The following is a 51,554-nucleotide window of genomic DNA, read 5'->3' as shown; positions in this document are numbered from 1 at the left end:
ACGAAACAGCTTCAAAGGGATCGGCCCTAAACGGTGGTAATGGCTTGCTGGGATAAATTAATTCAGGTGGGGGTATTGTTACAGGCCCTGTTAACAAAGGTGTTTCGGGTAAAACAACCACAGGTTCTTCTACAACTGTAAGAGCTTTAGGAGTAATAATAAGAGCGCTTGTTTCATTGGGAGTGGGGATACTAGCAAGGGTTGCGGTGGAAAGTGCCATGGTGGCTAAGCCTTTGCCAATGGTGGCATCGGCCTGGATGGCTTGGTGTGGTGTATCCGCTGTTGTAGAATCAACAACACCCTTAGCGGTAGTTGCTGCGCCTAAGCCAACCCCACCCCATCCTATGTAGGGGATTGTGGGCGGACAGAAGTAAGCAATGCCGCCCAACACAAGGGTTGAACCCAACGCCAGCCACGGGTGTTCCGATACATCAAAAGCTCCCTCGGCCATGGCTGTAACGGGGGAATAACCAAAAGTTTTAAGATCCACTTTTTTGTCAATATCGGTATTCCAGTAAGCTAAAGCCAAATCATAAGCATTGCCCGACCAGCCCATTTCATCGTACAAAAAATTAGTTGTAATATGTCTAATATCTTCATCCGGAGATAAACTTTTAAAGGCAAGCCCCTGTAAAATAAGTTCCTGCGAAAAAGCCCGCTGATACGATTCCCATAAGGCATCATGATCAACCGTGGCATAAGAATCGAGGGTGAGATTTCCTAAAGCTAAATTGCGCAAGCGGTAAAGACTATCGTGCACGCCATAATCGTTTGTACCCACGCCAAGAATACCAGATTTTTGAGCCGCATCCACACAGTGGGATGCCAGGTTTCTTATTTGAACATAAAATGGTTCTAAAATGGACGGTAATGTGGAGGAGCTCATACCCAAGTTATCGGTATAAGCTTATTAATGTTCATTCAAAAAAGGAGATAAAAGGTAGAAAGTGAGAACAGTTTGTTATCAGTCTTATGCGATGCGTTGTTCCAATTTCATCGCGCGTTTCTTTTCTTTTTCTACATCGGCCCAGATGAGATCGGTTACATTTAAACCAAGCATGAATTTGGCTTCAAAGCCAAAGTGGCCTAATATTTCGGGGGCGGTGAGTAAAAAGTTAGGGGAGGGGGTTTTGTAATCAAGCGGGAATAAATCGGTAAAGTTTTTATGATTGGTCTCAAACACCGGATGCATGAGTGCTTGCTGTTTAAAAATTTCAAAATCGTTTTCCTTCATGGGAAAAAGCGTGTCTTCATCTTCTTTTTTGCTCATGAGCGGGAAAGTTAAATTGAGCTTAGATTCCGAAAATGGAATGAGATCCCATAGCTTTTTCATGATGTTGTCATGGAGCTCGTTAAAAAATTCAAAGTCGGCTTCCATCTGCGATTTATCGAGCAAATAATTAACCGCAATGGTGGTAAAATCACTTTTGCGCTTGAGTTGCACATACAAATAATCAATTCCAATCATGTTGGTTCCGTTTAATATTAAAAGATTATTGTGCATGGGCGGAGGCAGTAGCTCGGTGGGTACTTCAAAAAAACAGGTGTGCCAATACGCTTTTGGTTTTAAACTTTTGGCAAATTTTCTTATTTTTCTAAACCTAAAAAGGGATGGCAAGTAAGGTAGCAATTTTTCAATTTGTGTGTTCCATATCACATAGCGCGATAAAATAGTGCCGTCACTACCTGCAAGCGTTGCTCCTTCAAAAATACCGTTTTTATAAAGCAGCTTTTCAATTTTGGCATCGGGCCTATAAGCGCCTTCGTGATGCTGGATGCGTTCTATAAATAATTTTTTAAGCGCGTTTTGGCCTCCCTGCATCGATAAAATTTCGCCGTCGCTGGGGTTTAACAAATCGGCCATCTGAAACGCAAATACGGGGTTGTTACGGTGTGGCAAAATTAAGTTAAGTTGCGCATCTAAAAAATTTCCCAAAACACTATTTTGAGACGGAGCATCAATATCGTTTAAGGTGTAATGCAAAGTGCTCATTTTTACAAATTTGGCAAAACGGCGGCGTTCCATAAAGCCCTGCGGATGAGCCGTGTTGTATAAATCCTGAACGTCAATTTGATGCTTGTATTGGGATAATTTTTCTAAAAAAGGTTTTAAATTGTCGTAGTCGTCTGGAAACTCGCGTTCCAATTCTTCGTAATATGTAAGCGGGTTAGACGAAATATCGATACGTTTATCGGGATAAATAAGCTGCAAAGGTGATAACTTTTGTGAAAGAGCCTGAATATCAACATCGGGAATGTTAAGACGGCCTAAAATAGAACGTAAGAGCTTGGAGTGTAAATTGGTAACAGGGTAGGGGTCTGATAAGTTTTCGGTGTCGTGAAAAGGATTGGGGTTTAACACATGAACGGTAAGACCCCTTCGGGCTAAAAAAGCCGCCGTAATAAGGCCGGATAACTCCGTACCAATGACTAATGCATCGCAATAACGTTCTAACATTTAAAAATGAAATCCCACTTTTCCGGCCACTGTATAGGGCAGCATGCCAAAGGCATTGTTGCCGGTACCTAAGTCGTCAATAATGGCTGCCGAGCGAAATGTGCCGGCAAGCCCTGTAGACAAGGTATCGGAAATATAATAATCGAGTCCTAATTCAATTTGTCCGCCTAAGCCCACACCATTATGGGCACCGCTTGTAGCATAAGCCCCCACACCAATGCCAGCATAAGGATCCCATTTACCTGACTCGTCATCAAAAAAATACAATTTAATGGTAGCGGCCGGAAGCGCCATAATCACCATATTGCCGCTACTGGTATCGTGAGTAGAAGCCCAGGCTTCTACTGTGAGAGAAAAGCGCTGGTTAAATCGATAATCAAAAAAAGCACCGCCACCCGGGCCGGCATCAAAGCCGGGAGCAGTTTCGAGCACCTGGATATTGCCCAGGGCATACACACCAATGGTTTTATTTTTTGTACTGCGCGCCCAAGAAGGCGCGCTTAATAATAAAAAAGCCGTAACAATGACGGCCAAAAGCTTTTTCATATTTACCCCCTGGTTGATGCTGCAATAACTTATTTTAGCTCTACGAAATAATAACCTGACGACCCTTTACAGTTACTTTGCCCCGTGCCACAAGGTCTACGGCTTTGGGAAGAAGTTGGTGCTCCTCTAATAAAATTTTATCGGCTAAACTTTCGGGTGTTTCACCCGCATCTATAGGAACAACCGATTGCATAATAATGGGGCCTGTATCACAACCTTCATCGGCAAAATGAACTGTGCAGCCGGCAAATTTAACACCATATTCCAGTGCATCTTTTTGGGCATAACGGCCCGGAAACGATGGCAAAAGGGAGGGATGGATGTTGATCACCTTCGTGGGAAAAGCTTTAATAAATGAAGGGGATAAAATACGCATAAAGCCGGCCAGAACTACTAAATCTACTTTATGTTCGTTTAAACAGTTGATTAATTTTTTATCGTAATCTTCGCGTGATTCGCCGGCTTGCGGTTCTATTACAAACGCCGGAATGCCAGCCTTGCGCGAACGTTCTATGGCGCGCGAATCGGGTTTGTTAGAAATAACAACACCTACGGTTGCGGCTAATTTACGTTCGTAGCGGGCGTCAATTAAGGCTTGTAAATTAGTGCCTCTCCCCGAAACCAACACACCTAATGTTAAGGTTTTTTCAGACAAGTTCTACTCCTGTAGTTGAACGTTTTACAATGTTGCCCATTAACGAGGCTTTATAGCCTTGAGCTTTACAAATATCTATAACATTTTGAGCGTCTTGGGAAGAGGCAATCACCACAAAACCTACTCCCATGTTAAATACGCGCCACATTTCATCTTCGGGCACTGCACCCAAATGCTTTAACACTTTAAAAATGGCAGGTGTTTCTATTTTATTTTTTTCAATACGGGCGGCAAGGGCATTGGGCAACACGCGTGGCAGGTTTTCTACAATGCCGCCGCCAGTAATATGTGCCAAAGCTTTTACTTTTACTTTTTTAATGAGCTCTAATACCGGATTAACGTAAATTTGAGTGGGTACTAGTAAAACTTCACCAATGGGCTTATCTAGTCCTTCTTTAAAAGTTTTAATGTTGATGTTATTTTTTTCAATGATTTTACGAACCAGCGAATACCCGTTAGAATGAACGCCCGAGCTGGCTAGCCCAATAACAGCATCGCCTTCAGCAACTTTGGAGCCGTCAATAATATCTGGTTTATTAACAGCGCCCACCGAAAAACCGGCCAGGTCAAATTCACCCTTGGCATACATGCCGGGCATTTCGGCCGTTTCACCACCAATAAGGGTGCAACGAATGTTGGCCAGTGCGCCAGCAATGCCTTTAATAACGTCGCGTGCCTGGGCGCGCTCTAGCTTGCCGGTAGCATAGTAATCTAAAAAGAAGAGGGGTTCGGCACCGCAGCAAACAAGGTCGTTCACACACATGGCCACTAAATCAACGCCTACGGTGTTAAAAACATTCATTTCAAATGCCAGTTTTAATTTAGTGCCAACGCCATCGGTGGACGATACCAAAACAGGTTCTGGAAATTTTTTGAGATCTAATCCAAAAAGCCCAGCATATCCACCTAAGCCCCCTAAAAGTTCGGGGCGCTGGGTTTTTTTAACCATGTCACCAATGTCATCAACCAGGCCATCGCCTTCGTCTATATCAACACCGGCATCTTTGTAAGTAGTTGGAGTTACCATTATTAATGAGCACCTTCTGTTGGAGCCGGAGCAGGTGCTGGAGTTGGAGCCGGTGCTGCGGGTTCAGCGGGAACAGCAGGCTGAGTTTGGGCCGGTTGTGGGTTAGTAGGTGGTGTTGTGGTTCCTGCCTCGGGAGCAGGAGCCGGTGCTGCTGGCGCTGTTTCGGCTCCAGGAGCAACGGGAGCTTCGGCTGCAGGAGGTACACCCTCGGGAGCCGGTACGGCTTCCTCTGTTTTAGGTGCATCTTTTAAGGTTGTATCGGCATAAACAATGGTGTTGTTTTTGGTGAGCTCGGCCACCAATTCATCTTTCACCTGCTTGGTGAGCTGCATTTCAATGCCTTTTTCGGCATCTTCAAAAGGAATTTCTTTTTGGTCGCTGAGCACTTTAATAATTACATAACCCTTTTTAACTTCTATAGGGTCGGATACTTCGTCTTTTTTCATTTTAAAAGCAACGGGCCCCACTTGTTCCATTCCACGACGGGCAAGGCGTTTGTCTTCAATGTTAATATCGCCCATGTTGCCGCCTTTTTTCTTGGTGGCTTTATCGTCCGACATTTCTTCTGCTACTTTGGCAAAGTCTTCACCGGAAGCTAAGCGGGCTTTAATTTGTTTGGCTTTTTCCAGGGTTTTTTGTTTTTCGTCGGCGGAGGGCTCACGATTGGCAGCGGTTTGGTCTTTATTATCGCTGGTGGGTTCGGGCATTAACCAGTCTATTGTAATTTGAGCGGCTTCAAGCGTGGTAAACTCGGATGCTTTTTTGTCGTCGTAATAGGTTTTGGCTTTCTTTTTTACTTCGGCATCTACCAGAGCTTGCGAGATGATAATTTTTTTGTAGAGGGCAGCTTTGGTAAGGGCTTCATTATCGCGGTCGAGACCACGTTTTACAGCTTCTTGATACAAGAGTTCTTGTTCTACCAGGTTTTCTACCAGTTTCTTTTTAGCGATGGGGTTTTTAAGTTGGGCTCCTACGCGTGGGTTGATTTTTGCTAAAAATTCAAGAGTGCCTTCCTTGATGGTGCTTTTGCCTATCAGTACCATGTCTTTACCGGTGTTAACGGCATCTAAGGGGTCGCCGCCGGCGGTGTTGGAAGAGAGTTTTACCTGCGAACAGGATACTAAAAGAATGGATACTGCCAGAAGAAAACGTTTCATGAAAAGCCTCCTTTGTGTGGTGGCGGATCTTAGCCTCACAGCTTTGTAATTGCAAGGATTTCTACCTTGCTTTTTGATAATAAAACCAGTAACTAAGCCCTCTTAAAAAACATTTCAACTTTTATACGGTTATAGTTATGGCAAACGAGCTTAAATTGGGTTTACCCAAAGGATCCCTTCAAGAATCAACTTTTCGCCTGTTTAAAAAGGCAGGTTACGATATTAACGCCTCATCGCGTTCTTATTTTCCATCTATTAACGATCCCGAATTATCCGGTATGCTCATCCGCGCCCAAGAAATGGCACGGTATGTACAAGATGGTGTGCTTGATGCAGGCTTAACTGGCCGTGATTGGGTGATGGAAGAGGGAGCCAAAGTAGTAGAAGTGGCCGAGTTAAAGTATGCTAAAGCCGGCTTACGTCCCGTGCGCTGGGTGTTGGCTGTGCCTAACGATTCTAAAATTAAAACTGTGAAAGATTTGGAAGGAAAGCGTATTTCTACCGAACTGGTTAAGTATACACAGCGCTTTTTAAAAGAAAAAAAGGTAAATGCCTCGGTTGAGTTTTCGTGGGGTGCTACCGAAGTAAAGCCTCCTGTTTTAGCCGATGCTATTGTAGAGCTTACCGAAACCGGTTCGTCATTGCGCGCCAATAATTTACGCATTGTTGATACTCTTTTAGAATCAAACACTTTGTTTATTGCCAACAAAGATTCGTGGAAAAACCCCTGGAAAAGACAAAAGATTGAAAACATGGTGATGTTGTTGCAGGGTGCTATTGCTGCCGAGGAAAAAGTGGGTTTAAAAATGAATATTCCCAAGGCGAATCTTAAAAAAATTATGGCATCTCTTCCATCGCTTAAATCGCCTACTGTTAGCGAGCATTTAGACGGTAAAGGTTTAAGTTTAGAAGTGATTGTGGCCGAGGCTACCGTGCGTGATATTATTCCGCAACTTAAGGCTGCGGGTGCTAGTGGCATTGTAGAATACCCCTTAAATAAAGTTATCTATTGAAGGGGCTAGCGTCGCCCCCTCCACCGGCAAAGCCGGACGGAGCCTCCCCTTCAACGGCCCGTTGAGCTTGGTTTATTATGACGATTAAAGCCATCACAGGAATGAAAGATAATCTTTCTCCCGACATTGCCTTGTGGCAAGCGGTAGAAAAAACTGCCCGTGAGCATTTTTCAAAATATTTTTACGAAGAAATTAGAACCCCTCTTTTAGAAGAAACTTCCCTTTTTGAACGCGGTATTGGCACCGAAACCGGTGTTGTAAAAAAAGAAATGTATACCTTTGATGATAAGGGTGGCGATTCTGTTACTTTGCGTCCCGAAGGCACAGCCTCCGTAGTCCGCGCCTACATTGAACATAATATCCAGCGCGCCGATCCGGTGACAAAATTTTATTATATCGGCCCCATGTTTCGCTATGAACGCCCGCAGAAGGGCCGGCTTCGCCAGTTTCATCAGATTGGTGTAGAATTATTTGGCGCTACCGAACCTGCCGCCGATGCCGAAGTAATTGGCATGCTCGATTTGTTTTTTCAAAAAGTGGGCGTTAAAAATTACGAGCTGCAAATTAACAGTTTGGGTTGTACTGAATGTCGTGTACCGTTTCAGAAAAAATTGACAGATCATTTAAAATCCCTTGCGGGCGAATTATGCGCCGATTGCCAAGAACGCATCACTAAAAATCCCATGCGTGTTTTTGATTGCAAGGTAGAAAAGTGTAAAGAGAAGTTGAAGGCCGCACCAGTTTTGTTAGATGCACTTTGTGTTCCATGCAAAACACACTTTGATGCGGTAAAAAGTGGTTTGGATGCCGCTCAAACAAAATACATCGTGAATCCCCGTATTGCTCGCGGGCTTGATTATTACCAACGCACAGCGTTTGAATTTTTATCCAACGATTTAGGATCGCAAAATGCGTTTGCCGGTGGCGGGCGTTATGATGGACTCGTGAAAGAATTGGGTGGCCCGGATGTTCCCGCCGTTGGTTTTGCGCTGGGTATGGAACGTCTCATTCTTCTTTTGGGTGATAAAAAACCAGAAGTAGGCGGCAAAAAAACCTATATAGTTTTTATGGGCTCCGGCACAGAATCCCCCGCTCGTAAATTGGCCGGTGAACTTCGAGCAAAAGGAATGACTGTTGAAATTGATTACGCCGAAAAATCGATGAAGGCTCAGTTGCGCCGCGCCGGTAAATACAATTTTGATTATGTCATCATCCTAGGCGAGAGCGAACTTGCAAAAGGTGTTGCTCAATTAAAAGACTACAAAACCGGCGAGCAAAAAGAAGTGGTTTTTTCTTCCATTGCGTCTCTTTTTTAGGCTATTGAACCAAATCCCATCCCAAAATTGCAGGGCCCTGCAGAATACAATTATCAAAAGTATCGCGTATATAAATTTGATGATGAGCGCTTCCTGTTTTTGTCATTTGCAGGACATCATTCCCAATAAGTTTTAGTATAAAGGAACCATATTCGCTGGAGTTAAATGTTTGGGTTTCGCTATTTTCATTTAAGGAGTTTGTGGTAAAGGTGATGTTTGAATAATCTTCATTTAATATAGCATCAAGGTTATGGGCTCGTTCCATTAAAGTAACCTGGTTATTATCAGTGTCTAAAGAGAGGGTCATGTAATCGGGTTTTTCGTTTTCCGACCCTTTTGAATAGCGGTAACACCAATCGCCCATCAGCTTTCCTGTTTCATTTTCGTTTTCATCATTGGGAGGGTTTTCATCGGAGCCATGAGAAGCATCGGAGTTGCGGCAAAAGGAGTAGGGCTGGCTCTCATAGAGGCCATCTACACAATCATTACCCATGTTGTCGCAGGCCGCTGTGCTCAGAACTATGAGAGCAAAAAGTATGAGGAGGTAAGTTTTCATAAATGAGTGTAAGCTACTAACTAGTTATCGGGTTTAAAGGTGTATGAAGTTGTATTACATTTTATTAAGGGAGATTTTTGGCTCTTGCTATGTTTGGCATTTTTGAGGTTTTGCCACCCCCAGATTAACTAACTCCCTGAATTTACTCCCCATTTAAAATTGATCGCGGTGCCAGGCACGCCCATAAAATATTGATAAATATAAGTATTTTATTCTTTAAGAGGCGTTTGTGATGGCACCTGAATTGCAAAAATATCTTTTAGTTTTGATAGTTTAGTGAACGATGCTACACTGTAAAAACAGGGTACAATATAACCTTTATTTAAGGATTTCATGAATTGGCTTTTTTCTAAATTAGGTGTGGATGATATTAATGGTTTGATTACGAAGTACAGCGATCTCATCTTGGCGGGTCTTGTTATCAGCGTGTTGTCGATGATCATTATCCCGTTGCCACCCTGGTTACTGGATATTTGTCTTACTATTTCTATTTCGTTAGGCGTTATCATTCTTCTTGTATCGCTCTATATTTCAGACGGATTAAAGTTAGCTTCATTTCCCACCATTTTGCTTATTTCAACTTTGTATCGCTTGGCTCTTAACATTTCATCTACCCGTCTCATTTTATCCGAAGGCTATGCCGGTGAGGTGATTGAGGCATTTGGTAATTTCGTGGCCAGAGGCCAGCTTGTGGTGGGGCTTGTTTTGTTTGTGATTATTACCCTGGTTAACTTTATTGTGGTGGCCAAAGGTGCCGAGCGTGTATCCGAAGTGGCGGCCCGTTTTACCTTGGATGCTATGCCGGGTAAACAAATGAGTATTGATGCCGACTTACGCGCGGGCACCATTACCATGGACGAAGCCAAAGCGCGCCGTAGCCAATTACAACGCGAATCGCAAATGTACGGAGCCATGGATGGTGCCATGAAGTTTGTAAAGGGTGATGCCATTGCGGGTATTATTATTACGGTCATCAACTTAATTGGTGGCCTTGTTATTGGTGTGATGCAGCGGGATATGAGTTTTGAAAAAGCGGCGCATACATACTCCATCCTTTCCATTGGTGATGGTATTATCAGTATGTTGCCTGCGTTTATTATTTCGATGGCGGCCGGTATTGTGGTTACCCGTGTGTCTTCCGATAATAAAGAAGCAAGCTTGGGTAAAGATGTTATTGGTCAAATTACGGCTTATCCCAAAGTATTTATGATTGCCTCAGTGCTGCTCTTGGGTATGGCGCTGGTGCCCGGGCTTCCTAAATTACCGTTTATCTTTTTAGGTTTATTACTGGGCGCTTATGCTTTTTACAGTACGCGTAAAAAGGAAGAGAAAATTCAAAAAATTATTGATCAGCCTAAAGAAGAAAAAGTTAAAAAGGCTATCGAAAAGCATGGCGATCAATTGCCCTTTATTATGCCGTCGCCTATTTCGCTTGAAGTGGGTAGTAATATTATTCCCTTTGTAGACGACAGTAAAGACGGGGGCCGCTTTATAAACGAGCTTATTCCGTTACTTCGTCACGGCTTATACTATGAATTGGGCGTTAACTTCCCCGGAATCCAAGTGCGTGGGCAAACAGTGGACATGGAGCCCGATGCGTATGTGATTAATATTAACGAAGTGCCAGTGGCGCGGGGCAAAATTATGCAGGGCTGTATTTTAGTGGGCGAGCCTTTAGAGCAATTGCAGCTTTTTAATATTACCGGAAAGGAAACTATTCATCCTATTGATGGTTCTATTGTTACCTGGGTATCCGATAAATATAAAGATGTGGCGGTACAGGCTGGTTTTAGAATGTGGGATATTTCGGAATATTTAATTTTGCATCTCTCGTATGTGTTGCGTAAGCATGCACATGAATTCTTGGGCTTGCAGGAAGTACAAACCCTTTTGAATGAACTTGAAAAATCGCACCCGGCTTTGGTGAAAGAATTAGTGCCTAAAGTTATTACCGTATTACAATTAGCCGAAATTTTTCAGCGTTTGGTGCAGGAAGAAGTATCTATCCGCGATTTAAAAAATATTTTTTCTACACTCGCGCAATGGGCCGAAATTGAACGTAATACTCTCATGCTCACCGAGCATGTGCGTGCCGGTTTAAAACGCTATGTGACGTTTAAATATTCGGGCCATGGTAATGCGCTGGCAGTATATTTATTAGATCCTCGCATCGAAGACATGGTGCGCGATGCCATTCGTACCACTGAGAAAGGGAATTATTTAGCGCTCGATCCCGAAATTACGCAGGAGATTATTGAAAATGTAGGTAAAGAAATTGCCTCCCATCCTTTTCCTCCGGGTGCTCGTCCGCCGGTAATATTAACCACGGCCGAAATCCGCCGTTATTTCCGTAAAATTATTGAGCTGGAATTTCCTCAGCTCTCCGTCTTGTCGTACCAAGAGCTTTCCGAAAACCTGCGTATTCAGCCCATTGCCCGCGTGAGCTTGCCGCGCTTGGTGGCTTCATAAAGTAATAAGGAAGTATTTTATGGGAAATTGGTGGGATGCCATTACAAGAAGACTACCGAATCCATTTGTAGATTCCGTTTCAGCTGATCCGTTTGATTTTTTTAAAAATCGTACCGATACTAATCCAAAAAAAATTGCTGTTATATTAAATCTCGATTCAGAAGAAAGGCATGTGAATAATGTAGAGATGAGCTCTACTGCTTTGTATGATGATGGATATGAGGTGATTGTTGTCTCCGTTAAAAAGCCTACAGATGTTGATCATTATATCCCGGCATCACAAGAAAATATAAGACGTGTTTTAAGTGAGTTAAAAACTTATGCACGTACTAATGATGAATTGTTATTTTATAATACAGGTCATGGTTTGGCTGGTGGCTTTAATCAAGATATAAATGAGTGGATTGATGTCGTTCCTTATCATCAACGTACTATTGTTATGGATCAATGCTTTTCCGGATGGGCGCGCACTTTTTTTGCCGATGATCCAAGGACCTTTTTAGCATTTTCAGCCAGTGAAAATGAAGAGGCTAGTTGTGGCTTTTTTGCGCCATATTTTTGGGCTAATAATGTACCTGATCAGAATGGTGATGGAGAAATCAGTTTTCGGGAAAGATATGCTTATGCAGAGGGATTTAACATTGGAGTGTCTCATTCTTTTGTGGCTGTTACTGATGGATATATTCAGGCAGGGGCGCCGGATTTCCCCGCACAAGTTGTGGATGTGAAAACGGCAGATGATTTGAATACGCAAATTGGCAGGCTTAAACCTGGACAATTTGCTTTGGTGACCTTTTCAGCCAGTTGGTGTGGGCCATGCAAGGAATATCGTCCCCAATTTGCAGTAATGGCCGAGCAGGCTCAGGGGCAAGTTTTGTTTTTACGCACAGAAAACGAAGCATTGGCACAATATTATGGTGTTATGAGTTATCCCACGGTTATGGTTTTTGATAACAGTGGCCATAATAGCATTATTTTGGACCGGAATCATCCTACGCAGGAGTTGGGGATGTTTCAGGCATTAAGCCCTTTGCAGGTGGCTTGTGAAAATATTGCTCTTGCAGACAATTCCCATAATATGTGGGCCGGGTTGAGATATATAGGAAGCTATCTAAGTAAATATTTAAAAGATCAAACTGTATTGCCTCTCGAAGAGGCTAGTTTGATTGATGAAACTTTTGTGAACTTGTTAAAGAGAACTATGGTGGAAGATGGGTACATGATGGGGATTGAAGAATGGATGCTGATAGAAGGTGCAGCCAATAATTTTGGGAAGCTTTTTTGGAAACCTAATGATTTCCAGTATTACCTGTCATTGGCTCTTGAAAACGACGATGGTAGATCAACATTTGGGAGTAGTTTATTGGATTGTACTTTTAAAGATCATGGGAACTTAATAAGTGCCGAAAACTGGGAGAAAGTGGGTTGGTGGTTGGGTGAGGGGAGTAATGCCCAAAAAAGAAAGGGTTTGGAATGGTTATTGATAAATACTCGTTATGGTATTTCACAGGCAGAACAAATAGCAAAAAAATATAGTACTGAAATAAAGGCCATGACACATAATTCAAATATTTTGATACGGCAAAATGCAATTGCACTATTATTTTCAATTCAGGATAATTTTTCTAATTTTACAAGCGGTGAATTGGTGGATGGTTTAATAGTCATGATAGATGCCAATAATTATGATATGCTCCGCATTGTTTTTAAAAAGATCAGGCCTTATTTATCTTTTGAAGATTTAAATGAAATTTTTGATTATTTAGTCTTACTCGATGAAGGAATATCGTTACAGGAATTCCCCGTAGATCGGTTAGCGGTGATGGTAGAGTATTTTGGACAGGATTTTTTGAGGGCAAAAGAACTTGAGTTACGACAAGGTTTATATGAGGAATGTGATGTGTTGTATGGCTTGGAGGACTCGCAGGTACCAGACTTGGAAAGGTTTTCACCTGTAAGGAATTATGCTTTATTGCTGAACGCAATGAATACTACAGATTTGTTGAATTTATCGGATGAGTTTTTTGATGCTGACCCTGCCGTTGTTTATCCGCACGAAAAAATGGCCCGTGCGATGATTGTTATTTTTACCAATATGTTTTTATTCGTTCATTTTAAGCAAGAAGGCCAGGAGATGGAAGCAGATGAAGTATTAGGGAGTCTGTTTGGTTGGATTAAGAATAATCTGGATTCTGATGTGAAAAGCGATATTAAAAAAGTAGCAAAGGAATATATTATTCCCGTGCTTCAGAATTGTGTATGGAGCCAGGGATATTTACATGGCACTTTTGATATAAATATAAATGATCCACTGGATGTTCTTGTGGATTTGTTAAAATAGCGTAAGCTAATACAAAATTTCAGCCCATTGCCCGCGTGAGCTTGCCGCGCTTGGTGGCGGCGGGTGCATAAGACCATAAGGGTAATTCCTATTAGAATTTTCAAAAAACATATTTCCTTTTCATAAAAAAGGCGTACTCTCTTCCCACATTTCAATTGCCTCACCTATGTTGTAGATGAGGCTCATAAAGGAGAGGTCATGAAGAAAATAGCACAAATTTTATCAGTTTGTTTTCTTGTTGCATTTGCAGCTTGTAGTTCTAGCTCGTCAGGTGGTTCAGCCAGTGGTTTAAATGGGGCAACTGAAGTACGGGGAACGGTATATGCGCCTAACGGTACCGATCCTATTTCGGGTGCAGTTGTTTATATTGATGATACGGCTTCCTCAATTTCCAAAGTAACAAAAAATAAAGGCGTTGTAACTCGTACAATTACTGCTACCTGTGACGAAGGGGAAGTGACCTGTGAAGATCCTAGTGGAACAGTTTGTGGAAGTACTTGTACTTGTGCTGATGGTACTTATGTTTTGGGGACCACAGATTGTGATACTTCAGCTACAACGATCACCTTTTGTAAAGGAGCTCAATGTGGCACGGCTGATTTAGATTGTGATGATCCAGATAATTGTGTGGCTAATATTAGTGGTGCTTCTAGTGGAGCAAATGCTATCAGTATAGCTGTTGTTACCGGAGCTTATGACCAAATTGAAAATGTATTGGCTAAACTAGGATATGGCGATGTGGATGAGGCCGGTTCTTTGGTTGTGGGAACAGAAACTTTTGATATTTACACTTGTGGTGGTTTGACCGATTATGAAATTTCTTTATTAGACAATGCGGATGACTATCAAACGTGCAACACTCTATTTGATAGCGCAGATGTTATGGATGATTATGATATAATTTTTATAAATTGTGGTGCGGATCAGAGTCTTGATGCTGCGGTTAGTGGATCTTTAATAAAAGCCCACTCTCATGCTGTTTCACGCGATTTTACTGAAACTCAGGTAGATAATATACAAGCTTATGTCAATAACGGTGGGCGCTTGTATGTGACCGATCGTTCCTACGATTTTATTGAGCAGTCATTCCCAAATTTTATGAAATTTAAAGATGATCCAGATGATGCTGCTACGCCCGGCAATTATAACGAAGCGTGGGATGGGGATGACGGTATTGTTTCAAATGCCACAATTAATGATCCTGGCCTAATTAGCTGGATTACTAGCAGTGCTATTACAACAAATACGATAGATTTTGATGATGCTCCGGGAAATAGTTGTGATACAACTGTGAACGGTAATTCAGGCTCTGACAATTTACTTAGTGAAGATACCATTAGAATTGGAGACTTTTTAGCTGGATGGGCGGCTATGGACACGGTTCATGATGGTGAGGATACTTTTGTATGGATTGAAGGCAACGTAAGTGTTGGTAGTGTAGAGTCAGAACGCCCATTGACCGCCAGTAAAGTGGAAGGGGATGGTTGTATTATTTATAGTTCTTATCACACAGCCGAAACTTGTCCTACTACCGGCTTTTGGCCTCAGGAACGTGTATTGCAATATCTAGTGTTTGAAGCTGCCGGTAGTTGTGTTCCGGCCGACTAGTGAGTTGACACACTTTACATTTAGTCATATCAAACAAAGGGGCGGATATCCGCCCCTTTGTTTTTTATGGCCCCTTCATTTTTCAAAGAAAAACTGGATGATTTAGCCCAAAAAGGGCTTTACCGTACCTTGCGTACCACTACGTCCGATCAGGATGCCACTCTTACCGTAAATGGACGCGAGCTGATTAATTTTTCTTCCAATAACTATCTGGGCATAGCCAATCATCCGGCCTTAAAAGAAGCCTCTATTAAAGCGATAGGGCGCTATGGAGCGGGCAGTGGAGCCTCCAGGCTTATCACAGGCTCGATGACGCTGCACGATGAGCTGGAGAGCGCTATAGCCACATTTAAAGGTACCGAGGCGGCACTTGTTTTTAATTCGGGTTATTTGGCTAATACCGGTGTTATCTCCTGTCTTGTGGGCGAGGGCGACTTTATTTTTTCGGATGAACTTAATCATGCCAGTATTATTGATGGCTGTCGTTTGAACAAAGCCAAAGTCATGGTGTACCGTCACAATGATCTAAGCCATTTAGAAGAACTCTTAAAAAACCATTCACGATCCACCATCCACCATCCACGATTTCTTATTGCCACTGATACCGTGTTTTCTATGGATGGTGATTTATGCCCTTTGCCGGACATTATGAAGCTTGCCGAAAAATATGACGCGCTGGTTTATGTAGATGAAGCGCATGGCACGGGTGTATTTGGTAAAAATGGAAGAGGGGTTGTGGAGCATTATGGTATTTCATCCGCCCATCCCTTGCTTATTCAAATGGGCACTCTTGGTAAGGCCCTTGGTTCTTTTGGTGCTTATGTGTGTGGCTCCCGTGATTTAATTAATTATCTTATTAACAAAGCGCGTACTTTTATTTTTAGTACCTCGCTGCCACCTTCCGTGCTGGCGGCTTCGCAGGCAGCGATTAACTTGCTTCAGAGTGATGCTTCTATGACACAAAAATTATGGGAAAATGTGCGTTACTTTAAGAAAGAAGCTGTTTCGCCCATTATTCCTGTGCTTGTTGGTGATGCGCAAAAAACGATGGAGCTTTCTCAAAAACTTTTTGAAAAAGGAATTTGGGCGCAAGGGATTAGGCCTCCAACAGTAGCCGAGGGTTCTTCGCGTATTCGTTTTACGGTGATGGCAACACATACTAAAGAGCAATTGGATTTGTGTTTAAAGGCTTTGAAAGACTTGGGATTATGAAAGACGTAAAAAAACTTCAAGACAGCGATCGCCAAAACATCTGGCATCCGTTTACCCAGATGTATGATTACGAAACCGAAACGCCACTTATTATCGAGCGGGGCGAGGGGAATTATCTGTTTGATATTGAGGGGAAAAAATATCTCGATGGAATTTCGTCCCTCTGGGTTACTGTTCATGGCCACAATAAAAAAGAAATTAATGACGCCATTAAAGCACAGGTAGATAAAGTGTCGCATTCCACTTTATTGGGTTTATCAAACGTACCGGCCGTGGAATTTGCCGAAAAATTACTCAAATTTGTTCCCCAAAATCTTAAAAAAGTTTTTTACTCCGATAGTGGTTCTACATCTGTTGAAATTGCTCTCAAGATCGCCTTTCAGTATTGGCAGCAGGGTGGGGGGAATACTCAAAAAACTAAGTTTCTCTCGTTCAATAATGCCTATCATGGCGATACGATTGGCTCTGTCAGTGTGGGTGGGATGGATTTATTTCATGCCATTTACAAGCCGCTCCTGTTCAGCGCATTGCATGCCAATTTTGACAATGCCGTGAGCCTCATCGAAAAACATCATCATGAATTAGCGGCGGTTATCATCGAACCCGTTATTCAAGGGGCAGCGGGGATGCTCACACAGCCGGAAGGATTTTTGACGAAGTTGCGCGAGGCTTGTACTAAACACAATGTGCTCCTTATTGTGGATGAAGTAGCCACCGGTTTTGGTAGAACAGGAAAAATGTTTGCCTGCGAGCATGATAAGATAGAGCCCGATATTTTATGTGCGGCTAAAGGGATCACCGGCGGTTATTTACCGCTCGCTGTTACACTCACCACGCAAAAAATTTATGACGCGTTTAAGTATAAATACGAAGAGCTCAAAACATTTTTTCATGGTCATACCTATACCGGTAATCCCTTAGCCTGTGCGGCTGGGATTGCTAATCTAGAAATTTTTGAGAACGAAAAGACGATTGAAAAGCTTCAGCCTAAAATTACTCATCTCACCAAAGGGCTTGAGCGTTTCAAAGATATCCCTGTTGTGGCCGATATCCGTCAACGTGGGTTTATGGTGGGGATTGAACTCATGAAAGATGTGCAAAAAAAGATCGCTTACGAACTTAAAGAAAAAGCAGGGATTAAAGTGATTATGAACGCGCGGGAAAAGGGCGTGATTCTTCGTCCCTTGGGCCCAGTGATTGTATTGATGCCGCCTTTATCACTCACTATAGAAGAAATTGATTTTTTACTCGATGTCACGTATGAATCGATAAAAGTTGTAACCGGGTAGGGGTGCTGCTTGCTGCGCCCGGGCAGGGCAAGCCCTGCCCCTACAAATCGAGGAATGAATCATGTTAGATATAAAATGGATTTTAGACAACGAAGCCGCTTTTAAACAAGCTCTCAAAAACCGTGGATCGGATCTGGATACGAGCGGGCTTTTTGATTTGAACAACAAACGCAAAGCGCTGCAGGTGGAGTTTGATACGCTCAGAGCCGAACAAAATAATAAATCTAAAGAAATTGCCATGGCCAATAAGGAAAAGCGCGACACCAGCGGGATTATGGCCGAGATGAAAAAAGTGGCTGACCGGGTAAAAGCCCTTTCTGCCGACATGACGTCTATTGAAGACGAGCTCAATAAACTTTTATCCGTGATTCCCAACGTACCCGATGCGTCTGTTCCTGTAGGGGCCGATTTGGAAGGGAATAAAGAAGTAAAAGTATGGGGGAAAAAACCTGAATTTAGTTTTAAACCCAAAGACCATATTGAAATTGGTGAAAGTTTAAAAATTCTCGATTTTGATCGTGGTGCTAAAATTGCGGGTGCTCGCTTTACACTGTATCGCGGTTTGGCCGCTCGTTTAGAACGTGCTCTTATCAATTTTATGCTCGAAACCCATCGCAAAGAACATGGGTATGAAGAAGTGCTCCCGCCTTTTATGGCTATTGCCGATAGTTTGTATGGTACTGGCCAGCTTCCTAAATTTGAAGCCGATCTTTTCAAAACAAATTCGAATCACTATTTAATTCCCACAGCCGAAGTTCCGGTAACCAATATTTACCGTGATGAAATTTTAAAAGAAGAGCAGCTCCCGCTGCGTTTGTGTGCGTATACGCCTTGTTTTAGGAGCGAAGCGGGTTCTTATGGGAAAGATGTGAAAGGGCTTATCCGTCAGCATCAATTTAATAAAGTGGAGCTCGTGCAATTTGCTCACCCGGATAAATCGTTTGACGCGTTGGAAGAACTTACCGGCAGTGCCGAAAAAATCCTCGAAAAATTAGGCCTTCATTATCGCCGCATGGTTTTGTGTACAGGCGATATGGGTTTTGGTTCGGCCAAAACTTATGATTTAGAAGTATGGCTCCCGGGTCAGAACGCCTACCGCGAAATCTCTTCTTGTTCTAACTTTGTAGACTTCCAGGCCCGTCGCTTAAAAACCCGTTTTAAAGATAAAGACGGAAAAAACAAACTGGTGCATACCCTTAATGGTTCTGGTTTAGCCGTTGGCCGTACGCTGGTGGCTATTTTAGAAAATTATCAGCAGGCTGATGGTACGGTAAAAGTCCCCGAGGCTTTGGTGCCTTTTATGGATGGCGTGACGGTTATTGGTTCGGTTTAATCGGGTATCAATGCATTATTAATCTTTTTATAAGTATTTAATATGATTCATATTTTCCCCTTTCCCCTTTTACCCTATAAAAGTACGCAACTTTGTATAATAAATAACCGATAAATAAATTGTACGTACTTCACAGTGCGGATTGTATTTGGGCATATTTAGAATAAAATTTATAGGAGGTTTTTATGGGCTTTGCAGTAGCGCCACAACAAGTTAAAATGAGTGATATTACAACTCCGGATAGCGTTCCAACATATCCAGCCAGCATTGCCTGCGGAAATGCGATCGGTTCTTCCTACAGATTGTGAAACAATTACCAATCCCCAAGATTATAGGGCCGACCTGTCTGATGCGGCTGCATGCTATCAGGATGGGGCGGATAGAGCTAAGGCTCAAGCTTTGGCCTCTACTGATGAAACTACTCGCAGAGCATATGAAAGCGTTGCAAAAAATTGGAAAGAGAGGGGGCGGAATTATTCTGCTCAACGCTCCGCATTAGATGCTCTCGATAGGAAGCCTAAGAAAAAAGAAGCGGCGTGTTCTGCTGCACTTCCAAGTGTAGATTTTAGTGTTAAGCCGGGTGAAACAGAAAGTCAGGCTGCTTTGCGAGTACTATATGAAGAAGGTGATGTGAGTAGGGTTGAAGCGGCTAGGCGTCAAGTGTGTGAAAATAGATATTAATTAAAGGATAACTAATTTAATTTTTATTTACTGAATAAACGGATTAGCTTTTTTCTCGCGTCCTACGGTGGTATTAGGCCCATGGCCACATACCACCGTGGTAGTTTCATCCAGTGTCACAAGCTTAGTCTTAATCGAATCAATAATCTGCCCGTAATCACCGCCCCATAAATCCATCCTGCCGATGGTACGGTAAAAATCCCCGATGCTTTGGTGCCTTTTATGGATGGGATTGATATTATTAAGTAATTTGTAATATATTAGATATTGACAATTATATTATACAAATATACCATTATAAATCATGAATATATCGGTTTATTTAAATGATGTGATTGTCAAAAGGATTGATCGAGAAGCCAAAAAAACAAAGGTTTCGCGTTCGGGAATTATTCAATCTATTCTCGAAAAAGAATTATTACAGAAGGAAAAAACGGGTGTGTTTGATGATGTATTTGGAATTTTATCCCCAAAAGAAGCAGATGATATGATGAACACCATTTATTCTTCACGTCAAAATAGTTCGCGTTTTAAATAAGTATGTCGCACATTCTCGATACCGATACCTATATTTATCTCACTCAGGGTAATAAAAATATTTTTTCAAAAATAAAAGAAATTGGGGAAGAAAATATTTTTTTGTCGGCCATTACAGTTGCCGAATTATATTATGGGGCATTTAAGTCCAAGAAAGTTTCTGAAAACTCCTTTGCCATTCAAAAAAATATCGAGAAACTACAGATTCTTAATTTCACCAAAAGTACGGCTAAAATATATGGTAGGTTGAAGGCTACTCTTAATAGCCAAGGCATGCCCATTGATGATATGGACTTAGAGATTGCTTCTATTGCCATTTCACATGGCTATACGCTCGTTACTCATAATCAGAAACATTTTAAAAATATTGCCGAGCTTCTTTTGGAGGATTGGTTCGAGTAATTACTGGATAAACGGATTCACTTTTTTCTCCCTCCCCACAGTCGTATTAGGACCATGGCCACATACCACCGTGATAGTTTCATCCAGTGTCACAAGCTTAGTCTTAATCGAATCAATAATCTGCCCGTAATCGCCGCCCCATAAATCTGTCCGGCCGATGGAACCCATAAACAAAGTGTCACCGGCAAATAAAAGATCTTGTCCGTTATTAAAACCTTTGGCCAAAAAACAGAGCGAACCCGGTGTGTGGCCGGGGGTGTGCAACACTTCTATTTTTTGATTTTTTCCCCAATCCAAAATATCACCCTGGGTTAAAAAGTGATCGATGGGTTTTACGTTTTTATCTACATGTAAGCCCAACATTTGCCCCTGCATTTCCATGTTTTCGTATAGGAAGAGATCATCTTTATGCAGGCCAATGGTTCCGCCGGATTTTTGTTTAACAAAGCTTGTTGCTCCAATGTGATCGAGATGCGCGTGTGTGTGGACGATGTATTTTACTTTAAATCCTTTGGCGTTAATTTCTTTTACAATGCGTTCGCCTTCATCGCCCGGATCCACCACAATGGCATCACCCGTTTCGGGATCTCCCAAAATGGTGCAGTTGCATTGAAAAGCGCCTACTGGAAATGTTTTGACAAAAAGCATGAAAAATCCTTTATGTTTCTATTATGACAAAAATCTATACCAAAACCGGTGACGACGGTACAACCTCTTTGTTTGATGGAACTCGTGTTAAAAAAGATAACCCCCGAGTGGATGCTTATGGGGATGTGGATGAGCTGAACTCGGTTTTGGGTGTGGCCGCTTCGTTTATTAAAGACGAAAAAACTCTTTCGCTTCTCTATTCTATCCAGCGCGATTTATTTGCTTTTGGGGCCAATATGGCTAACCCCAAGCATAAAAAGCAAAAGGAAAAATCCGATTTTACCGATACTAAAATTACATTTTTAGAAAAAGAAATTGATGCCATGGAAGAAAAAATGGAACCCCTTAAGGCGTTTATTTTACCGGGCGGGTCGCATGGATCGAGCTTTCTTCACATGGCGCGTACGGTATGCCGCCGGGCCGAACGCAATATTATTGGTTTATCGGAGAGTGAAGAAATTGATGCTGTGTTTATTAAATACATCAATCGCTTGAGTGATTTTTTATTTGTGCTGGCGCGCTTTGTGAATTTTAAAGAAGGGGTTAAGGATGTACCTTGGGATTCATAAGAGTAACCCACCCTGTCCCTCCCTTAATCTAAGTGAGGGAACTTTCTTAGCCCCTCCCACTTAGATTAAGGGGGAGGAAGGGAGGGGGTTACTTCTTCTCTTTAGAATACTTCTCAAACTCTTCCCCAAACTTCTTAATCAACACGCTCGTAAAATCAGTACACGATAATTTTCCACCCAAATCCACCGTGCATTGTTTTTCGGCAATGAGGCTGCGTAGAGCGAGCCTAAGGCTGTGTCCTAAATCGTAGCGATCAATATGGTTGAGGAGCATTCCAAAAGCTAAGAGGGCCGCCGCTGGATTCACCTTGTTCTGGCCTGCAATATCCGGAGCTGTGCCGCCGGCCGGGTCGAACATGGCCATCGTTACTTTGTTGTTTGCATCAAAAGCATAATTGGCCGAAGCGCCTATTCCTAAGCTGCCTACTAAACCGCAAGCCATATCGCTCAAGAAATCGCCATATTCATTAAGACACACAATTACATGGTAATTTTGCGGTTTAATAATCATTTTGGCCAGTAAGGCATCAAAGAGTTCTACATCATGTTTTACTTCGGGATATTTTTTTGCAATGGCATTAACCGCATCTTCAAAAAGTCCATCGGTTACTTTTTGAATGGTATATTTAGAGGCCGAGGTGACTCCTTTGCCTATTTTTTGCCCTAAACCAAAGGCAAATTCGGCCGCTTGCAAACAGGGTTTACGGTCTACCACGCGGAGCGACACGGCTACATCCGGGCTTACCATCTCACCACCGTGCTCGTAAGTGCCACCGGTAGCCACGCGGATAATATGCACTTCGACGTTTTCTTTAAAATTGGAATTAATACCGGGAATGGAAATAACCGGGCGGTGAATGACGGAAAAATCAAATAGGTTGCGCAATTTAGCGTTGGGGCTTTCTCCCTTGGTGACTGTGGGGTATTTAAAAGCGAGCTTCGTTTTATTGAACGATTTCTCGGCGTCTTCGTAAACTTTAGCGCCCATTTTTTGCCGGTTTTCAAAGGTTAAATCTACCGGTTCAAACTCAAATTTAATGGGTAAAATGGCTGCAAAATCGTGGATAGATTTGGAGAGCTCAGGCCCAATGCCGTCGCCCAAAAACTCGGTAATTGTAATTGTCGACATAATTCCCCCTCAAGATGAAGGTATATGGTAACAAAAGACCTGTTATCTTCCAAATGTTTATATTGCCTTTTTTAAAGCACTCAGGAAGGCGTTGTTTTCTTCTTTGGTGCCAATGGATACCCGTAGGGTTTTGGCTAGCGTGGTGGGGTTGCTCACATCTCTTAAAATAACACCCTCATTCAGCACTCTTCTAAATACAGTTTGCGAGTCTTCGCATTTAAAAAGCACGAAGTTAGCCTTGGTGGGGTAAACAGTAATGCCTGGAATATTTTTCATTTCTTCCACCACACGGTCGCGCTCTTTGCAGATGTCGCTGGTGTAGTTTTCTACATATTCGGGGTGGTCTAAAACGGTATCCACGCAGGCCGCTGTCAGTTTACTGATACAAAAAGGCAGCAGGCACTTTTCAATTTGGGTGGCAATATCCGCATCGGCCGCCAAATAACCAAAACGGACGCCCCCCATGGCAAAAGCTTTAGAGAATGTGCGAAGCACAATCAGGTTATCGTATTGACGCACCCAATTAATCACGGTTGTTCCCGAAAAGGGGTAGTAAGCTTCGTCTACCACAACAAGGCACGGGCATTCTTCTACAATGGCCCGCATCATATTAAGGTTATATAAATTTCCCGTGGGTGCATTGGGGTTAGCAATAAAAAGGACTTTTGGTTTTTGCTTTTTTACAGTGGCAATCAAGGCATCGCGGTCAAATTCAAAATTTTCGTCCAAGGGGTATTTAATAATGGTGTTGCCCAAGAGCTGACCTTGCAGCTCGTACACCGAAAACGTGGGGTCGAGCACCATGATTTTATCGTTTACGGCACAGGCCATGATGATGGCTTGGATGAGCACATTGGATCCATTGGCAAACACCAGATTATCGGGCCAGAGGTTTAAGAGTTTCGCGAGTTTTTTCTTAAGCGGCACAATATCGCCTAGCGGGTAGCGGTTCCAAGGGGTTTGCAGCAGTTTTTCGATAATTTCGGTTTTAAGATGAACAGGAATATCCCACGGCGATTCGTTTTGATTAAGCTTAATGCCTTCTTCGGTTTTTAAGTGATAGGCGGGAGCGTCTAAAACAGCTTTTCTGATTTTTTTCTCGATAGACATTAGCTGATGGCTTTCTTCATCTCATCAATAGTCTTTTTATAATTGCCGCTGCCATAAATGGCTGAGCCGGCTACAAATACATCGGCACCTAATTTGGCGAGTTCACCAATGTTATCTACTTTTACACCGCCATCAATTTCGAGCAGAATCTTTTTGCCCGATTTATCAATGAGCGCCCGCAGATCACGAATTTTATCTTTGCAGTAGCCAATAAACTTTTGCCCGCCAAACCCCGGATTAACCGTCATCAATAACACATAGTCCACCATGCCCAATAAATTATCGAGCGATAAAAGAGAGGTGGCCGGGTTTAAAACTATGCCGGGTTTAGCGTCCAATTCGCGGATTAAATTAAGGGTGCGGTCTAAATGATAGCCTTGTTCAACATGTACCGACACATGCGTAGCGCCGGCTTTAATGAAGTCGGCCACATAACGTTCGGGGTTTTCAATCATCAAGTGCACATCAATGGGCAGCTTGGTCACTTTTTTAACGGCTTCTACAATGAGGGGCCCAATGGTGATATTGGGTACAAAGTGGCCGTCCATCACATCGACGTGAATCCAGTCGGCGCCGGCGGCTTCAACGGCTTTAATTTCTTCGCCTAAGCAGGAAAAGTCGGCTGATAAAATGGAAGGGGCAATGAGTTTTGTCATATATTCTTTTTTCCCCTCCTTTGTAAGGAGGGGCTAGGGGAGGTAGCCCACTTTTGGCTACCCCCTGTAGTCCCCCTTACAAAGGGGGACGCTAAGAGTAAGTCTATTCAAATTTGTCACCCGGATTTAAGCGTAAACCGCGGGCACATTCGGCAGCATTCATTTTCTTTTTGCCTTCTAATTGCACGGTTTTTAAGAGAAGGCAACCGGCGTTTGTTTTTAACACAATGCCGTCAGATTCCAAGGATACCAAAGTTCCGGCTACTCCTGAAGCATTGTTTTGGACGGGACTTGCTTCAAAAACTTTGAGAATTTTCCCCTGAATGCTTGTGTGGGCAATAGGCCAGGGGTAAAAAGCTCGTACCAGGCAATCCAATTCATGGGATGTTTTAGTCCAATCAATTTTTCCCTCCGCTTTTTTAATGCTGGGCGAAAAGCTTACCTTGCTTTCATCTTGCTCTACGGGTTTTAATCCATCAATTATTTGCGGAATAGTTTTAGTCAAAAGATCGGCCCCCACCGTGGCGGCTTTGGCCATAAGGCCTTCGCTGGTATCGGTTATTTCAATGGGCAACGTGGCTTGAGAATACACTGGGCCTGCATCCATTTTTTTAATCACCCGCATGATGGACACCCCGGTTGTTGTATCTCCATTAAGTAGCGCATATTGAATGGGAGCCGCGCCACGATAGGCAGGCAAGAGAGAGCCGTGAACATTGACGATATCTATTTTAGGGATTTGTAAAATAGTATCCGGTAAAAATTGGCCGTAGGCTGCTACTACAATAAAGTCAGGAGCTAGTTCTTTTAACTCTTCGATAGTTTTAGTGTCTTTAATAGAAGGTGGCTGAAACAAGCGCAGCTTGTTCTCGCGGGCGTACACAGCACACGCGCAGCTTGTTTCTTTTAAGCCACGTCCAGCCACTGTATCGGGCTGAGTGACTACGCCTACAAGAGGGTAACCACCAAGGTGGAGGGCTTTTAAAGATTCCAGCGCAAAAGCCGGCGTGCCCATAAAGAGGATGGTTGGTTTGTTAGAAAGGGTCATTCGTGCGTTCGATGATTCGTACGTTCGTGCGTTCGTACGAAGAATTATATTTTTGTGTTTTTAATCGATCGCACGAAAGCACGAACGTACGATCGCACGATCAAAGAACTTTTTCCAAATCTTTTTCATCCTTCGCAATGCGGATGCGTTTGGTTTTGTACAAGTCTCTGTCAACACTACTTAAACGGTCGGCCAACAAGGTTCCATTTAAGTGATCAATTTCATGTTGAATGCACACGGCTTTTAAATCGGTGGCCTTGAGTTCCTGCGGGCGGCCTTCTAAATCCAAATATTTCACCACAATATTTTTCTGGCGGTCGACCAGCACGATAAGTTCAGGGCATGACAAGCAACCTTCTTCGTACTGAATTTTTCCATCACCGGTAATAATTTCCGGATTAATTAAAGCGACGGGATCAGGATGATATTTTTCTTCATTGATTTTATCTTGAATAGGGACATCCACCACAATCAGCCGTATGTTCTCGCCAATTTGCGGTGCGGCTAAACCAATGCCGTTTTCCACGTACATGGTTTCCATCATGCTCTCGGCCAATTCGCGGATGGTTTTATTGACTTCAATAACGGGCTTTGATTTATTTTTAAGCCGCTTATCGGGGTATTTGAGTACATTTAATAACGACATAATTTCTTTAAATACTATATCATACTCATCGGGTCCACATCAACGCTCACCCTAATTTTAGAGGGTTTGCCAATCATATCCAAAATTTGCCGGCACACCTGATGAACGGGTCCTTCTTTAGTGCCTTTTATTAAAAGATGCCAGCGGTATTGATTGCGTATCTTTTCAATGGCTTGTGGGGCGGGGCCCAAGACGCTGACGGGGAATTTTTGTTTTTCTAACTTACGCTCTAAATCGCTGCAAAAGCTGGAGAGAATATTTTGCTGCGGGCTGGATAGTTTTATCGCGATCATACGGCCGTAGGGCGGATAGCCCCATTCGCGTCTAAAATCGGTTTCGGTTTTAACAAAACGCGCATAGTCATTCTGTGAGGCGCAATCGATGCTGTAATGATGCGGGCCATAGCTTTGAATGATGACATGCCCGGGTTTATCGCCGCGGCCGGCGCGTCCTGAAACTTGGGTGATGAGCTGAAAGGTGCGTTCGGCACTTCTAAAATCGGGCAGTGATAACGCCAAATCAACGCCCACAATGCCAACGAGGGTGACACCGTGAAAATCATGCCCTTTGGCAATCATTTGCGTGCCTAACAAGATATCAATTTTTCTATCGGCCAATTGTTGCAAAATATCCGCCATGGCATTTTTCTTTTTGGTGCTGTCGCGATCGAGTCTGGCCACGCGCGCTTTTGGAAAAAATACTTTTACCTGTTCTTCAATGGTTTGAATGCCGGTCCCTAGCATGGTGATTTTGGGCTCGCCGCAGAGTGTGCATTTATCGGGGCGTTTTTCTTTATGATCGCAATAATGACACAGCATATAGCTGCCATGCTTGTGATAGGTATACGGCACACTGCAATGTGGGCAGGTGAGCGCTTTTTCGCAGGCGGTGCAAAAGATAGCGCTGGCATAACCGCGTTTGTTTTGCAAAATCATCACTTGCTCGCCTTGCTTTAATTTATATTCAATGGCCTTTATCAGTTCTACAGATAGATCAAGTGGTGAAGTGGTTTGCCGCTTTTGAGCGGCCATGTTCACTACTAAAACCTCGGGCATTTTTTGTCCGGTGGCGCGCGTGGTGAGAGTGTGTATTTTGAGTTTTCCTTTTTCTACATTGGCCATGCTTTCCAGTGAGGGAGTGGCAGATCCTAACAGAACAATTGCCTTTTCCATCTTGGCGCGTACCATGGCTAAATCGCGGGCATGGTAGCGGAAGCGTTCTTCCTGCTTGTACGAGCTATCGTGTTCTTCGTCGATGATGATAGCGCCTAAATTTTTAAAGGGAGCAAAGAGAGCCGAGCGTGTGCCAATGATCATTTTATTTTCGCCCGATTCACATTTAAGCCACTCTAACAGACGCTGGTTTTGCGTGAGATTACTATGAAAAACCCCCATTTCATTTCCAAAATGTTTTTGAAAACGAGCCAACGCTTGAGGGGTGAGACCAATTTCGGGAACCAGCACCATCACCTGTTTGCCGCTTTTTAAAATATGTTTGGCAAGTTCAATGTACACCTCGGTTTTTCCCGAGCCGGTGATGCCATGGAGAAGATGAGCTGAGTACTGGCCTGTATTGGAATCTTGAATAAGCAAATCCAAAGCGCCTTTTTGTTCGGGGTTTAAAGTAACGGTTTGATGAGGTGTATCTAAAACGGTTTGCGATTGCGCGCGTGATTTTCTGGTGCGTATTTTTTCGTCGCTGACAGCTTCAAAAAGTGGTGATGGGATGGCGGCGGCCAATACTTCGCCCAGTGGCGCCATGTAATATTGAGAAGCCCACAAGAGCCATTCTAAATAAGCAGGGGTGAGCAAAGGAGTTTTGTCGAGTACCTGATAAATGCCCTTGGTTTTAGTTTTTTCGGGGTTTGCATGGCTTTTAAACACAAAGCCAACAGCCTTTTTTGTGCCTAAAGGAGTGAGTACTCTTAGCCCTGTTTGTAGCGGGTTTGAGCTATGATAAGTGAGCGCTTTATTGAGCGGTATCGGTAGAATTATGTCAATAAAATCAGTCATTTATATATAAAACGTCAAAAATTTAACTTTACTATTCTAATAGTCAAAAAAAATTGTATAATACATGATGGATGGACGATCACCCCTGCCGCACGGTAGGGGCCTGCCAGAGAGCAAGCGGGGGTCAGTAAAAAGTCTACCTTTTTCACCGGGTAACCGGTGTTTACTCCGCTTGCTCCTTCCTTTATATAGAAGAATTATCTTTCTTTCTGCAAATCCAAAAACTTTTGAATGGCGTCTTTAGTTTCGGGATGATGAAGGGCGTAATGGATATTGGCTTCAACAAAGCCGGCTTTGTTGCCCACATCAAAACGTTCGCCTTCAAATTGGTAGGCGTAGAGTTCTTCGTCTTTTAATAAACTTAAAAGCCCATCGGTGAGCTGAATTTCACCGATAGCGCCTGGAGAGGTTTTTTCTAAATGTGTAAAAATGCTGGGTGGCAACAGATAGCGTCCTATAATAGCTAAATTAGACGGAGCTACATCACGTTTGGGCTTTTCAATAACGCTTTCAATTTTACCTACGTGTGCTGTAAGTGGGTGTGCCTTTACCACTCCGTACATGCTTACTTGTTCCCATGGCACTTCCATTACTGCAATGGCGCCGGCGTTGTAATCGTTAAGTGGTGTTAACATTTGGGTGGCGCATGGAACAGGGTTAGAAATTAAATCGTCGGGCAAGAACACAAAAAACCAATCGTTACCCACGGCTTCTTTGGCGCACAAAACGGCATGCCCCAAACCACGAGGGTGATCTTGATAGACCACACGATACGTCGCTTTTTTATTAAGAGCCGTAATCGATTCGAGCAAGGCTTGTTTGTTGGTTTTGGTGAGCTGTTCTTCAAGAGCAGGGTGCGATTTAAAATGATCGGCAATACTTTCTTTGCCTTTGGAAATGACAAAAATAATTTCTTCGCAGCCGGCAGCGATGGCTTCTTCTACAATATATTGAATGCCGGGTTTATCAACAATAGGCAATAATTCTTTGGGAACCACTTTTGTAGCGGGAAGAGAACGGGTACCAAAGCCCGCGGCCGGGATGACTGCTTTTTTAACTTTCATGGGGGGCCGTTTCACTTAGGAGTTTAAAGTTTTCTAAATATAACTTTTGTGGCTCCTAAGTGCTATCAGTCTGTTTAAAATTTAATGGTGCTGATTAGTAAAGGAAAGAGGTTAAAAAGTAAAGCGGCTATTCTTCGGCTTCCAGCAGCTCTTTTTTGCCATGGAATACTTTTCCGCGGCGTAGGAAGAGTGCATCTTTTAAAAACAGGTTCACAGCACGGCATAACACGCGCGCTTCCTGGGCTCGTCCTTTTTTAACAATATTTTCCAAAGTATCCTTGGATTTATGAATATTAAAAGCGCCCTGCGCAATAATGGGGCCTTCATCCAAATCCATGGTGGCAAAGTGAGCGGTAACGCCCACCACTTCAACGCCTTTATTAAAAGCCTGCTCGTACGATTTGGGCCCCGGAAAAGCAGGTAAAAGTGATGGATGAATGTTGATGATTTTCCCCTCGTATTTAAAGGTGAATTCGGGCGATAAAATTTGCATGTAGCGCGCTAAAACAACAAGATCGGTGTCGTATTTATCTAAAAGCTCCAATACTTTTTCTTCGTGCTCCTTTTTTACTTTGGAGGGCACATGAAAGAAGGGGATGTTGTGCATGCGGGCAATGCCTTGGAGATCGGGATGATTGCCAATTGCCACCACAATTTTACCCATCGAATTCTTTTTAGCGATGAGTTTAATAAGAGCTTTTAAGCAATGGTCTTCTTTAGTAACCAGGATAGCCACGTTTTTTACCTGCTTTTTATCGAGCGGAATAAATTTGGATTTAGTGCCAACGCTTTGGGCGCAGATTTCTAGCTCTTTTATAAAAGAGCCCAAGGTTCCCTTAAGATCGGTGTAATCAGCCAGTATGGTCATCACCAAATAATCGTCGTGAACGCGCTGATCAATATCTTCAATATTTACCTGATTTTTAAAGAGAAATTGGGTGACGGCCGCAATGATCCCTTTGCGATCTGTCCCTTCAATACGAATTTGAGCAACTTTTTTTGACTTCATCCGATATACCTACGTCTTGATTATGTAAAATACAGGACAGGGGTACGGTGGTCAATAACTATTTGAAAAGGTTACAGATTTGTAAAATGTCGTGAAGCGTCATTTAGAGTCTTTACAGGATAAAAAAAAGAGTGCTACACTGGCGCATCTTAAGTAAGTTCATCCAACATTTTACAAGAGGGAAAATATGAAATTTAACAATTTATCACGTGAAGCTGTAAGTGAACTCTTGATGTTTTTAGCCGAAAACGAATCCTTTGATTCTATCAAAAAGCAAAAAGGCGTAACGCGCCAGGATGTAGTTGAAATTTTTAAGGAAATTTCAAAACAATTGATGGAGGAAGAGCTTAAAGAAGGAGTGGAACAACGGGTTCAATTTAATGATTCCGAATTTTCACCCAAGGTGCAAGCTCTCATTTCTAGCCTTAGTCCCCGCGAAGAAATGCTTTTGTTTAAATCTTTTAAGATACTCTAACGTTAATACTCTCTGTTGTTGTTCTCCTTGAAATTAGGTTCTCAAAAGTAAAGAAGCCCTTAAAGTGTGCAGCCATTTTAAGGGCTTTTTTATTGCCTCCGCCGTCCAATAAAGGACCATCTGCGTTGTTGCCCTTCCTCAGGAATCCTCAACGTACTTTTCAGTACGTCTCCGGTCCCTTCGTCAGGGCGCCTAGCATCTGAGCCTTTCTTGAACGGCTCTCCGATTCTTTTGTCTTTTCTCGACATTTTTAGCATCATCAGTTACACCCATCCGGTGACACAAAAAACTCATCCTTCACGCTTGGTTGGATTAGTAGTGCTCATTCTTACCTTTTACATGGCCTGGCGCTACTATGGAGGAGAGGTGAATCACATCAAAGAAGAAGGCTCTAAACCCATGAACCATTTAGCCAAAGAAAAAAGTCCGTATTTACTTCAACACAAAGATAATCCCGTGCACTGGTATGCGTGGGGGCCACAGGCTTTTGAGGCGGCAAAAAAGCAAAACAAACTCATATTTTTAAGTATTGGTTATAGCACTTGCCATTGGTGCCACGTGATGGAGCACGATTCATTTGAAAAGCAAGAAGTGGCAGATGCTTTAAACAAAGATTACATTGCCATTAAAGTAGATCGCGAAGAACGCCCCGATGTGGATCAAATTTATATGGATGCGGTAGTGGCTATGACGGGGCGGGGCGGATGGCCTATGAGCGTGTTTTTAACACCCGATTTAAAACCTTTTTATGGCGGAACCTTTTTTTGGAAAGATCAGTTTTTAAAGGTTTTGGAAAAAATTCAGGAAGCCTGGCTTACACAAAAAGATGAAATTTTTAAAACGGCCAATGATCTTACCGCGCATTTATCGGCCGATAGTACTTCTTCCCAAAATTTACCCACACAAAAAGCCTTTATGGAGGCGCTGCATGTTTTTGGAGCGCGTTTTGATCCGGTTTATGGTGGTTATTCGGGAGCCCCCAAATTTCCGCGTAGTATCGATTTAAATTTACTGATGCGCATTTTTCGTCGCACGGGTAATGCCGAATCGTTGCATATGGTAGAGTTAACGCTCGATAAAATGGCACAAGGTGGAATGTACGATCATGTGGGTGGCGGTTTTGCCCGTTATTCTACCGATACCAAATGGTTGGTGCCACACTTTGAAAAAATGCTCTACGATAATGCTCTGCTTACACTTACTTATTTAGAAGCGTATCAGCTTACAAAAAAAGAACATTACAAAATAATTGCCAGAGAAACACTCGATTATGTGTTGCGCGATATGACAAGCTCCGAAGGGGGCTTTTATTCGGCCGAAGATGCCGATAGTGAAGGCGTGGAAGGAAAGTTTTATTTATGGACAATAGCGGAGTTACAGCAAATTCTTTCCGATCAAGAGTATGAGGCTATTGTTAAGGCATACCATGTACAACAAAATGGAAATTATCATGCAGAATTTGAAGAAGGTATAGAAGGTGGAAATATTTTGTATGCTACCGATAATTTAATTTGGGATTCTAAACAAAGCGGCCCATTAAAAGCAGCGCTTCAAAAATTATTTGAGGTGCGTGAAAAAAGAATTCATCCCCATAAAGACGATAAAATTTTAACTGATTGGAATGGTCTTATGATTGCCGCCATGGCCAAGGCTTATGCGGTTTTGGGCGATGAGCGTTATTTAGAGGCGGCACAAAAGGCGGCATCTTTTATTCAAACTCATCTCGATAAACACGATAAACTTTTACGTCGTTATCGCGATAAAGATGCGCGTGTTCATGCCATGTTATCCGATTATGCCTATTTAAATTGGGGGCTCATCGAACTCTTTTTGGCCGATGGCGATGCCCGTTGGATGAGCTGGGCCCAAAGTTTACAAAGCCGTATGGATGCATCATTTTGGGATGAAAAAAGCGGTAATTATTTTTATGGACGGGGCGATGATAGCTCGCTTGTTATTCGCAGCAAGGAATTACACGATAATGCTACACCGTCGGCCAACTCGGTAGCGCTTTATAATTTGGTTAAATTAGTGCCGCTTACGGGTAATGGTGAGTATCAAACTAAAGTAGACGCAATGTTTAAAAGCTTGGGTGATAAACTTATTAAATACCCGGCCGGTTTTGCCATGGCTATGCTGGCGTTTGATTATGAGACAGATATCTCTAAAGAAATTGTTATTGTTGGGGACGATCAATATATATTAGAAGCCATCAACAGGGGTTTTTATCCTAATATTATGGTTGTGAGTAAAAATAAAAGTAATGAAAATTTAGCTTTAATGAAGGGGCGCATGGCTCTGGACGGAAAAACCACTTACTATGTTTGTGAAAAATCGGTATGTAATGCACCCACAATCAACGGAATAGATGTGTTAAAGCAATTAGAAAAAGTAAAACCCTATGAGTGAAGCTATTACCCGCCATATACGCGTACGTGTTAATGCCCATTATGTAGAAGACGAATCGGTTCCCGAGGATGACCATTATTTTTTTACCTATCATGTCACCATAACCAACGAAGGCAATATCCCGGCGCAGCTCATTAGCCGTCATTGGATTATTAGTGACGGTAACGGTGGACGCGAAGAAGTAAAAGGTGCGGGTGTAGTGGGTTATCAGCCGGTATTAAATCCTGGTGAATCATTTGAATATAGTAGTTTTTGCCCGCTTAAAACCCCGGTTGGTACCATGCAAGGTACGTATCAAATGATTGATGCGCAAGGAAATATGTTTGATGCCGAAATAGCCAGGTTTTCGCTTATAAAACCCGGTGTGATGCAGTAGGTACAAATAGCGTGACTAAAACTTCTTATTTTTTTAAAATGCCTCATGGATAAAAAGCTCACGCCCATCCAACAAGACGCCGTTAATTATGGAATTGATTTGAGTATTATTGAAGATAATTTATCTCAGACTCCTACCGAAAGAGTGCTTCGTTTAGAGGCGGCACTCGATTTAATACAGGAGCTTAAAAAAGCAAAAAAATATGGAGAGCAGATTTAAAGAGCTGCTAACAGTACTTAACGGTGCAAATATCGACTATGTTGTGGTAGGTGGATTTGCTGCTGTTTTACATGGTGTGGGACAAATTACCCATGATGTCGATATCTGCGTCAGTATGGCTGAATCAAATTTGGAAAAATTGCGTCAAGCTTTAGCCCCTTATCATCCTAAGCATCGCATGACTCCACAAAAACTTTCTTTTTTGGAGCATCCTTCCGATTTAAAAAATATTAAAAATTTGTATCTCACAACCGACTTGGGAATTTTGGATATTTTAGGGGAGATTAGCGGCGTAGGAGGGTTTGAGGCTACCAAAAAAGATGCCGAAGCCTATGAAGTGTTTGGTTTGCCGGTACAAGTTTTGGGTTTGGATGCACTTATTGCTGCCAAAAAATGCATGTCGCGGCCAAAAGATTTAGCTGTTTTACGTGAGTTACTCGTCATTAAAGAAGGTCGTTCCTAGCTGTTCATCGCATATGCACCGTAAAACTAAAATAGGTATTCAGCGTACCGCCCGTATCTAATAAATTGGGCGGGGGTGAGGTAAAAGGGGAGGCCCGTTTTACGGTTTGAATACACTCTTGATCGTAACTTGGAAACGGCGAGGGAGTAATTACTTTTACATCGGCTAAATTGCCTCTAGCATCAATAGACACACCCAAAGTTACCCTTAGAGAACTGGTATTAATTTGAGCCATGAGAGGGCGTAATACCGACGTGGGATTAAAACCTAGCTGAAATTTGCGTTTAAGTTGTACAAAATAACCAATTTGCGGGTTAGCCTCTACACTTAAATAAGTTTTGTTACCTACCTTAATAGAATCGACAAATTCATTTAAGTTGCCACTTGTTACGGGCGGCTTAATATCCGGAGATTTTTCGCCATAGAGTTCCTTAAATTTTTGGGAGGTATCTTCCTTTTTTTCGGGATTGATCGTGTTTTCCTTTTTAGGCTCCGGCTTGGCCTGGGGTTTAGGTGGCGGCGGTGTGGGTGGTGCTTGTGGGGCAGGTGTGGGCATGGCTACAGTTTCTTCGGGAGCATTTTGGTTATATAAACCCTCGGCCGTTGGGTTTTGCGGTTTTTCTTCTTTTTGTGGTTTGGGAATATCAACAATAGGTTTTTCTGGTTTTAATTTTACCCAAATAGCTTCTTTTTCTTTTGTATCGCTTCTACGATTAGCCCACTGTTTCATGCCTAATAATAAAAAAAACAAAAATATGAGATGCAGCAAAACGGAAAGTAAGATGACAGTGATGAGAGTGTTTTTGCGTTTGGGCCGGGCAAACATTATTTTTTAGTAGCCTTTAAAGCGAGCCTGGCTGCGCGGCGGGCTTTGCCTTCTTCAAACCACTTTTTTTCCTGCTCGGTTTGCGGGTTTACCGGAGGCACCGGAATAGCGTTGCCATTGCCATCAATAGCTACAAAAGTGAGATAGGAACTGGCGGTATGGCTTTTTTGACCGGTGAGCGGATTTTCAGAAGTTACTTTGACCCCAATTTCCATAGAGGTTTTTCCGGTAAAATTGATATTGGCGTTTAAAATAACAATATGCCCCAGTTTAACTGGGTTAATAAAATCTAGCGCATCCATAGAGGCCGTCACACACATGCTGCGGCAGTGTCTAAAAGCGCAAATGGCCGCAGCCGTATCAATCCAGGCCATAATTTGCCCACCAAAGATGGTGCCTAAGGCATTGGTATGTTCGGGCAGAACCAATTCGGTCATTTCAACACGCGATTCGGAAGGATTTTTGGATTGCATAAAAATTTATAAAAAGTGTTTCATTATAAAAGGTGAAAAAGTTATACTTCTATTTTCTAAATAAAACAAGGATGTAAGGCAATATGGAATCTCTTTTTATTGTCTATAGCGGTTTTTGTATACTAGGCTTTTTAATACATCAGCTTCAACTAAAGTACCCAGTAGCTTCCCTTGTTCCTGTTTTTAACAAGGAACGTAGACTAGACTGGTTTTATTGGCTTTTAACGCCTCTAGTGACGGGAAGTTTCACCCGTGTGGCCACTTTTGGACTGATTGGTTTTTTATCTATACATATCCTTTATGTTGAACCTGCTATTCCCTTAATAAAACTGTTGGAAAAAATCTCGATTTTTCATCTTTATAACCAGAGCTTTATTCTTCAAGTGGTAGAAGCGTTGCTGATTGCCGATTTTATTGGGTATTGGAGCCATCGTTTGCGCCACAAGAATTTTTTGTGGAAATTTCACCTTATTCATCACAGTCCTAAAAATCTCGATTGGCTGGCCGCTGCTCGTTTGCATCCGGTTGATGATGTGCTTGATAATACTATGATTGGTGTGGTGATTCTTTTGCTGGGCTTTAAGATCAGTGTTTTTTTTGCCTTAGGACCTATTTTTTTACTTCATACTCTTTTCTTGCATGCCAACCTCAAATGTAATTTGGGGCCGTTACGATTCTTTTTGGCTACACCCGATTTTCATCGATGGCACCACGCTTTTTCCAACTCAAATCAACGGAATTGCAATTTTGCAGGGCTTTTCTCTTTTTATGATTTTCTTTTTGGGACTTATTATCTTCCTAATAATAAAGCTCCGCTTGCACTTGGAGTTCCAGAGGAAGTGCCAGATAGTTTTTTGAAACAGCTAGCGTACCCATTTGTTAAAAGGTCTTAAAGGGGTTGTATCTTATGAAGAGTTTGACGCGAGCACCAGTAAAGCTCTAGGCCGCCAATAGCAATCATGACTAAAGCCAATATTTGGTATACCGAGATTACGCCCTCTATTTTTGGGGTTGCCCGTAATGGTTCTGATAGAAAACGAAAAATTCCATACAAAAAGAGATACAGCGAAAAAAGACGCCCCTCTAAAATATTTTTTTTAACACAGTAGATAAAGAAAATTCCCACGCTAAGTTGAAAAATAATTTCAAATTGTGCAATTGGAAAGCGGGGTATGTTATCTTGATAGCTCATGGTCCAAAAGCCTTGATAGGGAAGTCCTAGGCAGCATCCCGAAAGCCAACAGCCTACGCGCCCTTGCGCTATAGAAAAAGGGATAATCATAGCCAGTCTGTTGTTGGGGGGCATTTTATAATTTAGCAAAGGTTTAGCGCAGGCTGATGCTAAGTGCCCTACAATTAAAGCTCCGGTAATAGAACGGCCGGAATAAATGAGTTCGTGAACGCTTAGCGGATGAATAGGCCAAAAATAATCTCCCATCCATAATGAAAGTTTTCCCCCAATAACTGCGCCGCATAAGGTTACAACTAGAAGGATGTAATATTTTTTCTTTTCGGCGGGGTCTGTATAATGACGCGCGGTGGGGAAAAAAAGACTTAATGCTAGTGCTGTTAAAACGGGGATAAAATAAGTGAGAACAATGAGTTTTTGTTGCATTACAAACCATGCCTTAAAAAGTGAAACCAGTTTGGCTGGAATTCCCAAGCCATCATGCCTATACAGGTAATCATATATAAGAGTAAAGACCAGTGCTCTTTAGCATGCCAGTCTGATTCCTGCAGGGGTAGCTCTTTATGAAAAATAAATTCATCCAAAGAGCCCACTATAAACAAGATGAAAGAGGCAATAAGCCATTTCCCCCAATGACCACGATAGGAACTAACAAACAAAGTGGCTAAAATAAATCCTAATATAAAATGAATAACATGCTCTGTTCTTGTTACAGCTCTACCTTTAAGATGAAAAATAGTATCCTTCCATGCAAAATATGCAAAAGGTAAAATAGAAAAAATGATGAGCGCGTTTTTTATCATACTGGGATGGTATCCAAATGTGTCCACGGGTCTTGAGGTCTGTGGAGAGCGTTGTATTCGCAAAAAGAAACCAGTTTGCCTTTAGTGTCCAGGGTATGATGACAACAATTGGAGATACGGTCTAAATCATAAGTGTAACGGTCCATAAAAGGCTTAATAGCCAGAGTAAAAATATCGGTAGACTTAATTATTTTTTTGCCTAGCCAGCCCATTATTTTTTTGGTGAGTCCAGAATGGCGTGTGCCTACAACAGATTTTAACTCCTCTGTTGATAAAAGAGTTTTGTTAGTAACTTGGTTGATGATTTGTTCCAAATTAACATACGGAAGGATATTTTTAATCCAAAATCCTTTACGGATAAAGAGAGTAATCCAACCACAATTAGGATGGCTACATGGTATAGGAATAAAATCACTGTTTTTAACTTTGAGATTAGATTGTAGCTGAACTGCCTTAATAACATCAGAAAGAGTGGTTCGGTTTACAGGGGAAGGGTTTAAATGGTAACGGCCCGAATAGGTGGCCGGTTGAAAAGCCACAACTTTAATATTACGGTGCTTGATTCCAGCATCAATAACTGATCCAATATCATCATCATTAACGTCTTGAGTAATAGTCATAGTGAGTTGCATTGGTATATGAGCTTTGGCGCACTCGGCAATAACACGTAGTCGCAAGGCCACAGGACTAGCCTGGCGGATGGACTGATTAGCCTCTGCTCGTAAGCTGTCAAACTGAAGCAACACCATCATTTTATGGCGATAGGGGATCAGCTTTTGAATAACTTGAGATTGGGCCAGGAGAATTCCGTTAGTTGGTAAATATATTTTTTTTATTGATGGAAGCGAATAGCACCAATCTAATAAATCCCAAAATTGAGGATGAAGGAGGGCTTCGCCTCCTGTTAGTTGTATAGAATCAAGTGTTCCTTTGCTTTTAAGAAGCTCGCTGAGATATTCTTTAAAAAGATGTGTGGGTAAAATCTTGTCTCCCTCAGCGTGCGAATAGCATACCCTACAGGACAGATTGCATGCATTTGTGACTTCCACAAGTACAGTACAGGTTTTGTTTTGTGTTTGATTAATGTAAAAAGGGGATAGAGGCGCGGATTGTTTTTCTGTAGTACAGCTCCCTCCATTGCAACAATCCCCTTGAGGGATTGTAAAAACATTTTTCCAATCAAAGCAACGGCCCCAGCGGTCTTTATTGGAAAGAAAGTAAAAATTCTCATCGTTTTCAATAATGCTTTCGCTAAGGCCATGTGTTGCACATTTCGTTTTTTTAAAAACTTTTCCTAAATAAGAAAAGACCACAGCTTCACTATAGTCAAGACAACTAGGACAAAGGCTTAATGTAGATTTAAGTAATTTGGCTGTAGGTTGTAATTTAAATTCCTTTAAAAGATGTTCGGCATTTTTGGAAAGTAAAGTGGATTGAAGTTTATTTAAAGTCTCTTCCAAGCTTGTATTATTAAAAATTTGGGTTTTAAGCATAAGGTACCGCCATATTCATGAGTTGAGAATAAACCATATAACAGGCGCGGCGGTAACGGCTAAGGCCGTTTGTTTTAAGTCTTATAAATTGACGTACTTGATGTTGGGAAAAACTTAGGTTTGCTTTGGCTTCAGCTTTTTGGTGTAACGCTTTAAATGTTTCCAGTTCCGCGTTAGCCAGAAGTTCTGTGGCTAGGTTCCATGTCAGTTTTACATGGTTTAATTCATCTTGATAAATAAGGTTTATTGTTTCGGCAATTTTTTGTTTTCCCTCATGGTTACAGGCTTCCTGATGATATAGGAGAGACTGTGCAACTCTTTTTTCTAAAAAATGGGCATGAATCAAAAAATGCGCCAGCTTGAGACGTTTGGTTTCTGTAGAATCCGCTATTTCAATTTTAAAATTTATCGGTGTAAAGTTTTTAACAGCATAATTAAAAATATCCGGTCCTTTAAATTCGAGAAGAGGTTCCCCCATGTCTCGGATTAATTTTGTAAAGAAAGCCTCATGTTTCTTTTCTTCCTGAGCATGGGTTTTAAGTTGGTTGGTTATTTTTTTATCTTCAAAATGTTCGTATGGGAAATAATCGTTAGCATGCTGTGGGTAACCTTCGCCGGCGCGGTAAAGATTGAGGACCCAGGCATGTGTTTCTGGATTTTGAAGAAGATCTCGGTGAAACCCAGTTTTAATACGGTGAATGATAGAGGACATAAGTTGTTTACGTACTGCATATTGCAATTAGAAAACCAAAAAAAAGGATTATGATAGCTACGCCAACTGATAAACCAATGAATATCGTTTTAAAAATGATTTTGCCTATATTGGATTTTGGTTTAGGTGGTTGATATTTAATTTCGTTATCCATAATGTTAATTACAACAAGGGATGTTGTTTTTTTTTGCTTCTGCACATTCTATTGTTTTAAGCAAAAGCTTATGGTCTGGGTTGATAGGGCGTAAGTCGCAACCCATTTTATTTTCATGAAGAATGAGCGGGCCATAAGCAAATTCGATGGGATATTTCCATAAAGAGTCCGACAAAGGAGGATAAATCCAATCTTTTTGAGCCACCTCTGCATGGCAGCAATAAACAGGTTTTTCTGTTTCTCCTTGATGTACATGTTTCCATCCGCGTTTCATCGCATCCAGCGGAACTTTTTCAATTATTTTTTGTGAAAGCTCGTTTTTATCGCGAATATCAATTCCTATATGATCCAAAAAAGGGCGCGAGCCTGTTGGGGTAAGTAATAGATCATCTTCGGCAATCGTAATGGAAGAAAAGATCATGTTGATTCCTTCGGGAAAAAGATATTTTACATATCCTTGTATTTTATTTTGGACTTGAGCGCCAGCAGCTAAAATAGCTGTTTGGGGCAAGGATTGCGTATTATCAACACGGACATGGGCATGAATAGAATCAGCATTCGAAAGTGCTTCTTTAAAAGGAAAAGAAGTATCAAATACAGCGAGTAAGGTTTGAGTTTCAGAAAAAGAAAGCAACCTTAGTTCTGCAAATAAAGCTAAAATTTTTTGGCAGTTTGTAGCGTGGATTTTCATCTATGTTTTTGAAAGCTAAAGAAAATTATAAAAAACGTCAAGTTATTATAAAAGTGGGGTTATTGCCTATTTTTAAATAAGCTCACAAATAAAAGTGTGGCTAAAATGGTGCTCACAACTTTTAAATGCGAAGCCCATTCGGCGTTTCCATCTTTGCTCATTAAATATCCCATGGATACCGATGAAGTAAGAAGAAGGGTGTAAATGAGCTGATGAATGCCCTGGTAAATTCTCTCGGTATGTTGCTTTTGAACTTTGGTTTGAATGGTGAGTTTGCCCTCGTTTAATTTTTTAAGAACTTTGCTAATTTCTGTTGGTAAATTGATGTAAGAAATTAACAGTTCTTTGGTGGATTGAACAATCAAGTCAGAAACCTTTTGATCTTTGCCCAATACCAGTTCCTCTACATACGGTAACACAATATCCATGGGGTTTAAATGCGGGTCTAAATGAGCGGTTAAGCCCATCATCAAAATTAACGTTCTTTCTAAAAGAATCCATTCGCGCGGCACATGAAAGGTGCGTGTTAATTCTTTTAAACTGATATCCATTTTTTTAAGCTCAATGATATCGTTTAAATGCTGAAAATCACCAATGTTGATGTTTCTAAAATCCTGGATTTTAACACCGCGAATTTTGCTGTAAAAATATTCTACAATTTTATCCAAGGTTTCTTCGTGATCGCCTTTAGAAACAAAACCCATTTGCTTGAGCGCAATAGCGAGCGTCTTTGTATCTTTCTTAATCAAGCCTTCTACAAACACCGTCATTCCCGATTTCATGGTGGGCGAAATGCCTGCCGTGGCTCCATAATCCACCATGGCAATTTGGTAAGATCCATTGTGAGGTTTAATAATGATATTTCCCGGATGCGGATCGGCATGATAAACACCATCCACAAAAATTTGTTTGCAGTAAAAGTGAATGAGCGAAACGGCTACATCGTGCGGTGAAATGCCTTTTTCGCCCAAGCTTGTGACATCGGTTACTTTTACGCCTTCTACAAATTCCACCGAGAGTATTTTTTGCGAGGACAGTTCCCAATATACTTTGGGAAAGTAATAGCGCTCATCGCCCTTAAAATTATCGCGGATGCGTTCCAAATTACGGCCTTCGGCTTCGTAATTGAGTTCTTCCAAAATCATTTTGGAACATTCCTGGTAAATTTCGCTGATGCCATATCCCGAAAAAATAAAATTAAATAAACCAAAAATTCTTTTGAGTGTTTTTAAATCGGACCGTACAATCTCATCAATATTAGGGTACTGAAATTTAACGGCGAGTTTAGTGCCGTCATTTAAATACGCCACATGCACTTGTCCCAATGAGGCCGAGGCTATGGGTGTGTCGTCAAAGCGTTTAAAAAGTTCCAGCGGTTCTTTTTTAAAATCGGCTAAAAAACGTTCTTTCACTTCATCAAAGGGATGAGGAGGGACGGCATCCTGTAATTGTTCTAGCTCGTCAGTAATAGAGCTGGGCAGGAAATTGGTCATGATAGACAAGGTTTGGCCAATTTTAATGTAGAGCCCTTTTAAAATAAGAATGTTGCGCACAATCATTTGTGCTGTTTTACGATGGGCTTTGTCAAAAAGGAGTGACGATCTTTCTTCGCTTACCCATTTAGCAATAAAAAAGAGCCCCAAATAGCGCAAGAGTATACGAAAGGTAACGGTGTATGCACGAATAAGACGAGCTACGGAATTCATCCGGCAGAGTGTAGAGGATTATAGAGCGGGCGGCAAGGATTACGATTGATAGTAATCAAGCCCCAAATGGGTAATTTGTTCTTCACCCATCAAGTAACGTAGCGTGTTTTTAAGCTTCATTTCTTGGATAAAGAGATTGTGCTCGGGATACAGGCCTTCTTTGGTCATGGGTGATTTATAGTAGAATGACAGCCATTCCTGGATGCCTTTCATGCCGGCGCGTTGGGCTAGATCCATGAAAAGAACAAGATCGAGTACCAAGGGAGCGGCCAAAATAGAATCGCGGCATAAGAAGTTGATTTTAATCTGCATGGGCATGCCAAGCCAGCCCACAATATCAATATTGTCCCAACCTTCTTTATTATCGCCACGAGGAGGGTAGTAGTTGATGCGTACCTGGTGGTGCATCTTTTCGTAAAGTTCCGGGTAAAGATGGGGTTGTAAAATGGTATCCAATACGCCTAACTTTGATTCTTCTTTGGTTTTAAAGTTAGCGGGATCATCCAATACTTCGCCGTCACGGTTTCCCAAGATGTTGGTGGAATACCAACCGGCAATCCCTAAAAAGCGGGCGCGTAAACCGGGGGCCAAGATGGTTTTCATGAGAGTTTGTCCGGTTTTAAAATCTTTTCCTGAAAGAGGTACTTTATGCAGGTCGGCCAGTTGAAGTAAAGCTGGGCAATCGGCGGTTAAGTTGGGCGCGCCGTTGGCATAACCAATACCGCTTTTAATGGCAGCATAGGCGTAAATTTGGCTGGGAGGAATGTTGGCGCTGTTGTCTTTTAAACCTTTTTCAAACGCTTCAATGTTTTTGTGCTCGTTTTGAACGGTGCAGTACGCTTCGGTGGAGCCGCACCAAATCATTTGCATGCGGTCGCAATTATTTTTCTTTTTAAAGTCGGCAATTTCTTGAATGAGAGCTTGGGCCAAATCCCATTTGTTTTTTTCCTTTTTAATATTTTCGCCGTTTAAGTTGCGAACATAGTTTTTATCGTACACAGCAAGCATGGGCTTAATGGCCGAAAGATCATCTTTAATTTGATCGAGTAAATCTTTAGGAATAACGCCGGCCTTACTGGCAGCTTCATAACCGGTATCGGGGAAAAGGTCCCAGGCGCCATATACAATGTCGTTTAAGCTGGCAAGTGGTACAAAATCTTTTACTAAAGGGTTTTTGTTTTCGGTACGTTTACCCAGACGGATACGGCCAATTTGAGTGAGGGAACCAATGGGATGACGAACTCCTTTTTTAGCGGCTTCTACACCGGCTACAAAAGTGGTGGCTACAGCACCTAAACCTACCAGTAAAATACCCAATTTGCCCTTTGCCGGGGCGATTTGTACAGCTTGTGACATATATAAGTTCTCCGTTAGAGGTTTTTATCCCCGGAACCTGTTTGTTGTGGGTTCAAAGAATGAGGGGATTCCTTATCAATCCAGGCCAGAAAAGGCAATCAATTTCATGTGTTCGATATTACAAGAGATTATATAGAATTAGGGTGTTTTATTATCGGATAAAGTGGGGGCTTCACCAATAAAGGAAAGGTTTTTGACAGACGATAGATTACGACCGTCTCTGGCCTGAATAGTAAGAATGTTGGCCCCTTCATCTAAGGGAACCATGGTTTCAAAAGTTAAATTTGGCGTTGTGCTGCCAGTGGCCGAAGCACTGTAGTAAACTTTTTTGCCACCGGCATAAATGGTAATATCCTTTAGATTTTGATCGTCGCTTACGGTACCGGTTAAGTGGACTTTTTTACCCCCGGGTTGAAGGGTACTTTCACTAATAGTAATAACGGGCTGTATTTCATAAACACCGGCAACAGGATTAATTTGGGCTTTTTTGGAATCGAGCGGGTTAAAGGTAATGTCATCGGCAAAGCCGGCTTTGGTTTCTTTATCTACGGCGCTTAACGTGAGTGACAGCTTGTCTTTATTATAGGCTTGTCCAATTGAAAAAACGAGAGAGCCTTGCTTTTCGGCATTGGGTAAAATTTCGCCCAGCATCAAACGGGCTGTTTTAAGATTAACATTATCTTCACTGTTGGTGTTTGATAAATTCATGATCACATCGCCGGGTACAGTTTTGGAAATATTTTTAATGGTTACGTCTAAGCGTACCGTTTCACCTTTTTCGGGAATTCCATTAGCGTTACCAACCAAACCTGAGGCTCCGCCGTCTTTGTAGCTAACTTTATAGGCAAAAAGCGGTTTGTCTTTTTCTTTAAAGACGGTGGATACGCGTGTAGAAAGCAAATCTTTAGAATCGGAAAAAAGAGAAATTTTGGTGTTTTCATTAAAATTCATCATTTCGGGCGGAACCTTAAAGTGAACCGAAGCCTCTTTTTTAGATGAGGCATCTACGCGACCAAAAACAAATTCTTTTTGATTGATGATGGGGTTTTCGGAATCTACCACGCCAATAACGCGCGAGATAGCCGTGCTTTTGTTGTTGATTGTTATAGTCCAGGTGTATTCGCGCCCACCTTTTAGTTCGGCTACTTCTTTGCCGGTATCTTTTTCTGTAAAACGTGAACTCACATCTATATTAATTGAAGAAGTATCACTTGCGGTATCGGTGTGCCAGTTGATGCCCTTTTTCTCAAGCACCATGGTGATAGCTTTATCTTGAGATTTTTCTTCCATTTCAACCACGCTTTTGGCTTCGGGAATCATGGTGGTGCGATTGGCTGTTTTAAATTGCGATAACAAACGCAGGGCAAAGCTTAACGGGTAATCGGATTGTTCATCTATTTTAGAAACGTATTGCGATTCTTCCTGCTTTTTTTCAAGTTGCAGGTAGGGCAAATTGTAGGTTGGTTTAGATACTTTGGTATATTTGGTGTTTTCTAAATGCTCATCAAAACTAGCTTCTTTAAACGGTTTGTCATCCCAAATATCAAAAGTGTCGTCGGCTATAAGCATGGGGTACAAACGGATATCGGGCGTAATACCCACAGCCTGAATGGATTCTTTGCCGGGTGTTAAATATTGCGCAATGGTCAGTTTAATAGAAGCCCCATCACGCAGTGGGTAAAGCGATTGTATAGATCCTTTTCCAAAGGTTGTATTTCCCACAACTAAAGCACGGTTATTGTTTTTTAAAGCGCCCGATACAATTTCGGATGCCGATGCTGATCCTTCGTTTACCAAAACTACCATGGGTGTTGTAATGTCATCTTGCGAATCGGGAGTGGCGGGAGCTTTTTCAATTTGGTCGTCGGCGGCTACCGATAGCACAATATCACCACTTTCTAAAAAGCGGTCGGCTACCTGAATAGATTGGTCTAACAGGCCACCCGGGTTGTTGCGTAAATCCAGCACCAAGCCGTCTAGCTTGTGTGTTTCTTTCATCTTTTTTAATTCCTGGTCCATATCCATAAAAGTATCTTCCTGAAAGTTTTTTATGGAGAGGATGCCAATCGTTTTGTTTCCAAAAGTGGTTACTTTAGAGGTAACACTTTCAATATTAATTTTTTTGCGGGTAAGATTAATTTCCCAGGGGTCGGTACTTTTGCGCGACAGTTTAAGCAGTACGTTTGTATTCACTTTACCGCGCAAACGTTCTACGGCTTCCGAAAGGGGCATGTTAACAGTGGAAAGGTGATCAATTTCCAAAATTTTATCTTCGGCCTTCACGCCTGCTTTTTGTGCGGGGGTGTTATCGATGGGGCTAATAACGGTAAGATCATCGTCTTTTAAACCAATCACAATACCAATGCCGCCGTATTCTCCCGATGTTTGGGTTTGAAACTCTTTAAACATGTCGGGGGTTAGTAAATTGGAATGGGGATCGAGTGGTTTTAAAATACCGGTAATAAAAGCATACTGCTGATCATCCGATTTTACATCGCCTTTATAGGTTTCGTTAATAAAGTTAAAAACATCAGAAACAGGCTGTAAGATATCGGCCAGTTTTTGAGGGGTATCGTAGCTTAATGTTTTAGTTTTATCTAAAAGTGATACTTTAAAGCTGTTTTGGTTTTCATCAGGAAATTCAATAAGTAATTCGGGGATACGTTTAGAGAGGCTGTATAAACCTTCTTGTAACATTTTAAGCGGTTTTACGCGTGAGCTGGCGTAGTAATACTGATTAATCATGGAGACCGACCGTACAATTTGCGGAATGAGATCTACCTTGATACTGGGAGCTGATTGATCGGATAAAAACGGAAAGCTCCAGCCGGGAAGAGGCAAGGTTATAAAAGAGGCAATAATAAAAGCTCTTAAAAGTGTGTTAAAATGAAACATAATTTTTTCCGCTGCTTTGTTGACAGTGGATGGGGGTGACATGTACACTTAACAATCTATGAATCCTAAATCAAAACAAGCTCTTTTGTCCATTTTTACTTTTTTTATTATTTCATTAACTTTTACCGCCCATGCCTTTGTGATGCGCAATTTATCGCTAGCCGAGTTGGCTGGTTTTTCTCAAAGTGTGTTTACGGGAACGGTTTCTCAGGTAGAAACCGGTGTAGAGGTTTCGGGTAAAGAGGCTATTCGTTATACTTTTAATGTGATGGAATGTTTAAAAGGCAATTGCACCAATGGGACGGTTAGTTTTAATCAACTGGCCAATTCTTTAGTTGGGGCTCCCAAATTTAAAAAAGATACGGTGTACACCATTTTTTTAGCGCGTGAGTCGCGTGAGGGGTTTACTAACCCTGTAGCCTTAGAGCAAGGTGTGGTGGGGATGGCCTATCAAGATAACCGTTGGGTAATTCCCGATAATGCCCAAAACCGTGGTTTTGTAAATAAATTGGCGCAATCTAAAACGCACACCTCTTTAACCCGTTCGGTAAATGGGAAGTCGAGTTACGTTACCTTAGATGCCTTAAAACAAGCTATAGAATAGGACATCATGAAATTACTTTTAAAATTTATTTTTGTTGCGGGAGTTTTACTTTTTACTCCTTTGGCTTTTGCGAATGGTCCTATTTTTGTGAATGCCGATGCGGAACTGGCGCATTGGTTGTCGGGATCCAGTATCTCTTTAGATATGGAAAGCGGTGATTGTGCTGGTTACGATAATGACACCATGAAGACAAGATTAGAAAATGCTGCCGATGCATGGGCCTCTGTAACAAATGTGGATTTAGCATTTGATGTTACACAGGGAAATTTAGATGATAGTGACGTTGATACGGATGGTGATGATATTGATTTAAGCAATTATTCCCAGTTTTATGTTTCCAGAAACAGCATAACAAATGCTCAGGACACCTTAAATGCTGTGATATTTGATGATACCGGTGATATTACGGATGAACTGTATAGTAATGATTTAGGAGCCGATGCTAAGTACATGGTGTTGGGTTTTGCGGCCCCCACTTTTTTTGAAACGGCAGATAATACCATTAGTGATGGACAAGTATTTTTAAATTGTCTTTGTTATGATGGTAACGAACAGTGCGTGAATAGTGAAAATGAGGCTGTTGATTTTTTGGATGAAGATTTGGATTTTACACTTACCCACGAATTGGGGCATTTTTTAGGATTAACCCATTCTGTTGTTAATGCAGAATTGGAAGACGATTGCGATGCAGATGTGGATGGCGATTGTGATGATTTACCTACTATGTATCCCATATCGGTAGATCCGGCAGATCAGGTAACGTTAACCCGTGATGATGAAGTGGGTATTCTTAAGCTTTATGGTTCTGATGGTTGGGATAATACTTTATGCGCAGCCGAAGGCAATTTAGTTGATTTACGTGGTTTGCCTTTACGTTGTGTGGATGTTCAAGCAATTGCCACCGATGATAGCGAAACTATTGAAGCGGTTTCTGGTGCTGATGTAGCCCAGGAAGATTTGGGAACCGATAATTATACCGATGATGATGGTGAATGTTTGGGTGATTGTGGTTATTTTAAAATTTGGGGTTTAAATCCGGCTAAAACTTATGACATTGTAGTGAAGCCTATTAATACCTTTTTTACTGGAGCTAAAACGGTATTACCCTGCGGCAGTTATCAGTTGGAAGGTGTGCAGGAGGAAACATTAGTAGAAGGTTTTCAGTGTAATGCGGCCGGCCAAACTGATTCTATTGATCAGGCGGGTGTTACCGAAACTATTTCGTGCAGCGGTTTAATTGAAGATATGGATTTTGATGGTGATGGCCAGGATGACTGTACAACGCGGGGTGGTGTGCCGTTGCTTGATGCTGATGGTAACCCAACCGATATTAATACAGATCCTGAAACCGGTGATATTACACCGAACGATGAACCCGATTGTTGCATTAGTGCCTGTGGTGGTACAGGGGCTTGCGAACCCACCTCAGATGAAAGTGATGGCGGTGGCGATTCTGGTGGCTTGGCGCAGTCGGGTTGTCAGTTAAGAACCCATGCTCCGGATTCTTTGGTGTCTCTGATGTTTGTGATGGTGATGATTGGTGTTCCTGTTGGTTTACGCCGTTTTTATGCCAATAAAAACCATTAGTCATTCTTCTTGAAATCTTTATAAACCTTCTGTAAAGCTTCAATCACTATGAAGCTTTCTCAATCTTTTATTCCTACACTCCGTGAAGTGCCCAGTGAGGCCGAAGTGGTGAGCCATAAACTCATGCTTAAAGCCGGTTATATCCGCAAATTAGCGGCTGGTATTTATAATTATTTGCCCTTAGGCTTAAAAGTAATCCAAAATATTGAAAAAATTATCCGTGAAGAAATGAATGCGGTGGGAGCACAGGAACTGCTGATGCCCATGGTGCTGCCTGCCGAATTATGGAGCGAATCGGGGCGTTGGCAGATTTACGGAAAAGAATTACTACGCTTAAAAGATCGTCACGATAACGAATTTTGTTTGGGGCCCACACACGAAGAAATTATTACCGATGTGGTGCGCCGTGAAGTACGTTCTTATCGGCAATTGCCGGTGTCTCTGTATCAAATTCAAACTAAATTTAGAGATGAAACTCGTCCTCGCTTTGGGCTTATGCGTGGGCGCGAGTTTATCATGAAAGATTGTTACTCCTTTGACCGCACCATGGAAGATGCGCAAAAAAGTTATTGGACTTATTACGAAGCCTATAAAAAAATATTTTCGCGCTGTGGTTTAAGCTACCGCGCCGTAGAAGCGGTTACCGGCAACATTGGTGGAACGCTCTCGCACGAATTTCAGGTGCTGGCCGATAGCGGCGAAGATGCCATTGTGAGCTGTTCAGCGTGTGATTACGCAGCCAACATCGAAAAAGCCGAATCGAAAGAAGGCGAAACCTGTGCGCGGTGTAACAAAGGAACTATGCAAGGTTTTAGAGGTATTGAAGTGGGCCAGGTGTTTTATTTGGGCACAAAATATTCAAAAGCTTTAAAAGCAACTTTTCTAGATGACAAAGGAAGCGAACAAATTATTGAAATGGGTTGTTATGGTATTGGAGTAGGGCGTACCTCGGCTGCGGCTATTGAACAAAATCACGACGACAAAGGAATTATTTGGCCCTATGCGCTAGCTCCGTACAAAATTGCGGTGATTGGTCTTTCGGTGGATGCAAAAGTGATGGATGTGGCCCAAAAATTTTACCAGTATGTTCAAAAAGATTTGAAAATTGATGCGGTACTGGATGATCGCGATGAACGTGCCGGTGTTAAATTTAACGATGCCGATCTTATTGGATACCCGTACCAGCTTATTATTGGTGGTAAAGGGTTAGAGAAGGGTGAAGTGGAATTTAAGACACGAAAAACCGGCGAAAAACAAATTGTGCCTTTGGCGAATGTGGAAAATTTTTTGAAAGATACTTTTTCAAAGTTGTCATAAAAAATGCCTCAACATAACCCCTTAATTATTGCTCTGGATACCGATTCTTCGGGTGAAGCCCTTAAGTTGGTGCGTCGTCTTAAAGAAACGGGTGTGGCTTTTAAAGTGGGGTTCGAACTTTTCTCCGCTCATGGTCCAAAGATTGTTGAAAAAATTTTGAGTCATCATGTGCGTGTTTTTCTCGATTTAAAATTTCATGACATTCCCAATACCGTCGCTAAAGCCGCCCAAGTGTGTACCAAAATGGGTGTGTGGATGTTTAATGTGCATACCAGTGGTGGTATCGACATGATGGTGGCGGCTCGCGATGCGGCGCGTGAAGCGGCCTATAAAAACAAAACCAAGGCTCCAATTTTGCTTGGAGTCACTGTTTTAACCAGTATGAATAATTTATCGCATCTTAATATTCCTTTAAGTGTAGAAGACCAGGTGTTGCATTTGGCAAGCCTTGCCAAGCAGGCCGAGCTGGATGGTGTGGTGTGCTCTGCGCAAGAAACAAAAGCAATTGCGCAAAAATGTGGAAAAGATTTTTGTTTGGTAACACCGGGTATCCGCATGCCTGATGATGCTGCCGGTGATCAAAAACGTATTGTTACGCCCCGTGATGCTATGCAAAATGGTAGTCATTATCTGGTGGTGGGCAGGCCTGTAACCCAATCGGGAGCACCTCTTACGTCGGTCGACCGCATTTTAGCCTCTCTTAAATAATTATTGCATCGTACATAGCGTGTCGTTAATCAAAACCTGCTGAGGCTTGAGAGCGCTGGATGAACCTATAAGGCTGATGCCGAGATCCTCGCTTTTTACCCCGTTATTTAAATTAATATAGGTTCCGCGTCCACTCATACCTCCCGAAATTAAAGCAGGATCCCATCCCCAGGCATTGGTTTTATTAATATAAGAGGGATTAATATATTTCATCGTAAAATTATTTCCCAACGACTGCCCATTCACCGTGATTTGGGTCACAATATTAGCTTTATAATTGGATCCCTCTGGCCAAGAGCCTTCTACTCTAACTTTGGCGGTGCATGTCAGGTTAGCGGAAGGAGGAGGCGTTTCAGTTTGGCAAGAGGAAGAACAACCATCACCACTTACAGTGTTACGATCATCACATTGTTCGCCTGCTTCTACTGTTCCATTACCGCAAACAGGTGTTGGAGTGGAGCTTGAACATGATTCCATTCCAATATTGGTATCGCCCGAACAATAACTCATCAGACGACGTAGATTTTGATATTTCTCGCAATTCACCGTTTTCCAATCGTCTTTTAAAATACCGCCCGTATCACCCGAGTTGGGATTCCAGCTCCAG

50 protein-coding genes are annotated in these 51,554 nt (G+C 42.1%); 22 read left to right on the top strand and 28 right to left on the bottom strand.

Going from position 1 to position 51,554, the window contains the following annotated elements; translation table 11 throughout:
* From K1X76_09080 to K1X76_09055, 6 genes are all read right to left on the bottom strand, one after another.
* Positions 1-886 (bottom strand): hypothetical protein (locus K1X76_09080; GenBank protein MBX7149229.1); only part of this gene is annotated, 886 nt, incomplete at its 3' end.
* A gap of 84 nt (positions 887-970) precedes the next feature.
* Entirely contained in the window at positions 971-2,458 is a 1,488-nt protein-coding gene (locus K1X76_09075) for a hypothetical protein (protein ID MBX7149228.1), read from the bottom strand.
* A complete protein-coding gene (locus tag K1X76_09070; GenBank protein MBX7149227.1) occupies positions 2,459-3,004 on the bottom strand; it encodes an outer membrane beta-barrel protein in 546 nt (181 codons plus the stop codon). It lies immediately after the preceding gene.
* A gap of 40 nt (positions 3,005-3,044) precedes the next feature.
* Positions 3,045-3,659, bottom strand: a complete 615-nt coding sequence (purN, locus tag K1X76_09065; protein MBX7149226.1) for a phosphoribosylglycinamide formyltransferase — start codon at positions 3,657-3,659, stop codon at positions 3,045-3,047.
* Positions 3,652-4,686 (bottom strand): phosphoribosylformylglycinamidine cyclo-ligase, encoded by a 1,035-nt coding sequence (gene purM / locus K1X76_09060; GenBank protein MBX7149225.1) that lies wholly within the window; start codon positions 4,684-4,686, stop codon positions 3,652-3,654. Before purM ends, purN begins: the two co-directional genes overlap by 8 nt.
* A gap of 2 nt (positions 4,687-4,688) precedes the next feature.
* Positions 4,689-5,843 (bottom strand): peptidylprolyl isomerase, encoded by a 1,155-nt coding sequence (locus K1X76_09055; GenBank protein MBX7149224.1) that lies wholly within the window; start codon positions 5,841-5,843, stop codon positions 4,689-4,691.
* 137 nt (positions 5,844-5,980) lie between these two features.
* Between K1X76_09055 and hisG the strand changes: the two genes are divergently transcribed.
* Both hisG and hisS read left to right on the top strand, forming a co-directional pair.
* On the top strand, positions 5,981-6,856 hold the full coding sequence (gene hisG / locus K1X76_09050) for an ATP phosphoribosyltransferase (GenBank protein MBX7149223.1): 876 nt from the start codon (positions 5,981-5,983) through the stop codon (positions 6,854-6,856).
* A 77-nt stretch (positions 6,857-6,933) separates the two neighbouring features.
* Positions 6,934-8,172 carry a histidine--tRNA ligase gene (gene hisS / locus K1X76_09045; protein MBX7149222.1) on the top strand — a complete coding sequence of 413 codons (1,239 nt, stop codon included), beginning with the start codon at positions 6,934-6,936 and terminating at the stop codon, positions 8,170-8,172.
* A gap of 1 nt (position 8,173) precedes the next feature.
* Here hisS and K1X76_09040 read toward each other — a convergent pair whose 3' ends face one another.
* Positions 8,174-8,728, bottom strand: coding sequence for a hypothetical protein (locus K1X76_09040; GenBank protein MBX7149221.1), 555 nt, complete (start codon positions 8,726-8,728; stop codon positions 8,174-8,176).
* Between the two features lie 333 nt (positions 8,729-9,061).
* Between K1X76_09040 and sctV the strand changes: the two genes are divergently transcribed.
* The 7 genes from sctV to K1X76_09005 all read left to right on the top strand — a co-directional run bounded on the left by sctV (position 9,062) and on the right by K1X76_09005 (position 19,661).
* Positions 9,062-11,197, top strand: coding sequence for a type III secretion system export apparatus subunit SctV (sctV, locus tag K1X76_09035; GenBank protein ID MBX7149220.1), 2,136 nt, complete (start codon positions 9,062-9,064; stop codon positions 11,195-11,197).
* A 19-nt stretch (positions 11,198-11,216) separates the two neighbouring features.
* Positions 11,217-13,538 (top strand): thioredoxin family protein, encoded by a 2,322-nt coding sequence (locus K1X76_09030; GenBank protein ID MBX7149219.1) that lies wholly within the window; start codon positions 11,217-11,219, stop codon positions 13,536-13,538.
* Between the two features lie 198 nt (positions 13,539-13,736).
* On the top strand, positions 13,737-15,146 hold the full coding sequence (locus K1X76_09025; protein MBX7149218.1) for a hypothetical protein: 1,410 nt from the start codon (positions 13,737-13,739) through the stop codon (positions 15,144-15,146).
* A gap of 66 nt (positions 15,147-15,212) precedes the next feature.
* On the top strand, positions 15,213-16,358 hold the full coding sequence (gene bioF / locus K1X76_09020) for an 8-amino-7-oxononanoate synthase (GenBank protein ID MBX7149217.1): 1,146 nt from the start codon (positions 15,213-15,215) through the stop codon (positions 16,356-16,358).
* The gene (gene bioA / locus K1X76_09015; protein MBX7149216.1) at positions 16,355-17,647 is read left to right on the top strand and encodes an adenosylmethionine--8-amino-7-oxononanoate transaminase; all 1,293 of its coding nucleotides are present in this window, start codon (positions 16,355-16,357) and stop codon (positions 17,645-17,647) included. Before bioF ends, bioA begins: the two co-directional genes overlap by 4 nt.
* 61 nt (positions 17,648-17,708) lie before the next feature.
* Positions 17,709-18,980 (top strand): serine--tRNA ligase, encoded by a 1,272-nt coding sequence (serS, locus tag K1X76_09010; GenBank protein ID MBX7149215.1) that lies wholly within the window; start codon positions 17,709-17,711, stop codon positions 18,978-18,980.
* Between the two features lie 279 nt (positions 18,981-19,259).
* A complete protein-coding gene (locus tag K1X76_09005) occupies positions 19,260-19,661 on the top strand; it encodes a hypothetical protein (protein MBX7149214.1) in 402 nt (133 codons plus the stop codon).
* 27 nt (positions 19,662-19,688) lie between these two features.
* Here the strand turns inward: K1X76_09005 and K1X76_09000 are convergent, their stop codons facing one another.
* On the bottom strand, positions 19,689-19,838 hold the full coding sequence (locus K1X76_09000; protein ID MBX7149213.1) for a hypothetical protein: 150 nt from the start codon (positions 19,836-19,838) through the stop codon (positions 19,689-19,691).
* 127 nt (positions 19,839-19,965) lie between these two features.
* Between K1X76_09000 and K1X76_08995 the strand changes: the two genes are divergently transcribed.
* Both K1X76_08995 and K1X76_08990 read left to right on the top strand, forming a co-directional pair.
* Positions 19,966-20,199, top strand: a complete 234-nt coding sequence (locus K1X76_08995; GenBank protein MBX7149212.1) for a ribbon-helix-helix domain-containing protein — start codon at positions 19,966-19,968, stop codon at positions 20,197-20,199.
* A 2-nt stretch (positions 20,200-20,201) separates the two neighbouring features.
* Positions 20,202-20,600 carry a PIN domain-containing protein gene (locus K1X76_08990; GenBank protein MBX7149211.1) on the top strand — a complete coding sequence of 133 codons (399 nt, stop codon included), beginning with the start codon at positions 20,202-20,204 and terminating at the stop codon, positions 20,598-20,600.
* Here the strand turns inward: K1X76_08990 and K1X76_08985 are convergent, their stop codons facing one another.
* Positions 20,601-21,248, bottom strand: a complete 648-nt coding sequence (locus K1X76_08985) for an MBL fold metallo-hydrolase (GenBank protein MBX7149210.1) — start codon at positions 21,246-21,248, stop codon at positions 20,601-20,603. It lies immediately after the preceding gene.
* Positions 21,249-21,271: 23 nt separating this feature from the next.
* Here K1X76_08985 and K1X76_08980 point away from each other — a divergent pair, with 23 nt between their 5' ends.
* Positions 21,272-21,817 (top strand): cob(I)yrinic acid a,c-diamide adenosyltransferase, encoded by a 546-nt coding sequence (locus tag K1X76_08980; GenBank protein MBX7149209.1) that lies wholly within the window; start codon positions 21,272-21,274, stop codon positions 21,815-21,817.
* Between the two features lie 88 nt (positions 21,818-21,905).
* Here K1X76_08980 and K1X76_08975 read toward each other — a convergent pair whose 3' ends face one another.
* The 8 genes from K1X76_08975 to K1X76_08940 form a co-directional block, all read right to left on the bottom strand.
* Positions 21,906-22,946 carry an isocitrate dehydrogenase gene (locus K1X76_08975; GenBank protein MBX7149208.1) on the bottom strand — a complete coding sequence of 347 codons (1,041 nt, stop codon included), beginning with the start codon at positions 22,944-22,946 and terminating at the stop codon, positions 21,906-21,908.
* Between the two features lie 57 nt (positions 22,947-23,003).
* Positions 23,004-24,056, bottom strand: coding sequence for a histidinol-phosphate transaminase (gene hisC / locus K1X76_08970; protein ID MBX7149207.1), 1,053 nt, complete (start codon positions 24,054-24,056; stop codon positions 23,004-23,006).
* Positions 24,056-24,712, bottom strand: coding sequence for a ribulose-phosphate 3-epimerase (gene rpe / locus K1X76_08965; GenBank protein MBX7149206.1), 657 nt, complete (start codon positions 24,710-24,712; stop codon positions 24,056-24,058). Before rpe ends, hisC begins: the two co-directional genes overlap by 1 nt.
* Positions 24,713-24,815: 103 nt before the next feature.
* Complete coding sequence (fmt, locus tag K1X76_08960) at positions 24,816-25,760, bottom strand: methionyl-tRNA formyltransferase (protein MBX7149205.1); 945 nt, start codon at positions 25,758-25,760, stop codon at positions 24,816-24,818.
* 100 nt (positions 25,761-25,860) lie between these two features.
* Positions 25,861-26,406 carry a peptide deformylase gene (gene def / locus K1X76_08955; protein ID MBX7149204.1) on the bottom strand — a complete coding sequence of 182 codons (546 nt, stop codon included), beginning with the start codon at positions 26,404-26,406 and terminating at the stop codon, positions 25,861-25,863.
* Between the two features lie 14 nt (positions 26,407-26,420).
* Positions 26,421-28,418 (bottom strand): primosomal protein N', encoded by a 1,998-nt coding sequence (priA, locus tag K1X76_08950; GenBank protein ID MBX7149203.1) that lies wholly within the window; start codon positions 28,416-28,418, stop codon positions 26,421-26,423.
* 197 nt (positions 28,419-28,615) lie between these two features.
* Complete coding sequence (galU, locus tag K1X76_08945; protein ID MBX7149202.1) at positions 28,616-29,482, bottom strand: UTP--glucose-1-phosphate uridylyltransferase GalU; 867 nt, start codon at positions 29,480-29,482, stop codon at positions 28,616-28,618.
* Positions 29,483-29,609: 127 nt separating this feature from the next.
* On the bottom strand, positions 29,610-30,491 hold the full coding sequence (locus K1X76_08940) for a formyltetrahydrofolate deformylase (GenBank protein MBX7149201.1): 882 nt from the start codon (positions 30,489-30,491) through the stop codon (positions 29,610-29,612).
* 187 nt (positions 30,492-30,678) lie between these two features.
* On the opposite strand from K1X76_08940, the gene K1X76_08935 reads away from it, so the two are divergent.
* The 5 genes from K1X76_08935 to K1X76_08915 all read left to right on the top strand — a co-directional run bounded on the left by K1X76_08935 (position 30,679) and on the right by K1X76_08915 (position 34,433).
* Positions 30,679-30,966 carry a hypothetical protein gene (locus K1X76_08935; GenBank protein MBX7149200.1) on the top strand — a complete coding sequence of 96 codons (288 nt, stop codon included), beginning with the start codon at positions 30,679-30,681 and terminating at the stop codon, positions 30,964-30,966.
* Between the two features lie 210 nt (positions 30,967-31,176).
* Positions 31,177-33,375, top strand: a complete 2,199-nt coding sequence (locus K1X76_08930; GenBank protein MBX7149199.1) for a thioredoxin domain-containing protein — start codon at positions 31,177-31,179, stop codon at positions 33,373-33,375.
* Complete coding sequence (apaG, locus tag K1X76_08925) at positions 33,368-33,751, top strand: Co2+/Mg2+ efflux protein ApaG (protein MBX7149198.1); 384 nt, start codon at positions 33,368-33,370, stop codon at positions 33,749-33,751. Before K1X76_08930 ends, apaG begins: the two co-directional genes overlap by 8 nt.
* A gap of 45 nt (positions 33,752-33,796) precedes the next feature.
* Positions 33,797-33,970 carry a hypothetical protein gene (locus K1X76_08920; protein MBX7149197.1) on the top strand — a complete coding sequence of 58 codons (174 nt, stop codon included), beginning with the start codon at positions 33,797-33,799 and terminating at the stop codon, positions 33,968-33,970.
* Positions 33,954-34,433: a nucleotidyltransferase gene (locus K1X76_08915; protein MBX7149196.1), complete on the top strand. Its 480-nt coding sequence runs from the start codon at positions 33,954-33,956 to the stop codon at positions 34,431-34,433. Before K1X76_08920 ends, K1X76_08915 begins: the two co-directional genes overlap by 17 nt.
* Before the next feature lie 4 nt (positions 34,434-34,437).
* Here the strand turns inward: K1X76_08915 and K1X76_08910 are convergent, their stop codons facing one another.
* On the bottom strand, positions 34,438-35,163 hold the full coding sequence (locus tag K1X76_08910; GenBank protein MBX7149195.1) for an energy transducer TonB: 726 nt from the start codon (positions 35,161-35,163) through the stop codon (positions 34,438-34,440).
* 95 nt (positions 35,164-35,258) lie between these two features.
* Positions 35,259-35,696: an acyl-CoA thioesterase gene (locus K1X76_08905; GenBank protein MBX7149194.1), complete on the bottom strand. Its 438-nt coding sequence runs from the start codon at positions 35,694-35,696 to the stop codon at positions 35,259-35,261.
* Between the two features lie 119 nt (positions 35,697-35,815).
* Here K1X76_08905 and K1X76_08900 point away from each other — a divergent pair, with 119 nt between their 5' ends.
* The gene (locus K1X76_08900) at positions 35,816-36,625 is read left to right on the top strand and encodes a sterol desaturase family protein (GenBank protein MBX7149193.1); all 810 of its coding nucleotides are present in this window, start codon (positions 35,816-35,818) and stop codon (positions 36,623-36,625) included.
* Here the strand turns inward: K1X76_08900 and K1X76_08895 are convergent.
* The 8 genes from K1X76_08895 to K1X76_08860 form a co-directional block, all read right to left on the bottom strand.
* Positions 36,622-37,347 carry a prolipoprotein diacylglyceryl transferase gene (locus K1X76_08895; GenBank protein ID MBX7149192.1) on the bottom strand — a complete coding sequence of 242 codons (726 nt, stop codon included), beginning with the start codon at positions 37,345-37,347 and terminating at the stop codon, positions 36,622-36,624. The genes K1X76_08900 and K1X76_08895 overlap by 4 nt on opposite strands.
* Positions 37,347-37,724 carry a hypothetical protein gene (locus K1X76_08890; protein ID MBX7149191.1) on the bottom strand — a complete coding sequence of 126 codons (378 nt, stop codon included), beginning with the start codon at positions 37,722-37,724 and terminating at the stop codon, positions 37,347-37,349. The genes K1X76_08895 and K1X76_08890 overlap by 1 nt, the downstream gene beginning before the upstream one ends.
* On the bottom strand, positions 37,721-39,217 hold the full coding sequence (locus tag K1X76_08885) for a radical SAM protein (protein MBX7149190.1): 1,497 nt from the start codon (positions 39,215-39,217) through the stop codon (positions 37,721-37,723). Before K1X76_08885 ends, K1X76_08890 begins: the two co-directional genes overlap by 4 nt.
* Entirely contained in the window at positions 39,210-39,929 is a 720-nt protein-coding gene (locus K1X76_08880) for a hypothetical protein (GenBank protein MBX7149189.1), read from the bottom strand. The genes K1X76_08885 and K1X76_08880 overlap by 8 nt, the downstream gene beginning before the upstream one ends.
* A 158-nt stretch (positions 39,930-40,087) precedes the next feature.
* Positions 40,088-40,774: a hypothetical protein gene (locus tag K1X76_08875; protein MBX7149188.1), complete on the bottom strand. Its 687-nt coding sequence runs from the start codon at positions 40,772-40,774 to the stop codon at positions 40,088-40,090.
* Positions 40,775-40,833: 59 nt separating this feature from the next.
* On the bottom strand, positions 40,834-42,480 hold the full coding sequence (locus tag K1X76_08870) for a hypothetical protein (GenBank protein ID MBX7149187.1): 1,647 nt from the start codon (positions 42,478-42,480) through the stop codon (positions 40,834-40,836).
* 39 nt (positions 42,481-42,519) lie between these two features.
* Positions 42,520-43,836 (bottom strand): inositol-3-phosphate synthase, encoded by a 1,317-nt coding sequence (locus tag K1X76_08865; GenBank protein MBX7149186.1) that lies wholly within the window; start codon positions 43,834-43,836, stop codon positions 42,520-42,522.
* Between the two features lie 138 nt (positions 43,837-43,974).
* Positions 43,975-46,731, bottom strand: coding sequence for a S41 family peptidase (locus tag K1X76_08860; protein MBX7149185.1), 2,757 nt, complete (start codon positions 46,729-46,731; stop codon positions 43,975-43,977).
* Positions 46,732-46,789: 58 nt separating this feature from the next.
* Between K1X76_08860 and K1X76_08855 the strand changes: the two genes are divergently transcribed.
* The 4 genes from K1X76_08855 to pyrF are packed head-to-tail and all read left to right on the top strand — an operon-like array spanning position 46,790 to position 50,947.
* Entirely contained in the window at positions 46,790-47,335 is a 546-nt protein-coding gene (locus tag K1X76_08855; GenBank protein MBX7149184.1) for a hypothetical protein, read from the top strand.
* A 6-nt stretch (positions 47,336-47,341) separates the two neighbouring features.
* Entirely contained in the window at positions 47,342-48,922 is a 1,581-nt protein-coding gene (locus tag K1X76_08850; GenBank protein MBX7149183.1) for a hypothetical protein, read from the top strand.
* 48 nt (positions 48,923-48,970) lie between these two features.
* Positions 48,971-50,239, top strand: coding sequence for a proline--tRNA ligase (proS, locus tag K1X76_08845; protein MBX7149182.1), 1,269 nt, complete (start codon positions 48,971-48,973; stop codon positions 50,237-50,239).
* 3 nt (positions 50,240-50,242) lie between these two features.
* Positions 50,243-50,947, top strand: coding sequence for an orotidine-5'-phosphate decarboxylase (pyrF, locus tag K1X76_08840; protein ID MBX7149181.1), 705 nt, complete (start codon positions 50,243-50,245; stop codon positions 50,945-50,947).
* On the opposite strand, the gene K1X76_08835 is transcribed toward pyrF, so the two are convergent.
* Positions 50,948-51,554 (bottom strand): hypothetical protein (locus tag K1X76_08835; GenBank protein ID MBX7149180.1); only part of this gene is annotated, 607 nt, incomplete at its 5' end. It abuts the gene before it with no gap.

It is taken from the genome of bacterium (assembly GCA_019695305.1).
In the GTDB taxonomy this organism is placed as follows: domain Bacteria; phylum UBA10199; class UBA10199; order UBA10199; family JAIBAG01; genus JAIBAG01.
This window is presented reverse-complemented; position numbering and strand designations above follow the sequence as displayed.

What these genes read in the sequence shown, in the direction of transcription:
- serS (MBX7149215.1), top strand. Translation starts at nt 17,709, where the DNA reads ATGTTAGATATAAAATGGATTTTAGACAACGAAGCCGCTTTTAAACAA.
- K1X76_08935 (MBX7149200.1), top strand. Translation starts at nt 30,679, where the DNA reads ATGAAATTTAACAATTTATCACGTGAAGCTGTAAGTGAACTCTTGATG.
- K1X76_08910 (MBX7149195.1), bottom strand. Translation starts at nt 35,163, where the DNA reads ATGAAACAGTGGGCTAATCGTAGAAGCGATACAAAAGAAAAAGAAGCT.
- K1X76_08900 (MBX7149193.1), top strand. Translation starts at nt 35,816, where the DNA reads ATGGAATCTCTTTTTATTGTCTATAGCGGTTTTTGTATACTAGGCTTT.
- K1X76_09005 (MBX7149214.1), top strand. Translation starts at nt 19,260, where the DNA reads ATGCGATCGGTTCTTCCTACAGATTGTGAAACAATTACCAATCCCCAA.
- K1X76_09055 (MBX7149224.1), bottom strand. Translation starts at nt 5,843, where the DNA reads ATGAAACGTTTTCTTCTGGCAGTATCCATTCTTTTAGTATCCTGTTCG.
- K1X76_08905 (MBX7149194.1), bottom strand. Translation starts at nt 35,696, where the DNA reads ATGACCGAATTGGTTCTGCCCGAACATACCAATGCCTTAGGCACCATC.
- K1X76_08975 (MBX7149208.1), bottom strand. Translation starts at nt 22,946, where the DNA reads ATGTCGACAATTACAATTACCGAGTTTTTGGGCGACGGCATTGGGCCT.
- K1X76_09025 (MBX7149218.1), top strand. Translation starts at nt 13,737, where the DNA reads ATGAAGAAAATAGCACAAATTTTATCAGTTTGTTTTCTTGTTGCATTT.
- fmt (MBX7149205.1), bottom strand. Translation starts at nt 25,760, where the DNA reads ATGACCCTTTCTAACAAACCAACCATCCTCTTTATGGGCACGCCGGCT.
- K1X76_08885 (MBX7149190.1), bottom strand. Translation starts at nt 39,217, where the DNA reads ATGCTTAAAACCCAAATTTTTAATAATACAAGCTTGGAAGAGACTTTA.
- sctV (MBX7149220.1), top strand. Translation starts at nt 9,062, where the DNA reads ATGAATTGGCTTTTTTCTAAATTAGGTGTGGATGATATTAATGGTTTG.
- hisC (MBX7149207.1), bottom strand. Translation starts at nt 24,056, where the DNA reads ATGTCTATCGAGAAAAAAATCAGAAAAGCTGTTTTAGACGCTCCCGCC.
- bioA (MBX7149216.1), top strand. Translation starts at nt 16,355, where the DNA reads ATGAAAGACGTAAAAAAACTTCAAGACAGCGATCGCCAAAACATCTGG.
- K1X76_09030 (MBX7149219.1), top strand. Translation starts at nt 11,217, where the DNA reads ATGGGAAATTGGTGGGATGCCATTACAAGAAGACTACCGAATCCATTT.
- K1X76_08855 (MBX7149184.1), top strand. Translation starts at nt 46,790, where the DNA reads ATGAATCCTAAATCAAAACAAGCTCTTTTGTCCATTTTTACTTTTTTT.
- apaG (MBX7149198.1), top strand. Translation starts at nt 33,368, where the DNA reads ATGAGTGAAGCTATTACCCGCCATATACGCGTACGTGTTAATGCCCAT.
- K1X76_08915 (MBX7149196.1), top strand. Translation starts at nt 33,954, where the DNA reads ATGGAGAGCAGATTTAAAGAGCTGCTAACAGTACTTAACGGTGCAAAT.
- K1X76_09000 (MBX7149213.1), bottom strand. Translation starts at nt 19,838, where the DNA reads ATGGATTTATGGGGCGGTGATTACGGGCAGATTATTGATTCGATTAAG.
- galU (MBX7149202.1), bottom strand. Translation starts at nt 29,482, where the DNA reads ATGAAAGTTAAAAAAGCAGTCATCCCGGCCGCGGGCTTTGGTACCCGT.
- K1X76_08895 (MBX7149192.1), bottom strand. Translation starts at nt 37,347, where the DNA reads ATGCAACAAAAACTCATTGTTCTCACTTATTTTATCCCCGTTTTAACA.
- K1X76_08985 (MBX7149210.1), bottom strand. Translation starts at nt 21,248, where the DNA reads ATGCTTTTTGTCAAAACATTTCCAGTAGGCGCTTTTCAATGCAACTGC.
- K1X76_08920 (MBX7149197.1), top strand. Translation starts at nt 33,797, where the DNA reads ATGGATAAAAAGCTCACGCCCATCCAACAAGACGCCGTTAATTATGGA.
- K1X76_09070 (MBX7149227.1), bottom strand. Translation starts at nt 3,004, where the DNA reads ATGAAAAAGCTTTTGGCCGTCATTGTTACGGCTTTTTTATTATTAAGC.
- hisS (MBX7149222.1), top strand. Translation starts at nt 6,934, where the DNA reads ATGACGATTAAAGCCATCACAGGAATGAAAGATAATCTTTCTCCCGAC.
- K1X76_08860 (MBX7149185.1), bottom strand. Translation starts at nt 46,731, where the DNA reads ATGTTTCATTTTAACACACTTTTAAGAGCTTTTATTATTGCCTCTTTT.
- K1X76_08980 (MBX7149209.1), top strand. Translation starts at nt 21,272, where the DNA reads ATGACAAAAATCTATACCAAAACCGGTGACGACGGTACAACCTCTTTG.
- purM (MBX7149225.1), bottom strand. Translation starts at nt 4,686, where the DNA reads ATGGTAACTCCAACTACTTACAAAGATGCCGGTGTTGATATAGACGAA.
- K1X76_08940 (MBX7149201.1), bottom strand. Translation starts at nt 30,491, where the DNA reads ATGAAGTCAAAAAAAGTTGCTCAAATTCGTATTGAAGGGACAGATCGC.
- K1X76_08865 (MBX7149186.1), bottom strand. Translation starts at nt 43,836, where the DNA reads ATGTCACAAGCTGTACAAATCGCCCCGGCAAAGGGCAAATTGGGTATT.
- K1X76_08880 (MBX7149189.1), bottom strand. Translation starts at nt 39,929, where the DNA reads ATGTCCTCTATCATTCACCGTATTAAAACTGGGTTTCACCGAGATCTT.
- rpe (MBX7149206.1), bottom strand. Translation starts at nt 24,712, where the DNA reads ATGACAAAACTCATTGCCCCTTCCATTTTATCAGCCGACTTTTCCTGC.
- K1X76_08870 (MBX7149187.1), bottom strand. Translation starts at nt 42,480, where the DNA reads ATGAATTCCGTAGCTCGTCTTATTCGTGCATACACCGTTACCTTTCGT.
- hisG (MBX7149223.1), top strand. Translation starts at nt 5,981, where the DNA reads ATGGCAAACGAGCTTAAATTGGGTTTACCCAAAGGATCCCTTCAAGAA.
- K1X76_08990 (MBX7149211.1), top strand. Translation starts at nt 20,202, where the DNA reads ATGTCGCACATTCTCGATACCGATACCTATATTTATCTCACTCAGGGT.
- def (MBX7149204.1), bottom strand. Translation starts at nt 26,406, where the DNA reads ATGTCGTTATTAAATGTACTCAAATACCCCGATAAGCGGCTTAAAAAT.
- K1X76_08875 (MBX7149188.1), bottom strand. Translation starts at nt 40,774, where the DNA reads ATGAAAATCCACGCTACAAACTGCCAAAAAATTTTAGCTTTATTTGCA.
- K1X76_08995 (MBX7149212.1), top strand. Translation starts at nt 19,966, where the DNA reads ATGAATATATCGGTTTATTTAAATGATGTGATTGTCAAAAGGATTGAT.
- K1X76_08890 (MBX7149191.1), bottom strand. Translation starts at nt 37,724, where the DNA reads ATGATAAAAAACGCGCTCATCATTTTTTCTATTTTACCTTTTGCATAT.
- K1X76_09040 (MBX7149221.1), bottom strand. Translation starts at nt 8,728, where the DNA reads ATGAAAACTTACCTCCTCATACTTTTTGCTCTCATAGTTCTGAGCACA.
- priA (MBX7149203.1), bottom strand. Translation starts at nt 28,418, where the DNA reads ATGACTGATTTTATTGACATAATTCTACCGATACCGCTCAATAAAGCG.
- proS (MBX7149182.1), top strand. Translation starts at nt 48,971, where the DNA reads ATGAAGCTTTCTCAATCTTTTATTCCTACACTCCGTGAAGTGCCCAGT.
- bioF (MBX7149217.1), top strand. Translation starts at nt 15,213, where the DNA reads ATGGCCCCTTCATTTTTCAAAGAAAAACTGGATGATTTAGCCCAAAAA.
- K1X76_08850 (MBX7149183.1), top strand. Translation starts at nt 47,342, where the DNA reads ATGAAATTACTTTTAAAATTTATTTTTGTTGCGGGAGTTTTACTTTTT.
- pyrF (MBX7149181.1), top strand. Translation starts at nt 50,243, where the DNA reads ATGCCTCAACATAACCCCTTAATTATTGCTCTGGATACCGATTCTTCG.
- K1X76_09075 (MBX7149228.1), bottom strand. Translation starts at nt 2,458, where the DNA reads ATGTTAGAACGTTATTGCGATGCATTAGTCATTGGTACGGAGTTATCC.